The 54,483-nt window shown below is 42.7% G+C and carries 72 protein-coding genes, 1 tRNA gene and 3 pseudogenes (2 of these 76 running past the window's edge); 18 read left to right on the top strand and 58 right to left on the bottom strand.

All coding sequences use genetic code 11. From position 1 onward, the window contains the following. Window positions 1-232, bottom strand: partial view of an NAD(P)H-quinone oxidoreductase subunit M gene (locus V7K21_RS16085; RefSeq protein ID WP_334962111.1) — the 5' portion only. The gene continues 128 nt to the left of window position 1, outside the view; only the first 232 of its 360 coding nucleotides appear in the window; the start codon lies at window positions 230-232; its stop codon lies beyond the left edge, outside the window. Between the two features lie 890 nt (window positions 233-1,122). Between V7K21_RS16085 and V7K21_RS16080 the strand changes: the two genes are divergently transcribed. Beyond that, the gene (locus V7K21_RS16080) at window positions 1,123-1,407 is read left to right on the top strand and encodes an Npun_R1517 family heterocyst differentiation transcriptional regulator (protein WP_335175828.1); all 285 of its coding nucleotides are present in this window, start codon (window positions 1,123-1,125) and stop codon (window positions 1,405-1,407) included. 818 nt (window positions 1,408-2,225) lie between these two features. After that, window positions 2,226-2,429, top strand: coding sequence for a hypothetical protein (locus V7K21_RS16075; protein WP_335175826.1), 204 nt, complete (start codon window positions 2,226-2,228; stop codon window positions 2,427-2,429). On the opposite strand, the gene V7K21_RS16070 is transcribed toward V7K21_RS16075, so the two are convergent. The 5 genes and pseudogenes from V7K21_RS16070 to V7K21_RS16050 form a co-directional block, all read right to left on the bottom strand. Beyond that, the gene (locus V7K21_RS16070) at window positions 2,406-3,101 is read right to left on the bottom strand and encodes a response regulator transcription factor (RefSeq protein ID WP_335175824.1); all 696 of its coding nucleotides are present in this window, start codon (window positions 3,099-3,101) and stop codon (window positions 2,406-2,408) included. The two genes, V7K21_RS16075 and V7K21_RS16070, sit on opposite strands and share 24 nt — an antisense overlap. Window positions 3,102-3,133: 32 nt before the next feature. Continuing rightward, window positions 3,134-3,466 carry a WD40 repeat domain-containing protein gene (locus tag V7K21_RS16065; protein WP_335175851.1) on the bottom strand — a complete coding sequence of 111 codons (333 nt, stop codon included), beginning with the start codon at window positions 3,464-3,466 and terminating at the stop codon, window positions 3,134-3,136. Next, a pseudogene (locus V7K21_RS16060) lies at window positions 3,440-3,664 on the bottom strand (WD40 repeat domain-containing protein); the annotation flags it as partial. The pseudogene V7K21_RS16060 and the gene V7K21_RS16065, both read right to left, overlap by 27 nt. Before the next feature lie 65 nt (window positions 3,665-3,729). Continuing rightward, window positions 3,730-3,903, bottom strand: coding sequence for a hypothetical protein (locus tag V7K21_RS16055; RefSeq protein ID WP_335175822.1), 174 nt, complete (start codon window positions 3,901-3,903; stop codon window positions 3,730-3,732). Window positions 3,904-3,912: 9 nt separating this feature from the next. Beyond that, window positions 3,913-4,098 (bottom strand): hypothetical protein, encoded by a 186-nt coding sequence (locus V7K21_RS16050; protein ID WP_335175820.1) that lies wholly within the window; start codon window positions 4,096-4,098, stop codon window positions 3,913-3,915. Window positions 4,099-4,280: 182 nt separating this feature from the next. On the opposite strand from V7K21_RS16050, the gene V7K21_RS16045 reads away from it, so the two are divergent. Continuing rightward, a complete protein-coding gene (locus tag V7K21_RS16045; RefSeq protein ID WP_335175818.1) occupies window positions 4,281-4,670 on the top strand; it encodes a calcium-binding protein in 390 nt (129 codons plus the stop codon). Here V7K21_RS16045 and V7K21_RS16040 read toward each other — a convergent pair. The 3 genes from V7K21_RS16040 to ctpB form a co-directional block, all read right to left on the bottom strand. Continuing rightward, window positions 4,667-7,621: a beta strand repeat-containing protein gene (locus tag V7K21_RS16040; RefSeq protein ID WP_335175816.1), complete on the bottom strand. Its 2,955-nt coding sequence runs from the start codon at window positions 7,619-7,621 to the stop codon at window positions 4,667-4,669. The genes V7K21_RS16045 and V7K21_RS16040 overlap by 4 nt on opposite strands. Window positions 7,622-8,542: 921 nt before the next feature. Then, a complete protein-coding gene (locus V7K21_RS16035) occupies window positions 8,543-9,511 on the bottom strand; it encodes a glycosyltransferase (RefSeq protein WP_335175814.1) in 969 nt (322 codons plus the stop codon). A 133-nt stretch (window positions 9,512-9,644) separates the two neighbouring features. Beyond that, window positions 9,645-10,985, bottom strand: a complete 1,341-nt coding sequence (gene ctpB / locus V7K21_RS16030; protein ID WP_335175812.1) for a carboxyl-terminal processing protease CtpB — start codon at window positions 10,983-10,985, stop codon at window positions 9,645-9,647. 309 nt (window positions 10,986-11,294) lie between these two features. Between ctpB and V7K21_RS16025 the strand changes: the two genes are divergently transcribed. Next, window positions 11,295-12,023 carry a YdcF family protein gene (locus V7K21_RS16025; protein ID WP_335175810.1) on the top strand — a complete coding sequence of 243 codons (729 nt, stop codon included), beginning with the start codon at window positions 11,295-11,297 and terminating at the stop codon, window positions 12,021-12,023. Further along, the gene (locus V7K21_RS16020; protein ID WP_335175808.1) at window positions 12,004-12,135 is read left to right on the top strand and encodes a hypothetical protein; all 132 of its coding nucleotides are present in this window, start codon (window positions 12,004-12,006) and stop codon (window positions 12,133-12,135) included. Before V7K21_RS16025 ends, V7K21_RS16020 begins: the two co-directional genes overlap by 20 nt. Window positions 12,136-12,152: 17 nt before the next feature. On the opposite strand, the gene V7K21_RS16015 is transcribed toward V7K21_RS16020, so the two are convergent. Further along, the gene (locus V7K21_RS16015) at window positions 12,153-13,355 is read right to left on the bottom strand and encodes a 3-dehydroquinate synthase (protein WP_335175806.1); all 1,203 of its coding nucleotides are present in this window, start codon (window positions 13,353-13,355) and stop codon (window positions 12,153-12,155) included. 475 nt (window positions 13,356-13,830) lie between these two features. Between V7K21_RS16015 and V7K21_RS16010 the strand changes: the two genes are divergently transcribed. The 5 genes from V7K21_RS16010 to V7K21_RS15990 all read left to right on the top strand — a co-directional run bounded on the left by V7K21_RS16010 (window position 13,831) and on the right by V7K21_RS15990 (window position 19,505). Next, entirely contained in the window at window positions 13,831-14,712 is an 882-nt protein-coding gene (locus V7K21_RS16010; protein WP_335175804.1) for an EboA family metabolite traffic protein, read from the top strand. 82 nt (window positions 14,713-14,794) lie between these two features. Next, on the top strand, window positions 14,795-15,703 hold the full coding sequence (locus tag V7K21_RS16005) for a TatD family hydrolase (protein WP_335175801.1): 909 nt from the start codon (window positions 14,795-14,797) through the stop codon (window positions 15,701-15,703). 102 nt (window positions 15,704-15,805) lie between these two features. Then, on the top strand, window positions 15,806-16,735 hold the full coding sequence (gene eboC, locus V7K21_RS16000; RefSeq protein WP_335175799.1) for a UbiA-like protein EboC: 930 nt from the start codon (window positions 15,806-15,808) through the stop codon (window positions 16,733-16,735). A 151-nt stretch (window positions 16,736-16,886) separates the two neighbouring features. Continuing rightward, window positions 16,887-18,113 (top strand): metabolite traffic protein EboE, encoded by a 1,227-nt coding sequence (eboE, locus tag V7K21_RS15995; RefSeq protein WP_335175797.1) that lies wholly within the window; start codon window positions 16,887-16,889, stop codon window positions 18,111-18,113. Window positions 18,114-18,128: 15 nt separating this feature from the next. Continuing rightward, window positions 18,129-19,505: an alkaline phosphatase family protein gene (locus V7K21_RS15990; RefSeq protein WP_335175795.1), complete on the top strand. Its 1,377-nt coding sequence runs from the start codon at window positions 18,129-18,131 to the stop codon at window positions 19,503-19,505. Window positions 19,506-19,614: 109 nt separating this feature from the next. Here V7K21_RS15990 and V7K21_RS15985 read toward each other — a convergent pair whose 3' ends face one another. The 5 genes from V7K21_RS15985 to V7K21_RS15965 form a co-directional block, all read right to left on the bottom strand. After that, window positions 19,615-19,971 carry a hypothetical protein gene (locus V7K21_RS15985; protein WP_335175793.1) on the bottom strand — a complete coding sequence of 119 codons (357 nt, stop codon included), beginning with the start codon at window positions 19,969-19,971 and terminating at the stop codon, window positions 19,615-19,617. 108 nt (window positions 19,972-20,079) lie between these two features. After that, window positions 20,080-20,205: a hypothetical protein gene (locus V7K21_RS15980; RefSeq protein ID WP_335175791.1), complete on the bottom strand. Its 126-nt coding sequence runs from the start codon at window positions 20,203-20,205 to the stop codon at window positions 20,080-20,082. A gap of 64 nt (window positions 20,206-20,269) precedes the next feature. Beyond that, on the bottom strand, window positions 20,270-20,392 hold the full coding sequence (locus V7K21_RS15975; RefSeq protein ID WP_335175789.1) for a hypothetical protein: 123 nt from the start codon (window positions 20,390-20,392) through the stop codon (window positions 20,270-20,272). Between the two features lie 736 nt (window positions 20,393-21,128). Further along, window positions 21,129-21,332 (bottom strand): CHAT domain-containing protein, encoded by a 204-nt coding sequence (locus tag V7K21_RS15970; protein ID WP_335175787.1) that lies wholly within the window; start codon window positions 21,330-21,332, stop codon window positions 21,129-21,131. A 64-nt stretch (window positions 21,333-21,396) separates the two neighbouring features. After that, a complete protein-coding gene (locus tag V7K21_RS15965) occupies window positions 21,397-22,182 on the bottom strand; it encodes an HAD family hydrolase (protein WP_335175785.1) in 786 nt (261 codons plus the stop codon). Window positions 22,183-22,396: 214 nt separating this feature from the next. On the opposite strand from V7K21_RS15965, the gene V7K21_RS30775 reads away from it, so the two are divergent. Genes V7K21_RS30775 through V7K21_RS15955 form a run of 3 tightly spaced genes read left to right on the top strand, consistent with a single transcriptional unit; the run spans window position 22,397 to window position 23,161 of the window. Then, complete coding sequence (locus V7K21_RS30775; protein ID WP_442948893.1) at window positions 22,397-22,573, top strand: metal ABC transporter solute-binding protein, Zn/Mn family; 177 nt, start codon at window positions 22,397-22,399, stop codon at window positions 22,571-22,573. Then, on the top strand, window positions 22,542-22,829 hold the full coding sequence (locus tag V7K21_RS30770; RefSeq protein ID WP_442948894.1) for a hypothetical protein: 288 nt from the start codon (window positions 22,542-22,544) through the stop codon (window positions 22,827-22,829). Before V7K21_RS30775 ends, V7K21_RS30770 begins: the two co-directional genes overlap by 32 nt. Continuing rightward, on the top strand, window positions 22,826-23,161 hold the full coding sequence (locus V7K21_RS15955; protein ID WP_335175783.1) for a hypothetical protein: 336 nt from the start codon (window positions 22,826-22,828) through the stop codon (window positions 23,159-23,161). The genes V7K21_RS30770 and V7K21_RS15955 overlap by 4 nt, the downstream gene beginning before the upstream one ends. 451 nt (window positions 23,162-23,612) lie before the next feature. On the opposite strand, the gene V7K21_RS15950 is transcribed toward V7K21_RS15955, so the two are convergent. From V7K21_RS15950 to rplC, 34 genes and pseudogenes are all read right to left on the bottom strand, one after another. Next, a complete protein-coding gene (locus tag V7K21_RS15950; RefSeq protein WP_335175780.1) occupies window positions 23,613-23,750 on the bottom strand; it encodes a hypothetical protein in 138 nt (45 codons plus the stop codon). Window positions 23,751-23,932: 182 nt separating this feature from the next. Then, window positions 23,933-24,154 (bottom strand): annotated as a pseudogene (locus tag V7K21_RS15945) (transcriptional regulator); the annotation flags it as partial. Window positions 24,155-24,253: 99 nt separating this feature from the next. Beyond that, on the bottom strand, window positions 24,254-25,351 hold the full coding sequence (gene prfA / locus V7K21_RS15940) for a peptide chain release factor 1 (RefSeq protein WP_335175779.1): 1,098 nt from the start codon (window positions 25,349-25,351) through the stop codon (window positions 24,254-24,256). 104 nt (window positions 25,352-25,455) lie between these two features. Next, window positions 25,456-25,698 (bottom strand): 50S ribosomal protein L31, encoded by a 243-nt coding sequence (rpmE, locus tag V7K21_RS15935; protein WP_335175777.1) that lies wholly within the window; start codon window positions 25,696-25,698, stop codon window positions 25,456-25,458. 127 nt (window positions 25,699-25,825) lie between these two features. Beyond that, entirely contained in the window at window positions 25,826-26,242 is a 417-nt protein-coding gene (rpsI, locus tag V7K21_RS15930) for a 30S ribosomal protein S9 (protein ID WP_229460561.1), read from the bottom strand. Beyond that, on the bottom strand, window positions 26,242-26,703 hold the full coding sequence (rplM, locus tag V7K21_RS15925) for a 50S ribosomal protein L13 (RefSeq protein ID WP_229450944.1): 462 nt from the start codon (window positions 26,701-26,703) through the stop codon (window positions 26,242-26,244). The genes rpsI and rplM overlap by 1 nt, the downstream gene beginning before the upstream one ends. A gap of 113 nt (window positions 26,704-26,816) precedes the next feature. Then, on the bottom strand, window positions 26,817-27,665 hold the full coding sequence (truA, locus tag V7K21_RS15920) for a tRNA pseudouridine(38-40) synthase TruA (protein WP_335175849.1): 849 nt from the start codon (window positions 27,663-27,665) through the stop codon (window positions 26,817-26,819). A gap of 60 nt (window positions 27,666-27,725) precedes the next feature. Next, the gene (gene rplQ, locus V7K21_RS15915; protein ID WP_335175775.1) at window positions 27,726-28,076 is read right to left on the bottom strand and encodes a 50S ribosomal protein L17; all 351 of its coding nucleotides are present in this window, start codon (window positions 28,074-28,076) and stop codon (window positions 27,726-27,728) included. A gap of 32 nt (window positions 28,077-28,108) precedes the next feature. Continuing rightward, complete coding sequence (locus V7K21_RS15910) at window positions 28,109-29,056, bottom strand: DNA-directed RNA polymerase subunit alpha (RefSeq protein ID WP_273765775.1); 948 nt, start codon at window positions 29,054-29,056, stop codon at window positions 28,109-28,111. Next, window positions 29,037-29,171, bottom strand: a complete 135-nt coding sequence (locus V7K21_RS15905) for a hypothetical protein (RefSeq protein WP_273765776.1) — start codon at window positions 29,169-29,171, stop codon at window positions 29,037-29,039. Before V7K21_RS15905 ends, V7K21_RS15910 begins: the two co-directional genes overlap by 20 nt. A 297-nt stretch (window positions 29,172-29,468) precedes the next feature. Then, a complete protein-coding gene (gene rpsK / locus V7K21_RS15900; RefSeq protein WP_010998331.1) occupies window positions 29,469-29,864 on the bottom strand; it encodes a 30S ribosomal protein S11 in 396 nt (131 codons plus the stop codon). Between the two features lie 54 nt (window positions 29,865-29,918). Further along, the gene (gene rpsM / locus V7K21_RS15895) at window positions 29,919-30,299 is read right to left on the bottom strand and encodes a 30S ribosomal protein S13 (RefSeq protein WP_069070762.1); all 381 of its coding nucleotides are present in this window, start codon (window positions 30,297-30,299) and stop codon (window positions 29,919-29,921) included. Window positions 30,300-30,414: 115 nt separating this feature from the next. After that, the gene (gene rpmJ, locus V7K21_RS15890) at window positions 30,415-30,528 is read right to left on the bottom strand and encodes a 50S ribosomal protein L36 (protein WP_015129703.1); all 114 of its coding nucleotides are present in this window, start codon (window positions 30,526-30,528) and stop codon (window positions 30,415-30,417) included. A gap of 116 nt (window positions 30,529-30,644) precedes the next feature. After that, window positions 30,645-30,869 (bottom strand): translation initiation factor IF-1, encoded by a 225-nt coding sequence (gene infA, locus V7K21_RS15885; RefSeq protein WP_006276978.1) that lies wholly within the window; start codon window positions 30,867-30,869, stop codon window positions 30,645-30,647. A gap of 178 nt (window positions 30,870-31,047) precedes the next feature. Next, window positions 31,048-31,602 carry an adenylate kinase gene (locus tag V7K21_RS15880; RefSeq protein ID WP_335175773.1) on the bottom strand — a complete coding sequence of 185 codons (555 nt, stop codon included), beginning with the start codon at window positions 31,600-31,602 and terminating at the stop codon, window positions 31,048-31,050. Next, window positions 31,602-32,915 carry a preprotein translocase subunit SecY gene (gene secY / locus V7K21_RS15875; RefSeq protein ID WP_335175771.1) on the bottom strand — a complete coding sequence of 438 codons (1,314 nt, stop codon included), beginning with the start codon at window positions 32,913-32,915 and terminating at the stop codon, window positions 31,602-31,604. Before secY ends, V7K21_RS15880 begins: the two co-directional genes overlap by 1 nt. Before the next feature lie 74 nt (window positions 32,916-32,989). Next, on the bottom strand, window positions 32,990-33,433 hold the full coding sequence (rplO, locus tag V7K21_RS15870; RefSeq protein WP_273765821.1) for a 50S ribosomal protein L15: 444 nt from the start codon (window positions 33,431-33,433) through the stop codon (window positions 32,990-32,992). Between the two features lie 48 nt (window positions 33,434-33,481). Continuing rightward, window positions 33,482-34,009 carry a 30S ribosomal protein S5 gene (rpsE, locus tag V7K21_RS15865; RefSeq protein ID WP_273765822.1) on the bottom strand — a complete coding sequence of 176 codons (528 nt, stop codon included), beginning with the start codon at window positions 34,007-34,009 and terminating at the stop codon, window positions 33,482-33,484. Window positions 34,010-34,172: 163 nt separating this feature from the next. Beyond that, complete coding sequence (rplR, locus tag V7K21_RS15860) at window positions 34,173-34,535, bottom strand: 50S ribosomal protein L18 (RefSeq protein WP_335175769.1); 363 nt, start codon at window positions 34,533-34,535, stop codon at window positions 34,173-34,175. 2 nt (window positions 34,536-34,537) lie between these two features. Then, window positions 34,538-35,086, bottom strand: a complete 549-nt coding sequence (rplF, locus tag V7K21_RS15855) for a 50S ribosomal protein L6 (RefSeq protein WP_335175767.1) — start codon at window positions 35,084-35,086, stop codon at window positions 34,538-34,540. 205 nt (window positions 35,087-35,291) lie between these two features. After that, complete coding sequence (gene rpsH / locus V7K21_RS15850; RefSeq protein ID WP_012410712.1) at window positions 35,292-35,693, bottom strand: 30S ribosomal protein S8; 402 nt, start codon at window positions 35,691-35,693, stop codon at window positions 35,292-35,294. A 20-nt stretch (window positions 35,694-35,713) separates the two neighbouring features. After that, window positions 35,714-36,262, bottom strand: a complete 549-nt coding sequence (gene rplE / locus V7K21_RS15845) for a 50S ribosomal protein L5 (protein ID WP_335175765.1) — start codon at window positions 36,260-36,262, stop codon at window positions 35,714-35,716. A gap of 110 nt (window positions 36,263-36,372) precedes the next feature. Continuing rightward, window positions 36,373-36,726 carry a 50S ribosomal protein L24 gene (rplX, locus tag V7K21_RS15840; RefSeq protein ID WP_335175763.1) on the bottom strand — a complete coding sequence of 118 codons (354 nt, stop codon included), beginning with the start codon at window positions 36,724-36,726 and terminating at the stop codon, window positions 36,373-36,375. Further along, on the bottom strand, window positions 36,726-37,094 hold the full coding sequence (gene rplN / locus V7K21_RS15835; protein WP_069070772.1) for a 50S ribosomal protein L14: 369 nt from the start codon (window positions 37,092-37,094) through the stop codon (window positions 36,726-36,728). Before rplN ends, rplX begins: the two co-directional genes overlap by 1 nt. Before the next feature lie 46 nt (window positions 37,095-37,140). After that, complete coding sequence (gene rpsQ, locus V7K21_RS15830) at window positions 37,141-37,389, bottom strand: 30S ribosomal protein S17 (protein WP_100901244.1); 249 nt, start codon at window positions 37,387-37,389, stop codon at window positions 37,141-37,143. Between the two features lie 6 nt (window positions 37,390-37,395). After that, window positions 37,396-37,623, bottom strand: coding sequence for a 50S ribosomal protein L29 (rpmC, locus tag V7K21_RS15825; protein WP_335175761.1), 228 nt, complete (start codon window positions 37,621-37,623; stop codon window positions 37,396-37,398). 3 nt (window positions 37,624-37,626) lie between these two features. Further along, entirely contained in the window at window positions 37,627-38,052 is a 426-nt protein-coding gene (gene rplP / locus V7K21_RS15820; RefSeq protein ID WP_273765839.1) for a 50S ribosomal protein L16, read from the bottom strand. 99 nt (window positions 38,053-38,151) lie between these two features. Then, complete coding sequence (rpsC, locus tag V7K21_RS15815) at window positions 38,152-38,934, bottom strand: 30S ribosomal protein S3 (RefSeq protein ID WP_298905700.1); 783 nt, start codon at window positions 38,932-38,934, stop codon at window positions 38,152-38,154. A 53-nt stretch (window positions 38,935-38,987) separates the two neighbouring features. After that, complete coding sequence (gene rplV, locus V7K21_RS15810; protein WP_069070777.1) at window positions 38,988-39,344, bottom strand: 50S ribosomal protein L22; 357 nt, start codon at window positions 39,342-39,344, stop codon at window positions 38,988-38,990. Window positions 39,345-39,425: 81 nt separating this feature from the next. Next, the gene (gene rpsS, locus V7K21_RS15805; protein WP_012410721.1) at window positions 39,426-39,704 is read right to left on the bottom strand and encodes a 30S ribosomal protein S19; all 279 of its coding nucleotides are present in this window, start codon (window positions 39,702-39,704) and stop codon (window positions 39,426-39,428) included. Between the two features lie 151 nt (window positions 39,705-39,855). After that, window positions 39,856-40,719 (bottom strand): 50S ribosomal protein L2, encoded by an 864-nt coding sequence (gene rplB, locus V7K21_RS15800; RefSeq protein WP_273765845.1) that lies wholly within the window; start codon window positions 40,717-40,719, stop codon window positions 39,856-39,858. Window positions 40,720-40,920: 201 nt separating this feature from the next. Further along, window positions 40,921-41,235 carry a 50S ribosomal protein L23 gene (locus V7K21_RS15795; protein WP_179068331.1) on the bottom strand — a complete coding sequence of 105 codons (315 nt, stop codon included), beginning with the start codon at window positions 41,233-41,235 and terminating at the stop codon, window positions 40,921-40,923. After that, window positions 41,228-41,866: a 50S ribosomal protein L4 gene (gene rplD, locus V7K21_RS15790; protein ID WP_335175847.1), complete on the bottom strand. Its 639-nt coding sequence runs from the start codon at window positions 41,864-41,866 to the stop codon at window positions 41,228-41,230. The genes V7K21_RS15795 and rplD overlap by 8 nt, the downstream gene beginning before the upstream one ends. Before the next feature lie 89 nt (window positions 41,867-41,955). Beyond that, a complete protein-coding gene (gene rplC, locus V7K21_RS15785; RefSeq protein WP_298905714.1) occupies window positions 41,956-42,588 on the bottom strand; it encodes a 50S ribosomal protein L3 in 633 nt (210 codons plus the stop codon). A 934-nt stretch (window positions 42,589-43,522) separates the two neighbouring features. Here rplC and V7K21_RS15780 point away from each other — a divergent pair. After that, window positions 43,523-43,999: an NAD(P)H-quinone oxidoreductase subunit N gene (locus V7K21_RS15780; protein ID WP_335175759.1), complete on the top strand. Its 477-nt coding sequence runs from the start codon at window positions 43,523-43,525 to the stop codon at window positions 43,997-43,999. Window positions 44,000-44,071: 72 nt separating this feature from the next. Here V7K21_RS15780 and V7K21_RS15775 read toward each other — a convergent pair whose 3' ends face one another. Then, window positions 44,072-44,539: a GNAT family N-acetyltransferase gene (locus V7K21_RS15775; protein WP_335175757.1), complete on the bottom strand. Its 468-nt coding sequence runs from the start codon at window positions 44,537-44,539 to the stop codon at window positions 44,072-44,074. A 45-nt stretch (window positions 44,540-44,584) separates the two neighbouring features. Between V7K21_RS15775 and V7K21_RS15770 the strand changes: the two genes are divergently transcribed. From V7K21_RS15770 to V7K21_RS15760, 3 genes and pseudogenes are all read left to right on the top strand, one after another. Then, entirely contained in the window at window positions 44,585-44,728 is a 144-nt protein-coding gene (locus V7K21_RS15770; RefSeq protein WP_335175755.1) for a hypothetical protein, read from the top strand. A 429-nt stretch (window positions 44,729-45,157) separates the two neighbouring features. Then, window positions 45,158-46,169, top strand: a pseudogene (locus V7K21_RS15765) (IS701 family transposase). Between the two features lie 294 nt (window positions 46,170-46,463). Beyond that, complete coding sequence (locus V7K21_RS15760; protein ID WP_335175753.1) at window positions 46,464-47,003, top strand: DUF3172 domain-containing protein; 540 nt, start codon at window positions 46,464-46,466, stop codon at window positions 47,001-47,003. Window positions 47,004-47,062: 59 nt separating this feature from the next. Here the strand turns inward: V7K21_RS15760 and V7K21_RS15755 are convergent, their stop codons facing one another. The 6 genes from V7K21_RS15755 to V7K21_RS15730 all read right to left on the bottom strand — a co-directional run bounded on the left by V7K21_RS15755 (window position 47,063) and on the right by V7K21_RS15730 (window position 53,279). Further along, entirely contained in the window at window positions 47,063-47,896 is an 834-nt protein-coding gene (locus tag V7K21_RS15755; protein WP_335175751.1) for an AMIN domain-containing protein, read from the bottom strand. A gap of 105 nt (window positions 47,897-48,001) precedes the next feature. After that, on the bottom strand, window positions 48,002-48,481 hold the full coding sequence (locus V7K21_RS15750; protein ID WP_335175749.1) for a hypothetical protein: 480 nt from the start codon (window positions 48,479-48,481) through the stop codon (window positions 48,002-48,004). Window positions 48,482-48,486: 5 nt separating this feature from the next. After that, window positions 48,487-50,685: a cation:proton antiporter gene (locus tag V7K21_RS15745; protein WP_335175747.1), complete on the bottom strand. Its 2,199-nt coding sequence runs from the start codon at window positions 50,683-50,685 to the stop codon at window positions 48,487-48,489. 448 nt (window positions 50,686-51,133) lie between these two features. Beyond that, complete coding sequence (locus V7K21_RS15740; RefSeq protein ID WP_335175745.1) at window positions 51,134-51,598, bottom strand: cation:proton antiporter domain-containing protein; 465 nt, start codon at window positions 51,596-51,598, stop codon at window positions 51,134-51,136. A gap of 286 nt (window positions 51,599-51,884) precedes the next feature. After that, window positions 51,885-52,319: a hypothetical protein gene (locus tag V7K21_RS15735; protein ID WP_335175743.1), complete on the bottom strand. Its 435-nt coding sequence runs from the start codon at window positions 52,317-52,319 to the stop codon at window positions 51,885-51,887. A gap of 240 nt (window positions 52,320-52,559) precedes the next feature. Beyond that, window positions 52,560-53,279 (bottom strand): GDSL-type esterase/lipase family protein, encoded by a 720-nt coding sequence (locus V7K21_RS15730; RefSeq protein ID WP_335175741.1) that lies wholly within the window; start codon window positions 53,277-53,279, stop codon window positions 52,560-52,562. A 351-nt stretch (window positions 53,280-53,630) separates the two neighbouring features. Between V7K21_RS15730 and V7K21_RS15725 the strand changes: the two genes are divergently transcribed. Further along, on the top strand, window positions 53,631-54,161 hold the full coding sequence (locus tag V7K21_RS15725; protein ID WP_335175739.1) for a hypothetical protein: 531 nt from the start codon (window positions 53,631-53,633) through the stop codon (window positions 54,159-54,161). 50 nt (window positions 54,162-54,211) lie between these two features. Here V7K21_RS15725 and V7K21_RS15720 read toward each other — a convergent pair. Together V7K21_RS15720 and V7K21_RS15715 are read right to left on the bottom strand one after the other, a co-directional pair. After that, window positions 54,212-54,284: transfer RNA gene (locus V7K21_RS15720), tRNA-Ala, on the bottom strand. A 95-nt stretch (window positions 54,285-54,379) separates the two neighbouring features. After that, window positions 54,380-54,483, bottom strand: the 3' portion of a protein-coding gene (locus V7K21_RS15715; RefSeq protein WP_100901219.1) for a hypothetical protein. 91 nt of this gene lie beyond the right edge of the window; 104 of the gene's 195 nt are visible here — the last part of the coding sequence; its start codon lies off the right edge, out of view; it ends in the stop codon at window positions 54,380-54,382.

The following is a 54,483-nucleotide window of genomic DNA, read 5'->3' as shown; positions in this document are numbered from 1 at the left end:
CACGGCGCAAGTTATAGTCTGTGAGGTCTGCGCCACTAGATGCTTCCACTAGTTCATCAAATTTTCGATAAACTTTTTGCAGCGCATCTTCATTCCAGTTAAATTCGTTATCTGGGTCAACATCTAATGTTAAAACCTGTTGACTGGGAATCAGTTCGCCATCCCGGTCAATTTCGCCTGCAAAAATGCGGACATGCCGGGTTGTGGACTTGAGCAGCATCGGGTTATCCATAAAAGGGTGTAAGATTTGGGTGAATTACACTGAAATTATTGTAGCCGCAATTTCTGAGCTTGAATGCTCTCAATTTACAAGCTTTGAACGCAGTTTTAAAAGGGTATATTGAATGGGCATAAGTAAAAATATCACCTGTACTGACTAACTTACTACTTATGTTAGGAGTTGAAGACGCAGTTAGCTGCTAGTACTGACAGTAGTCAAATTATTTTCCTGTAAAAATTATTGGAGAGAGTGTTTTCATTTGGGGTATACAAACAAGTCAAAGCGGTCTACTAATCTTACCTACTGCTAAGATTTTTGTACTTTTCAAGCCCAAAAGCCAGTAGGGAAAAGCACTCAATCGGAATAATTTGATCTGTGTACGTTTTTTTATGGATAACAAAAGTTTTTACCTTAATGATTATGCTCATCAATTTATTCGGAATTTTCTATTGCAAAAAACGTACATCAAGTAATTTTACTGAATAGCGCTACATCCACCTCTGGCTTTAGTAAATTCCAAAAAATTAAGCGGTTTTACTTACGTATAAACACCAAAATTAGAGTAACAAGTAAACATGATATTGACGCTAACATAAAGTTGATGTAGAAACCTTTAAAAAGGTTGCACAACTTCTTACAGAAACTTTATTGTGTAGAATTTTAAAAACTGAATAATAGTTATGGCTTACCATAAGCTACATCTGGCACAGTTACATCAAAATCTAGACAGTGAAAATTTAGCTTGTAAATACAGCACAGGAGAGTGAAATGGAATACAAAGGTGATTGATGAAGAAAAATTCTTAATTCAAGCACTTTGGATTCAAAAGAGATATAAAGAATTTTTGCTTACCATCTACCTCCTTACCCTCATGACAACCAAGTAAAGGAATCTCAATAGCTATGAACTCCAAAGTATTACCACGCCAGATAAATAATCTTGAAGTAGGTGTTTATGAGTGCGAAATCCATCTCAAATTCCGGTTGATTGAGGAAAAGAGTCTATTAGGCGATCGCGAGCAACTATTACAGGTGCTACTTGATGCCTTGACTGTGGGTTCGGACGACTTTCTAGAGACGCTGCAAGCATCCGTTAAAGCGCAGGAAGTGTCTGAATTCAAAGCCTCACCTCAAATGCGACGCCAGCTAATGCGCTTGCGTAATCCTGCTGAAAATTCTCAAGAATAAAGGTATAATTTTATTAGGATAAACATGAATTGGGCATCAAATCAAATGTTGATCTCATACCCCAGTTGCGATAAAAACTAATCAGTAAGTAGAATTCATAAAATATTGTGATCTCTACTTTGTGAAAGTCTTATTTAGCAGCACAAAGTCCCAGGAACAGTTTCCTCTATTAAAAACTTTGTAGCAAAGGGTACTGGTAGAATCAGAGAGCAAATTCAGCCGGGTGCATTTTACCGAGTTTTTATCAAAACATTGCAGGAATAACAAAACCCTGTGTCTTTACAGATGGGAAATTGGACAACAGGCGCGAATCCAATGAAAACCTAAAAGACCAAAGTAAAAATAAATAACCTTTCTTTTAGCTTTTTGCTTTAGCTAAGTGCCTGATTTGCTGAAATACTTATGTTTTATCTATTACTGGTAATAGGTGATGGTTTAGCAGCCAGTTACCTATTACCAATTACCCACAGTCAAAAAACCTTTTAGAGGTTTTGCCACGCAAAATTGTCCCTCTCTGAGTCCCAAAGGTACAGACCTGAACTTTAGTTCAAGGCAGCGAGAGGTTCGTCGAACTTAGGTTGACGAAGTGGACGCGGAGAATACCAGAAGCGGGACGTAAAAAAAAGACAAGGGGAGTAAAAAAAGATGAGGGAGTGGGGGAGAAGATTAATAACCAATGACCAGAAAGAAAAAGGTACAAGCCCCTAAATTTATTTATGGAAAAAGAAAAAATGTATTTCGAGGCGTGCAATACAAGAAATACGGCGTCCTTGTTACAAGCCCCTAAATTTATTTATGGGGTTCAAAATGTTTGACTTTTGACTTTTGCGAAGGGGCTGACACCAGTTGCTTCTGCTGTCGGAGTCGCTACGCGAACAACGGATAGCCTCCCTTGCGCGTCTGGTAGAGAAGCGGTAGCGAGTCAGACGCTACGCACAGTCGGTAACGCAACGCTTACGAGCGTCGGGAACCTCCGCAACGCACTGGCTCCTCAATGTCTATTTAGCCAGACCGTGTTCTAGAGCAAAACGAACTAACTCTGTACGGCTATTGGTGCCAGTTTTACTAAACAAGCGGCTGACGTACTTTTCTACATTGCGGACGCTGGTTTCCAAACGACGGGCGATTTCTTTGTTCATCAACCCTTCAGCGACCAAGTTTAAAACACTTTGTTCTCTGGGAGTCAAATCAATTTTGAAAGGGGCTGGCGATTGGGAAATAGCACTTCTTTGAGTTAACAATGCCTTAATTTGGGCAATCTGATTGGCTAGTTCAGCAAGATCAGGGGTTTCAGCGTCATCTCCGGTAGTTGCAGCCTTAGCGGCGCGGCGGGCAAGCAAATTTTCGACTATAGCCACTAACTCGTCTGGATCGAAGGGTTTGGGTAGATAGGCATCAACACCAGCATGATAGCCTTGGATGCGATCGCCTGTCATACCCTTAGCAGTTAAAAATACTACCGGGAGTGCTTGGAAGCGGGGGTCTTCTCGCAGTTGCTTCAGGAACTGATAGCCATCCACCTGGGGCATCATGACATCGGAAATCACCAAATCAGGTGTATTCATCTGCATCCATTCCCAACCTTCGAGGGCGTTACTGGCGACTTGAACGCTGAAACCGCTCTCTTGCAAATAGTCTTTCACGGCTTCCCGTATCCCTGGTTCATCATCCACCAGTAACAATTGTGCTGACATTTAAAATTCCCTTGAGTTTACCTTTTTCCAATTTAGCGAAAGTTGACATGTATTGAACAATCTGAATTCATCTCTACTGCCCCCAAAGCTTTTAAAGTTGACACCTCGGCCTCAGTCAACCCTGTCGCAGCAGTAATGATCATGCCTTCATAGGGACGGGCTGGCCGTAAAGTTGTCCAGGATTCCCCTGTAGCAAGATCCCAGCAATTGATTGTTTCATCCTGGCTACCGCTGAGGAGAGTTTGATTGTCGTGGCTCAGACTGAGCGACCATATCCAATTTTGATGATTCTCTAATGTAGCAAGGCAGTCTCCAGTAGCAACATGCCAAATTTTGATGGTGCGATCGCTACTACTGCTAATCATCCGGCTACCATCAGCGGTGAACAGAATGCAGAGAACTTAGCTAGTATGTCTCTGAAATATCCGGTGACAGTTTCCTGTGTGAATGTCCCATAGTTTCACTGTCTGGTCAGCACCACCAGTGGCAACATATTGATGATCTGGACTGACGGCAACTGCCCAAACACGATTGGAGTCTGCTTCCCAAGTATTGAGACAGATGCCTGTCTCAACATTCCACTGTCCGTCAGATTGTCATCTAAAAAAGGTGCATGCCGCAGCGATCGCTAAATGACATACTCAAATTCTCCCTGTAATTGTTCTGCCAACTTTACTGAGAGTGCGGTTTTGCCCATACCACCCATACCCAGCAGTACTACCAGACGAGTGCGATCACGCACAATCCATTGGCTCAAGGTTTCTAATTCAGTTGCCCGTCCATAGAAGCGGGAAACGTCCATCGCCTCTCCCTAATCGAGGTAAGGCATGAAGGTTGGGGATGTGTTTGTGCGATTGTGCTGGTGTGCAGTTCGCTTCAGGACTCCGTGCAGATTATTCTTGGTAACTTTTTCACCTAAAGCTTGAGAGAGCGATCGCCATAGTTGCAAACCAACGTCTTTGATATGACCAGGGTCGTATGTGACTTCTCGCGCCATTTATAGGTAAGTTTTCCCTTCCCAGGCGTAGCGGAATACAATCTCTTGCGCTCTTGTTAAGCGTCCCCGTTCCAGTAAGCGCTCAACGAGTGTAATCGCTTCTTCAACCGTCATTTATATTTCCACGTAGAAAAATTATATTCATTACGATATTCTCACTATAGGTAAATTAGACAAGGGACTTGAAAGGTGCTGGCAGCGATAAACTCTACGGGGGTATAGACAATGACACTCTCAATGGCGGTCAGGAGAATGACACACTCTTCGGTGAAGGCGGGAATGACTTCCTCTATGGCGATGTTGGCAATGACGAACTAAACGGTGGTGATGACAGCGATCGCCTCTACGCAGGTATAGACAATGACCGTATTTATGGCGGTGTCGGAAATGACAAACTCTTCGGTGAAGACGGCTCTGACCTCCTCAAAGGTGATACTAGCAATGACGAGCTAGCGGGCGGGGCTGAGGCTGATAGTCTATATAGTGGGGCTGATGCTGACACTCTATACGGCGGTGCTGACGATGATAAGCTGTTTAGCGATTGGGGACAAGAGAGCGCTGACTCCGATTAATCAACCACAAAATTTTTGTTGGTTAATGACAATCCAGGAGATAATTGTGCAAATTGTTGCTGAGGCAATGCAGACCCACTGCCATCTGCGTCAAAGAACAATGCACCTGTAGACCTGTTATAGATAATACGCTCTTCGCTAGTGGTTGCAGATGTTCCCAAAGTAAATTGACTTGTCAGAAGTGGATGTAATGGCTCACCGTTTAAAGAAACAGATACCTCAATCAGGTCATTAGTGGGGTTGAAGTCATAAAGATTATTAACACCTCCGCCATATGGATTATCGAAAACAAAAGTATCACTACCTCTCCCACCTGTGAGAGTGTCATTTCCATAGCCCCCGGAGAGAGTATCGTTGCCATTGCTCCCCACTATGTTGTCATTGTTGTTTGTACCCTTAATGTATAATCCTTCGATATTCTTGTAACTAACCGTATTGGTTCCTACCGTAATCGATCCACTGTTAGTATTGGGATTGATTGTGGAAGTTATTCCCTTTGTAGCATTGCTAAATGTATAATAGACGAACAAAATATCGTCCCCATTTCCTCCATCTATATCGTGCTCCTTACCTGAATCTATCGTACCATTACTGTAATCGACGGACAAAAAATCGTTCCCATTTCCTCCATTGAGCGTATCATTGCCAATACCCCCTCCAAAGAGGCTATCGTTCCCATTTCCTCCATTGAGCGTATCATTGCCACTACCCCCCCCATAGAGGCTATCGTTTCCATTGCCCCCCAATATATAGTCATCCTTGTCCGTACCACCAATCTCTAATCGTTCAATATTCTTGTAACTAACGCTATTGCTCCCTGCGGTAATCACTCCACTAGTAGTACTAGGATTAATGGTTGAAGTGATCCCCTTTGTAGCACTAGTATAATCGACTCTCAACAAATCATCGTCGCCAGTCCCTCCATCTATGCTATCATTGCCACCATCACCAGTGGAGAGGGTATCGTTGCCATTGCTTCCCAATATATAGTCATCATAGTCTGTACCAAAAATATCTAATCGTTCAATATTTTTGTAACTAACGCTATTGCTCCCTGCGGTAATTGATCCACTGTTAGTAGTAGCATTGATTGTGGAGGTTATCCCCCCTGTAGTTTTGTCGTAATAGACTCTCAACAAATTGTCACCCTTACCCCCATCTATGGTATCATTGCCATCGCCTGCATAGAGAGTATCGTTGCCATTGCTCCCCAATGTATAGTCATCATAGTCTGTAGTGGAGATGATATTTAATTCTTCGATATTCTTGTAGGTAAGCAGATTGGTGGTGCCTGTAGTTATTGACCCAATGTTGGTAGTAGGATTGAAAGTAAAAGTGATTCCCTGAATCTCTGCATTCCACTCTAAAGTCAACAAATCGTCACCTGCTCCCCCATCCACCACTTGAGTCACTAAGGAATCTGTAGTAGATTTTATATAATAAGATAGTTGTATGGAATCATTGCCATTCCCTCCATTAAGAGTATTACTGCCAGAATCTCCATTTACTGTTGTATAAAGATTATCATTGCCATCGCCTCCAGAGAGGATGTTATTACCTGCTGAATCGGAAATATACAAGGTATCGTTACCAACGCCACCATCAAGAGTGTTATTACCTTTGTAGATAATGCCGGGGTCGTTGAAACTGGAGTTAGATATGTGGAGATTATCATTGCCATTGCCTCCAGAGAAGATATTATTGCCTGTTGAATACTCAGACGACAAGGTATCGTCACCATCATCCCCAGAGAGGATGTTATTGCCACTCGATGCTTCAATACTTAAACCATCATCACCAGCACCTCCCTTAAGGGTATTATTTCCCGATAAATAATTGTAAATTGTGATCTCATCACGATAGTCTGTATAGCCGCCAGAGGCGTTAAGAACATCATTGCCATTGCCCCCGTACAGCAGGTTATTACCCGTTGAAGCGGAATCAAAATCAAAAGACTTAACATTTAAGTAATCGTTACCAGCGCCTCCATTGAGGGTGTCATTGCCTACACCATCATTACCATCATTAAGGGTATCATTTCCCGTACCACCATCAAGGATGTCATTGCCCAAAGGATCATTAAGGGTATCATTTCCCGCACCACCCTCAAGGGTATCATTGCCATAGCCACCGTTGAGGAGGTTATCACCTGTTGAACCGCTAGCATTCAGGTAATCATCACCAGTACCACCGTCAAGGGTATTATTCCCCGCACCACCCTCAAGGGTATCATTTCCATAGCCACCGTTGAGGGTATCATTTCCTACACCACCTCTGAGGATGTCATTTCCCGCACCACCTCGGAGGATATCATTACCACTCAAGCCGTTGATGATGTCGTCACCCCCCTGACCATTAATCACATCATCTGAGTTATCAAAGCCGTTAACATTGTTGTCTAGGTCATTGAGGAAGGTGACTGTATTCTTATTAAAGATGCTGCTTTGAGTAGAGTCGGCATTGAAAACATCAAAGCTGTCCGTAATCTTACTTTCCCCATCAAACTCTATATTACCCAAGTCTACAGTGGCTCCAGTAGATTTGCTCAAGTTATCTAGGTTTTCCAGGGCAAAGTTTTGCAGAATGACTCTGGGATAAAATACACCTTCATTGATGTCATATATATCTTCAAAGCCGATTTCCAAATTGCTGCCATTCTTGGTCAGCAGCATATTTTGAGCAGTTAAGCCATCGCCCTGGAATTTTAGAGTATCGACTTCGGCAATGACTCCTGGTGTTGGGTTTATTCCTTTACCAATGCCACCAAAATCGGTAATGCGCTCAGTGTCATAGTCTGTGATCACAAATTCATCATTGCCACTGCCACCAGTTAAGATGTCTTTGCCCCCGTAACCTGTGATCGTATCGTTGCCTCCCTTACCGTTAATCGTGTCCGCGTTATAACTGCCCAGTAAGGTATCATTTTTGCTGGTTCCGATGATATTTGCCATCACTTTTACTTACCTAAATCAATTTTTTCAGTAACTTCAATTCTCAACCTTGACTTGAGTGCTGTTTTTGGGTACAAATAAACCGCCTCAATAATACATTTTCGCTATCCTTAAGCAACAGTAATCTTTCTCAAAGATTTACTCCAAGAATAGCTTTTACCTGATCCTATCTAACTATCTCTAACTATCTAATCCTTAAGCGCTGTACAAATTAATCAGCATGTGTATTCCCAATAATTGGTCTTTTTCGGCTAAATTAATTATTCTTCTGGAAAATCACTGAACAAGAATAATTAAAAAATCTAATGGTTGAATGCCTAGGATTCACACTTAATATTTAGTTAATTGCCAGCGTTTAAGTCCTACTAAAAGAAGAACTAGTCAATTATTGACTTGGAGTTTATTTTCTATACCTTTTTTCAGATAATTTTACGTAGATATTTCCGTTGAAAATAGAGAATATCTAAACAACCCAACACTTTATATACTATCGTATTTACTTAGATATCTTTGCTAAAGGGCACATCTTTGCATATTCTTCACATTATTTGCTGAGAAATTGACGTAAAAATATTTTGTTTATTGTTTATGTGCCATTTATCTTTGCAGTAAGCACTCGTATCTGTTGAAGGAACTTCTACGTCTTCTCCAGCTAAATGTGCAATTATTTTACTCACAGCATGATGGCAACTTTTGTCAGTATCGAATGGTAATAAGAAAAGCCCAAAGTCATGTGTCGCCTTGTTAAGAGTCTTAAGACTGGGAATGTATTCCGAGACGCTCTGCCTCTGGACAAGAGCTGTATCTTAACTTAGTGCCATTCGGTTGTGAAACGCAGTCAGCGGTTCTAGACCTTAAAAATGACCAATAAATTGCTCACTACGAACCGTGCCAAACTCATGACACAGACTATTAGTATTTTTACAGCCGATCAATTATCTTGGCATTCTCTGGCAGCTTGGCGTTTCGTTGCCCAGCAGTCCGGGCCCTAGCAGTAAACAGACCAATGGGAGTATTTAATAAATCTACAAGGGTAGCTTGACCCGCGATCGCCTTTTTAATATCCCTTGGTACTTCCTTCAATAACCAACGTCCTAAGCGATAGCCGCATTCTTTGGGTGTCATATCTCGCATCAAATCTACACCGTGAAGTTCGTGTAGATAGCGATTTGAGCGTCCATAGCGCCGCCATTGACTTTGCAGTTCTTTAAGTGTGGCGCGGTGGCGATGCCCAACGATCGCATTTGCGGCAAATTCCAAACGCCCGATGTTTTCCTCCAAAATCCGCCAGCAAATGTCTGCATCGCCACCAGTGGTAAGATAGGGACGAAATAAACCCGCTTTTTCTAAGGCAATGCGTCGAACCGCCAAATTAGCGGTTTGACCATAGGGACGAAAGGAATGGTCAAGGGTATGCTTTTGCGACAAAGTTTCTTGACGGTCTGCGTGTTGTTCTAACAGAGTTGTACCTGGTAATGCCAAAATTTCACCAGGGACAATTACCACTTCTAAGTTGACAAAAGGCTGGATTAATGCATCTAACCATTGCGGTTGCGGACGGCAATCAGCATCGGTAAAAACTATAATTTCGCCCACAGCGGCGCGAATCCCAGTATTACGGGCAGCATAGGAGCTTTGAATTTGGTTTTCACTCAATGGGTGAATTGTAATTGGGCAATTTTCGGCAGATGTTTTGAGAATGGTGAGAGTGCGATCGCTACTGTTATTATCCACCAACAAGTATTCTACTCGGTCTTTTGGGTAGGTTTGAGACAACAGGCAATTGATTAACTCTGGTAAATCCGTCTCACCGTTATAAATAGGAACAACCACCGACACCATTGGTAAAAAGCTAGTGGCGGTGGTTGCATCAACTGGCTGATGATTCATAAATCTGAGATTTTAGAGATGGGATTAGTAGCTAGTATTCCCAATCCAAAATCCTAGAACGGTATATCAAGCAGTTTTCGTAACTCCAAAAATCTGGATTTGGGAATGACGTGGGATAGAATTTTTGTTTTAGTTAAAATTTCAGGTTATCGGCGCTACTCATGGGTCGAGTGGGTTGAGTTGCTGGTGGCCGGGCAAAGTTGTTATTTGATAGAATTGTGATCGCACGGGCATATTGCGGATCACTCTTAGTTCCGATTAAATCTGGATTAGAAGCCAACTGACGCTCTTGTGCCTCTGTCAAGTCTAGCTTGATATCTGGCGTAATCCCTTTATGATTAATATCCGTTCCCGCAGGGGTGTAGTAATGAGCAATGGTAACTGCCAAGCCGGAACCATCTGCGAGTTTATGAACTGACTGCACTAAGGCCTTACCAAAGGTTTGACCACCTACGACTACCGCCCGCTTATTATCCTTGAGTGCCCCTGTGAGGATTTCGCTAGCACTAGCTGAATTTCCATCTACTAATACCGCTAAGGGACGATTTGTCAGAGAAGTGCGATTGGCTTTAGTTTCTTCACTGCTGCCCACACGGTCTACTGTCTTGACAATCGCGCCGTTATCATACCACATCCGGGCAATTTCAATGCTCGCGTTCAACAACCCGCCAGGATTTCCCCGCAAATCCAAGACATAAGAATCTACTTTCTTATTGTTCAAATCGCGGATGGCTCGTTGCATTTGATCTGCGGCGTGGGCGCTAAATTCCCGCAAACGAATATAGCCAACGCGGCGATTCCCTTCTTGCCTAAGGGTATAACGTACTGTTGGCACTTCAATCTTTGCCCTTGTCAGCTTCAAATCAAAAGCATTTAGCCCTGTCCGTCCCACCCGTAGCTTGATGGGAGTACCCACTTCGCCACGAATTAACTTGGAGGCGTCATCCACTTTCATTTTGAGAGTGGGTTTGCCATCAATTGCCAAAATTTCATCGCCTGCTTTGATCCCAGCTTTCAGTGCTGGAGAATTTTCTATGGCTTCGACAACAGTGAGCCGCTGAGTTTTTTGGTTAACTTCCATCCGAATGCCAATGCCAGAGACTTCCCCGTCTGTTTGGCTAGTCAGGGCTTCAAACTGTTTGGGGTCCATAAATCGAGTGTAAGGATCTCCCAATTTTTGTAAAGCTTCGCGGATGGCAGTATAAGCTTCTTCCCGAGTAGAATAGTCTTTGCTCAACAGGCTTTGTCTAGTTGCTTGCCAATCTTGTTGATTAAATTTGGCATCAACATATTCACGATTTACCACTTGCCAAACTTGGTCAACTATCACTTTCGGGCTGTCTTGTAGGGCTAGAGCAGCACGGACACCACGAGTCCAAACGGGGCCGAACACAGACATAGTAGCAGTTGTGGCGATCGCTCCACCAATCAAGGCTACTTGGAGCGGCGAGTAACTTTTCGGAGATTTTTTCATGTATATTAGCTGGAATAATTGTGTTGTTGACAGTTTAGCAATCAGGCTTTCCAGAAAATTTTAAGTTTTTATACCCCAAACTAAGCTATGCTTCCTTAATCATTTTTATCGTTGAATGATGCCGAAAATACTGCATTATTAACAACCACTTCTCGGTTTGTTAGCTTTCTCCGGAAGGCTCTTGTGACCATGTGACACTTTTATTAGCGTCATATTTACACTTATTCATTACTTTTACAAGATAGCACTTTGTTCACTCAATTGCAGCACTGTTAGACAGTCATTAAATCAGCTTTTATTACCTAACTCATGAAACGCAAATTTACCATCAAATCGTTAATTTCTATTAAAAAAAATTTTGCTAATCTGTGGCAATTCTTACAAAAGCTAACTGGCGGATTGTCCGTTGTCCTGGGTGCTTGGCTGATTTTTATTACTATAACCTTAGTTTTTGCTTCTTCGCAGCCAGTAGATGCCTTCTTTGCACTTGGTGGCAGTATTCATCGAGAAACTTATGTTGCCCAACAAGCAAAACAATACCCGCAAACCCCAATTTTAATTTCTCATGGTTCCCCAGACCCCTGTATATGGTTAATTTTTCAAGACGAATTAACAGCGTTACAAAACGTTTGGTTAGAAAAGTGCGCGAATTCTACCTTTGAAAATTTTTATTATAGTATTCCAATTCTGCGGCGTTGGGGAGTGCATAAAGTCATGTTGATTACCTCGCCAAGTCACTTACCCAGAGCCAAATGGATGGCACAGATTCTTTTGGGCGCTCATGGTATTTGGGTAGAGACAGATATTGTTCAGGAGTTGGGTTTTCCTGGTAATCATGAATCTTGGCCCAAAACTGGATTAGATTTAACACGCAGCCTATTTTGGGCGATTGTAAGTCAAATTATTCAACCGCAATGCTCGAATGTGACAAAGCTTACCCAAGTAGATATGCAAGCTTGGAAGAATCGAGGTTTTCATTGTGAACATCAAGTGGCGTGGGTTAAGGAGATAACAACAGATGAGAGTTCCAAACTATAGACCCCCATCACATCCAGGTGAAATATTACTTAAAGATTTTCTAGACCCAATGGGAATAACTTTATCTATGTCTGGTGGGACTGCCTTCGTCGATTGGCAGGCATTCGGCTGATTGCATTCAAAAGAGAATTAATGCAAAAGTTCCCAATCTTGCAGTATCAAAATAGCATCTCTATACAAAGACAAATCCACCTGATGAACTTCTATTCCCTGTCCGATTCCTTGTAGAAGGGTGATTGTCAATTTTCCTCCCAAGTGTTCACGGAACTCGGTAAGCCCCCTAAATAGACAATGCGGATGATCTAGTTGATCTAATTGCTCTGTCAGCGCTGATACGTACAAGGTAAAGCCTAATTTCTTTAGTGTACTTATAACCCTTTGCCACTCAGATTGTAAGAGTTGCCCTGTTAAATATGAATAGGTCGTATCTAAAGCAATGCCGATCGCTACAGCTTCACCGTGACGTAGGCTGTAATTAGTTAAATGCTCCAGTTTGTGAGCAGCCCAATGTCCAAAATCCAAAGGACGCGATGAACCCATTTCAAAGGGGTCGCCGCTACCAGCAATATGCTCTAAGTGCAATTGGGAACAGCGATAGATCAGCTTTTTCATTATGTCCATGTCTCGATTAGCCAATTTATCGGCATTAGTCATAATGAAATCGAAGAAATCTGCATCTTTAATCAGCGCTACTTTCACCGCTTCTGCAATACCCGATCGCCAATCTCGATCGTCAAGGCTAGTAAGAAAATCAAAGTCATTCAAGACAGCATAAGGTGGCATGAATGTACCCAAAAAGTTTTTCTTGCCAAAGGCATTAATTCCGTTCTTTACCCCTACACCCGAATCGTTTTGCCCTAGCACTGTTGTCGGTACTCGTAGCAGCCGAATTCCTCGGTGAGCCGTTGTTGCTGCGTATCCTACCATGTCTAGGACGGCTCCACCTCCAATTGCTAAGACATAGGAGTGACGGCACAATCTAGTTGCATTGATAATTTGATGAATTTGCTCTATAAATCTTGAATCGTTCTTGACTGCTTCTCCACCCGGAACTACTATCGGCTCACCGCTCAGTGTTAGTACATCTTCATAACACTGGGCATAGACTGATAATTTTTTGAGCAACCCATCGTAATACTGTAAAAATCCTGCATCTACCACTGCTAGAACTTGTTTTGGGGTTGTCTCCCCATCTGCGGCAATCACTTGTGCCAGTAAAGGATTATCTAACTCAAACAAACCTCTAGTAAAGTGAACATCATAATTGAAGGTCACGCGGACACATTGGTTAATTGGTTGCAGATTAAGAACAGTTTTTTGCTGAATAGCCATTTGAATATTATTACTTTTTAACTACCTGTAAATGGATGCACTATTGCAATTATGGTTAACAGTAAAATAAACCCAATAAATCAATTGATCACTTTAACTTTGAAATAATTTGCTAGACCAATTGAGCTACTCAATCAATCAGAAATCTGAAGTTAATTCACTTCAATATAGAAAGTTAAAAATAATCTAACTTCATAATTTTCTTGATATTTAGTCTTTACATATGAGATTGGCAATAGATATCGTGATTACATAAGATTTTAATTTTTTCCGTAAGAGAATTTTATGATTTATCTAATCAAAATGATATCTTTACAGTATCTTATTTAAAATCAGGAGATTTTTATAGTTTCAGTGAAGTTATGATCTCAGTAGTATATTATCTAGCTACCTCAATCACAAAATATCAAGTTTAGTGGTAGATTTTATACTTGGTTGTCACAAAAAAGTTGGGCAACTTATCCTGAAATTCATCATGAGTAAAGTAAACAAATTACTGCATCACTGGCTGCTAAAATCTGTTTCAGAGAAAGCTTTTGCTTGGCTGGAACAGAAGCAGGCACAAATTGCTAGCGGCGCTGCTGAGAGAGTGTTTTTCACGGCATTTAGTGCTGTACCGCGTTATTTAGGCAAACAGGATTTGCAGCTAACATTCCAGGACTTGGAAGCAGCACAGGATGTGATTCCCGGTTGGTATCCTGGTCATTGGAGTGTAGATCAAGCAGGTCGCACACTCTTGCTTTTAGCATTGCCCCACGATGATGCCCAGGGGTATGTGCGATCGCTTGATCAAGTCTTCTCGACTGCCGATATGGGGGAGTTAGTTGTCCTTTATCAAAGTTTGCCGCTCTTACCATATCCAGAGTTACATCGCCATCGTACTGCTGAGGGAATTCGCAGCAATATGAGTAATGTATTCCAAGCGATCGCACTACGTAACCCTTATCCAGCAGATTATTTAGATAATGCTGCTTGGAATCAGATGGTGCTGAAGGCTGTGTTTGTCGGCAGTCCGTTGCATCTAATTTGGGGTCTAGATCGGCGTGCTAACCCAGAATTGGCGAGGATGTTGGCAGACTATGCCCATGAACGTTGGGCAGCTAAACGCTCAGTTACGCCAGAACTTTGGCGATCGGTAGGGCGGTTTGCGGATAGCGCAATCATCACAGATTTGGAAAAAGTACTGGCTAATGGGGATATAGAGGAACAAGAAGCAGCAGCGTTAGCTTGCGCCCAATCGCCTTTACCCCAAGCGCAAGCATTACTTTCTAGTTATCCAGATTTACAGTCATCCATTCAACAAGGTAATCTGACTTGGAGCAGTTTCAGCCGCGATCGCCTCTTTGTTTACAAATAAAAGGGACTGGGGACTAAGGAAAACTTTTCCAAATACCCAATCCTCTATCCCTAATAAAATTTATTGCTCATTAAACCACACCATGATGTTTATCGATCCTCACATTCACATGTGTTCCCGTACTACTTACGATTACTTAGTAATGCGGGAATATGGCATTGTTGCCGTTATTGAACCAGCCTTTTGGTTAGGACAACCTCGAACCAACGCGGGCACATTCAAAGACTACTTCAGTAGTCTTGTGGGCTGGGAACGGTTTCGTGCTAGTCAGTTTGGCATCCAACACTATTGCACAATTGGTCTAAATCCGAAAGAAGCTAACAATGAAGTGCTAGCAGCAGAAGTTATAGAACTGTTACCACTTTATGCTTGTAAAGAGGGAGTTGTTGCCATTGGCGAAATTGGCTACGACGACATGACAGAAGCAGAGGATAAATACTTTTGTCAACAGTTAGCATTAGCCAAAGAACTCGATATGTTAGTACTAATTCATACCCCTCACCGCAATAAAAAAGCAGGTGCTAGTCGGAGTATGGATCGCTGCATTGAATATGGCTTAGATCCCTCACAAGTAGTTATTGATCACAACAATGAGGAAACCGTAGAGGAAGTATTAGGACGGGGTTTTTGGGCGGCTTTCACAATTTACCCACAAACGAAGATGGGTAACGCCAGGATGGTAGAAGTTGTCCGCAAGTATGGATCTAATCGCATCATTGTAGATAGTAGCGCTGATTGGGGTATTAGCGATCCTTTAGCAGTCCCAAAAACTGCTCAGTTGATGTTAGATCGGGGCATTCCTGAAGAATATGTACGAACAGTTTGTTATGAGAATGCTCTAGCTGCTTACAGTCAAACTGGGCAGATGAAAGCATCAGATTGGCTGAATCCCCAATCTGTTGATCAGCGTCAGATGTTCAGTGGTAATTCTGTATTACGGGGACAGGAACCAGGAATCAAATCAGTTTCAGATTATGTGTTGATTGAGTAGAAAATTGGGAGTGAGGAGTGGGGAAGAGGAATTGCATAAACATCTGATTCATCTATAATATGCGGCTTATTTTGATAAATTACTCGGCAATGAGGCAGACGAATGAATGTTGCAAGCTTAAATTTTCAAGGCTGGAGGGGTTATCTGGAATTGATGCGTCCTGCTAATATTGTTACTGCTTGGGCGGATATTCTTGTTGGCTTTGCTGCTTCTGGTGGGATGATTTTTGCTAAATTAATTAATGGAGAAGCAAGTTTTTCCATACTAATTCCATTAGCTTGGTTGTTGTTAGCTACAACTGGTTTATATGGCGGCGGTATAGTTTTTAATGATGTTTTTGATGCTGAATTAGATGCAAAAGAGCGACCAAATAGAGCAATTCCTAGCGGTCGCGTATCTCGCCAAAATGCTACTTTATTGGGGAGTATACTGTTTGCAATTGGAATTATAGCTGCTTTTCAAGTATCCTGGTTGAGTGCTGCGATCGCTATATTTATCACTCTTTCATGCCTCCTGTATGACGCACTCGCCAAACATCATCCTTTTTTTGGTCCACTTAATATGGGTTTGTGCCGTGGTAGTAACTTATTGTTAGGCGTAAGTGCTGTACCTGCAATCATAGGAGAACGTTGGTATTTAACGCTGATTCCTATTCTTTACATTGCTGCTATCACCGCAATTAGTCAGGGTGAAGTTCACGGAGGGAAGAAGATTACCGGAGTCCTAGCACTACTGCTAATTGCAATAGTTTTGACGGCAGTTTTAGCTTTAGGATTATTAGGAGAGTATACAGCGATCGCAGCACTACCATTTGCTGTTCTATTAGCTATCCGAGTGTTGCCTAATTTTATCAAAGCTGCGCGTCAACCAGTAGCCGAAAATATCCGAGATGCTGTAAAAATAGGCGTGTTATCTCTAATTGTCTTAGATGCAACAATTGCATCTGGTTTTGCTGGTTTGTATTACGGTTTATTAGTTCTAACCTTGCTGCCAATTTCGATGAAATTAGCACAACTATTTGCCGTAACTTAAATTTGAATATACATATCCAGTAATACCATGAATCGGATGTATGGGCGTATAGATGTGCGCCCATACCCATGAATATATAGCAGGTATTTTGTGAAATTGGATAAATCTAAGAAAACAGATTATTAGCATATATAGGGCATAAAGCTAGAAAATGAAAATTACAAAAGACAGCAACTTTCATTTAACTTATTGCAGCAATATTCATCCTGGTGAAAGTTGGTTAGAGGTTTTCGCCAATTTAGAAAAATATGTTCCCAATCTCAAGTCACGTTTATCACCTACAGAACCTTTTGGGATTGGCTTGAGGTTAGCAGATGTTGCTGCTAAACAACTTTTGGAAAGTAATAATTTAGCTCAATTCCAAGCTTGGCTGACTCAAGAAGATTTATATGTTTTCACCTTAAATGGATTTCCTTATGGCGGATTCCATCGACAGGTGGTAAAAGACCATGTTTATGCACCAGATTGGTCTACACAAGAACGGGTAAATTATACATTAAACTTGACACAAATTTTAGCCACCCTGTTACCAGAAGGACTGGATGGCGGAATTTCTACACTACCATTATCCTATAAACCTTGGTCGGCAGAAGACCAAGCAACTTTTGAAACAGTTCTGAAAAAGAGTTGTTTGAATATAGCATCAGTTGTCGCAAAAATGATTCGTATCCACGAAGAAACAGGAAAAATACTTCATATTGATTTAGAACCTGAGCCTGATGGATTAATTGAAAATACCTCAGAAGTAATTAATTTTTATCACAATTGGTTATTACCAATTTGTGGGAATTACTTGTCTGAACAATTAAATATTGAGCAAAGTTTAGCAGAGATAAAATTGCTAGAACATGTTCGGATCTGCTATGATACCTGCCATTTTTCAGTTGAATATGAGCAGCCTCAGTCTGTATTTGCGTGTTTGCAATCGGCAGGAATTAAGATTGGCAAAATTCAAATCAGCGCCGCAATTAAAGTAAAAATACCTGCTGAGGTTGAGAAACGTAGTTTAATAGTTGAGCGTTTACGTCCTTTTGCAGAATCTACTTATCTTCACCAGGTAATAGAACGTCGCAGTGACGATACACTGTATCATTATCCTGACTTAATAACTGCATTACCACACTTAGAAAAATCTATAGCTGAAGAATGGCGCACTCACTTCCATGTGCCAATTTTTATTCATGATTATCAAATTTTGCAGTCTACGCAAGATGATATTGCTACTGTTTTACATCTACTTCAAACAAACAATGCTTGCCAACATTTAGAAATTGAGACTTATACCTGGGATGTATTGCCATCAGAAATGAAGATAGATTTGCTGACTTCTATTCAGCGGGAATATGAGTGGGTATTAAAAGAATTTGCCGCCAATTAAGAGGAAATTGATTTTATGCAGAAAACGGTTGTTCTAAATGTCGTGGGATTAACGCCTAGTTTACTAGGAGAAAACACGCCGTTTTTATCTTCTTGGGCGGCTAAAGGGCAGGTAGTTCCGATCACAACAGTGTTACCTGCTGTGACTTGTTCGGTTCAGGCTACTTATTTAACAGGAAAATTGCCCGATGAGCATGGAATTGTCGCTAATGGATGGTACTTCCGCGATGAATGTGAAGTGAAGTTTTGGCGACAATCTAATAAACTAGTGCAGGTTCCCAAGGTTTGGGAAATAGCTAAATCAATAGATCCAAACTTCAGTTGTGCCAACCTTTTTTGGTGGTACAATATGTATTCTTCAGTAGATTATGCCATTACACCGCGCCCAATGTATCCCGCAGATGGGAGAAAATTACCTGATATTTATACCCATCCTAGTGATGTGCGATCACAGATTCAATCTGATTTAGGTAACTTCCCTCTATTCGATTTTTGGGGGCCAAAAACTTCTATTAGTTCTAGCCAATGGATTGCCAATTCGGCAAAATGGATTGAGGAACGCTACAGCCCCACTTTATCACTAGTTTATCTGCCACATTTAGATTACTGTTTGCAACGATTTGGTAATAATGAAACACAGATCCAAGCTGATTTGCGAGAAATTGATGCTGTTTGTGGCGATTTAATTAAATATTATCAAACACGAAATATTCAGGTAATTATTCTTTCTGAGTATGGCATTATGCCAGTCTCCAAAGCAGTGGATATCAACCGCATATTAAGGGAAAACGGTTTAATAGCTGTGCGGGAAGAATTAGGGCGAGAACTGCTCGATTTTGGTGCTAGCATTGCCTTTGCTGTTGCTGATCACCAAATTGCTCATGTATATGTGAATGATCCGGCGTACATCCCAAAAGTGCGATCGCTTTTAGAAGCAACTGAAGGTGTGGCGCAGGTATTGGATGAAGAGGGTAAGCAAGCCTACCACCTTGCTCATCCTAGAGCGGGAGAGTTAGTGGCGATCGCTCGGCCTGACGCTTGGTTTACCTATTATTATTGGCTCGATGATGCCAAAGCGCCCGATTTTGCTAGAACTGTAGATATCCACCGCAAACCTGGTTACGATCCTGTAGAACTTTTCCTCGATCCGCAGATGAAATTGCCTCAGGTAAAAGTTGCTCTCAAGTTACTTAAGAAACAACTAGGTTTTCGCTACTTAATGGATGTGATTCCTCTGGATGCTTCCTTAGTACGTGGCTCTCATGGTCACATAACCACTTCTTTAGCTGAAGGGCCTCTATTTATCACCCATCAAACTCACTTAGTTAATGAAAATCAAATTGAGCCTACAGATGTTTGCTCGTTGATTCTCAAACATTTAAATCAGGATTAAAAAGGGCGGTTAGAAACCGCGTCTAAACGAAACTTTACCCGCGCAAGCAAGTGGGTTCCACACAAGGGGCTTAAGCCCCTTGTTCACTCTAGTAATTTTCTTACTCCCTCTATAATTTCCGCCTTAAAGGGTAAATCTGAGAGATTATTACCGAAAAGAGGCGATCGCCAAATCCAAACTTTTTAAAAACTGTGCGGTAATGGTCAAACCGAGAATCAGCCAGCAATTCTCGCAACTCTGCCTCGATGGCGTGTTCCTCACGTTGCAGGTCACAGATGCGTTTTGCGTGTTCTCGAACTGTTTGGGTGATTTCTAACCCCACAGATTGTTCGTAGAGGCGGTTATAGCGCGTACTTTTGCGAATTCCATACCAAAGTAAGGGAACTTTACCTTCTGCACCCCGCCGGGATTTTATTAATGCAACTTGTGGAAACTGCCACGCTAAATCCTGCCGCGCACGATTCATGATCGGTGACTGAACGCGGTTCAGGTGAGCAAGTCTTACAGCAGAATTCAAGTATTTGAACTACATCTGTCGTAGGGGCACAGCAATGCTGTGCCCCTACCGTGTGGTCTAGTTATCTGAAAATAGCTTTTTTGTCTTGTACAAGTTTGAAGTGTTTGAATCGAGGAAGCGATCGCGGTTTTCTAAAGCGCGATCGCTAGATAAATTTTGAGTTATCCTTGAATTTCCTGGCACTGTTTGTCAAACATCACCTCAAATTTCTCACCTCCTCCTTCGTGCCAATGACGATATTCAGGATCTAGTTTTCAAGGATAAAATCAGCGATCGCGAATTCCTGATCCTCGACATCTTTAATCGTTACCACCGTGTTATCAGGGTGGTGTTTCAAGTTTGCAATCAGTTCTTGGACTGTGGTTGTCATGTTTTTCCAAAGGTTGTAAGTGTGCAGACATCAAAATAAATCACCGCGCAGGAAACTCGTTCGCCGCACTCAGTTTAAGGGTGATTTTTAGGGTGTTTCCGCGCTGCATATGGCTGAAACTTTGAAAGATATACTAGAAGAACCTGAATAAAACCAATTTATTAAATAAGCTTTTAACTAAGAATTTATTGCTAAACCAACTTAAAGTAAAGGCATTGCATAATTGCAGGATGATTTGTTTCATCCACAGAGGCAGAGATAATAATACCAATTCTATGTGAGGTTGCGTTTTATTGCCCTCAGACTAGAAGCCTGGAGCTACACAGACAAAGCCCACCTAGCCTTCGGTAACGCCAAGGGCGAACGTGGGCTAATTAGAGGATGTCTGAGAAGTTAAAAATGTCATGCTGAATGAAGTGATAGCGTAGTGAAGCATCTCATCAAACCACGGGAAATTGCGATTCTTCGCTCCACTTCGTTACGCTCAGAATGACAAATTATACCTTTGGTACACTTTTCAGACATCCTCTTAGGCGCATTTTCAGAAACGGTATAATTAGACTACAATTCTCTCCCTGCTGGAGACGGTTCAGTTAAGAAAAACTCCCGAAATAGTAATTGCGATCGCAAAATCTATATTAGCGACTCCCGAAATAGTAATTGCGATCGCAAAATCTATGTTAGCGACTCTCGAAATGGCAATATGTAGGTTGAGGTGCGAATTGCGGATTACGAATTACAATCCATTACCAATTAAAATAAATGGTGCCCAGTAGTAAGGATGACTGAGGCGATTGCCTACATTTGATGGTAAGGCTTCTATTTCAATACTGCTCCTACTTTGTTTGCTTTGAGTAGTTTTGCTAATATTAATCAAAGCTATTTGTGCCTGTCTTAAAGTTTCGGCTTTGGAAAAAATGTACTTTGCTATTAGAAGCATCTGGGCAATAACAAGCCCTTTTAGGGTGAAAGCATCAAGAGATTATTGCAACATATTTAATATATTAAAGCCAAGCAGAGAAATTTTTGGCAAATTGAGACAATGATAACAACTTAATTCGCGGATCATTTTGGGCAGCTTCCCTTTCTACTTGGGTATTATAGCCCCAGTCTGCAAGAAACAGTTTCACATCTTCAAGGTCTATTTGCTGTTGGACTAACTGCAATGTCTTGAGTCTATCTTCTACGAACCACAGACTGACTAGCTTGTCTGTTTCTGCCTGCTTTAATTCTCGTATAATTTCGTATTTGGGACGCTTGACTTCTTTACCAAAAATTGCTGGTGCTGGTAAATTTACTCCTTCTTGTTGCAACAACTGCTCTACAAAACGCCCTTCTTTAGTTGTCACAATGTATAGCTTAACTCCACTGTCAAGAGTTAATTTTAGTTTTTCTACTATACCCGGGTAAAATCTATGCAGACTTAGCCAACCGTCTAAATCAGTGGTAATCCATTCATCCCGTTGGTTATCTAGTTTTGCACCAATTTCTCTTGCTTGTAGCTTGTCATCTAATAAAAGTTTCGGGGCGATGATTACCCATTCATGAAGAATTTTCTCATCAGGAATTCCATCTACCAACGCTTTGATTAAAACGGGCATTTCCCAACCCGTTTCAATTACAGGTCGCAGGCGATAGAATCTCAAAGCTAAATCATCTGGTGGTGTGTCGTTAGCAGGCGACCAAATTTGACAGTAGGTGCGCCACGCTACCTCGAAATATTCAATTAGTCCGTCACAAATCACTCCATCAAAGTCCAGGGCTAAAATTGTAGGACTACTTGCGGTCATTGTTTTAAGGATGAAACTGCTGTTGTCAGCTTACCTGACAAATTTAAATCATGTAGTAATTTTTATTAGTCTTTTATAATTTATGACTTGCTCAAAAAGTATGGAAAAAAGGTCTACTAATATACTACAGTACAAGCGCGTTAGAATTATTCTTTGGTTTTAAGTTATTTAGTGGTAAAAATACCGGAACTAGGACTAAATACAGCAATCCTATTTGATTTGCGAGAGTTGCGAACAACTGAATGCTCAAACAGTTCAGAGGTTGTTTGAGTTAATTAAAAAGAAAGGTGTTCCCGCAATTTTTGCTGAAACTACAATTGACCCAGCTTTAATTAAAACTTTTGCTCAAGAAGGAGCGGGTGAAATTAGTACCAAATCAACTTTACTCTGATTCAATTGGTGCAAAGGTAAGTAAAAAAGATTCCTACATCAAAATAGTAGAGGTAAATACCCTCAGCATTATAAAAGCATTAGGGAAAATATCCGTCATTTCAACCAAAGAAGTAAATTCATTTAAGCGAATATCTAACCTAAGAGGTGTTTCGCTCAAATATATTATCAAAATCTCTCTAGAGAAAGAATTCTTTATACCTTCGATTTTTTACAATATTAGAGTGTATCTTTATGAATATCTGAAAAAGCCATGACTGAGAATAATCAAGAAAATCAAATTAATCAACCAGTAAGCGAAGATTCGCATTCTCGCGAAAAACCGGATGTGAATGAAAGAAACTTAACTGCAAATCCGGGAGATAGAATTGCTGATGAGTCTCAATCAGTTGAAGAAAAAGCTCAACAGGTAGCCGTTGATGATGTAGCAGACATTACAGGCGATAATATCACAGTCCCAACTTACTTTGTTGTGGATGAACCCGACGGCGAAAAGAAGGCACTCCACCACGTTAAAGATGCTGAAGAGATTTCCGACATGATTCGGGAAGCACGAGTTGATGAAAATGGAAATCGAATTTGGTGGTAGTTTTTCATTGAAGAGATACGGAGGTACGGAGAGTTCTTTCTTTGCATTCCCGTATCTGTCTTCTTTGGTCAAGTGAACCCTTCGGAAAATTAAATTTGCGTAAACATTAAGATATAAAATTTTCTCTTTGTAAATCCTAATATTTCCCCTATATAGCTTTTGCGAATTGTACAGCATAATAAATTCTGTTGAGGCTTAAAATTTTAAAATATTGTTTTTTGTCTCTAAACTATCATCAACTATACAAATCCTTGTTGCTACGTTCACAAAAGAGATATAGTCGAACTTGATAACCCTTGTAAAAATTGGGTTATAAATTTTTGGAAAAGTCTAGATATAAATAATAACTTTCGGTTGGTTAAGAGTCAACCAGAAGCAACACAGCGACCAAGTTATACAATATCTGTTCGTAGACGTTGAACTAACAAAATTTTCTAATGCTATGCCGCCATTATAACGATAAGTTTTTTCTACTGACAGCTACAACTTCTCTTGCCAAATGGGCTACGCCCCGCTGGAAGCGATGCCTACGGCGGTAAACTACGCAACCAAATACAACACCCACTTTTGCCAACAATCCTATTTTCATAAGGTGCGAGTCAGCAAGGTTCTAACTTAGATGATCTGAAAAAGCACGTCGTCGCTAAAATTGTTGAACAACAGGCTACAAAGTTACCCAGACTTCAATTGAGGCTATTTATAAAAATAATAATTTAGTAAAACAACCTGCAAAGAAGGATTTCAATAAGCATTGCGATTCGTTTTCCTAATTCAACTGGCCTTTGCTTCATCCCCGGACGCTTCAGCCACAGCCGCCAATCTATCTGCCGCAGCTTGTACAATTTGAGCCACTTGGCTAAGAGGCATGTGCTGGATTTGTCTAAGAATCAGACTCAAATCTGAAGTTTCTGCAATTGGCTTTCCATCCAGACAGCTAAGTAACTCCTGGAGTGTGTAACCCGCTCTCACTGCGATTTCTGCTATTATCCTAGTGAAATTGAAAATGCAGTTTATGCAATATTAGAAAACCACCTGTATGTGTTAAAAGCAACAGCAAGACAAGTGGTTTTACATGGTTTTTTACAGCAAAAATTAGTTAGCAGCAGAAGTCGCTAACTCCGCGAGACGTTCCTGTTGGTCTTGAGATATGCAAGATTGAATAAGCGTGTCTAAATCACCTTCCAGAACAGGGTTAAGGGAATAATTCTGACCTAACCGATGATCAGTAGCGCGGTTATCTTTATAATTGTAGGTGCGAATTTTTTCCGATCGCGATCCCGTACCAACCTGCGATCGCCGCATAGAAGTTACAGCTTCCTGTTGTTCGCTTAACTTGATATCATACAACTTTGCCCGCAGAATTTGCATCGCCCGTTCTTTGTTTTGCAACTGGCTGCGTTCTTCTGTACAGAAAATGCGTATTCCTGTCGGTTTATGCATTAAGTCAACAGCTGTTTCCACTTTGTTGACGTTTTGTCCACCAGCACCGCCAGAACGAGCTGTTGTCATTTCAATATCTTTCGGGTCAATGTGGATTTCCACATCATCCACCTCTGGCATAATCGCTACTGTGGCTGTAGAGGTATGAACCCGTCCCCCAGCTTCAGTTGTTGGTACACGCTGCACACGATGCACTCCAGCTTCAAACTTTAATTGGCTGTAAACGTCATTACCTTTAATTTCTAGAATGACCTCTTTCCAGCCACCCATTTCTCCCAGAGATTCGCTCATTAGAGAAACTTTCCAACCTTGAGTCTGGGCATAGCGGGTGTACATCCGCATCAAATCGCCAGCCCAAATACTTGCTTCATCGCCACCAGTGCCAGCGCGAATTTCCAACATGATATTCTTTTCATCATTGGGGTCGCGTGGTAGCAGTAAGACTTTCAAGCGAGTCTCTAAATATTCTATTTTTTCTTCAAGTTCCTTTACTTCCAGTGCTGCCATTTCTTGCAACTCTGGGTCACTCGCAGATTCTTTGTAAACCTGACGCGCTCCACTCAAGTCTTCTTGGGCTGTTTTCCAAGTTTCATAGGTATTAACTACCTCTTCCAAAGAAGAACGAGACTTAGCAATTTGTTGATACTCATCAGGGTTGCTAGCGGTATCAGGGTCGCCAAGGCGACGTGTTAATTCATTAAAGGTTTGTTCAACAGATTTTAGTTTGTCCAGTAAGTATGATTCAGCCATGACGAGTGCGATCGCTCCTTAAAAAAATAACAAATTGGCTCGAGCATATAAATGACAATCGACCCAGCTGATGCAGGGCCGTCGTTAACAGCAGAGCCAACCCGCTACTTTTTCTTTTGTTCGTCGCCAGATGTTTGAGTGCTACTCATGCCGTACTTGCGGAGGAAGCGCTCCACTCTACCCTCAGTGTCAATAATCTTCTGAGTGCCGGTGTAAAATGGGTGATTTCCAGACCAAACATCTACGTGCAATTCTGGCTTGGTAGAGCCAATGGTCATAACAACTTGACCATTGCAGTAAACTTTAGCATCTGGATACCACTTGGGGTGAATATCAGCTTTAGCCATTGTTCTTTTTGTGATGAATCTATATCAATTATAACTTTCAGGTTTCAATTGGAGCTAGGGATTGGGGACTGGCAAAGTATATAAACAACGGACTTTTTCCAATGCCCAATTCCCCATGCCCAATGCCCTAACGCTTTGAGTACTGAGGTGCTTTCCGGGCTTTATGTAAACCATATTTTTTCCGTTCTTTTGCCCTCGGATCACGAGTCAGGTAACCTTCGGTTTTCAAAGGTGGGCGGTTGTCTGGGTCTAGTTGGCACAAAGCACGAGCAACTCCCAAGCGAACAGAATCAGCCTGTCCGGTCAAGCCGCCGCCTTCTGCTTTCACCAAAATGTCATATTCGTTTTCTAGTCCTAGAGTTTCCAGGGGTGCTTTGATGACTCCCAGGTAGTTGGCATTGAATTGAAAATACAAGTTTCCATCTTTACCGTTCACAGTCAGTTGACCAGTGCCTGGAACCAAGCGGACTCTTGCTACTGCGTTCTTACGACGACCAGTACCCCAGTATACGGCGCGACCGCTATTGGCGTCTGCTACTACCATTAATTTTCTTCTCCAGGAATTGTACTAATTTGTAGTTCTTTAGGTTTTTGAGCATCATGGGGATGCGTAGGCCCAGCGTACACTTTTAGCTTAGTGAACAACTGCTTACCCAGACTATTTTTAGGTAGCATACCTTTAACAGCCTGTTCTAAAATCCGCTCTGGTATGCGCTGTTGCAGTTTAGCAAAAGTTTCCGTTTTCATCCCACCGGGACGACCAGAATGGCGACGGTAAAGTTTTTGAGTGCGCTTTTTGCCTGTAACTGCTACTTTCTCGGCATTGATGACGATTACAAAGTCACCTGTATCTAAGTGGGGTGTGTATTCGGGTTTCTTTTTGCCTCTTAAAACCTGGGCGATTTCACTGGCGAGGCGACCGAGGCGTTTATCGGTGGCATCTACTATGTACCACTCACGCTCAAGTGACGCTTGAGAAGGAAGGTATGTTTTACTAGTTGTCATTTGTCATTTGTCCTTTGTCATTTTTAATTTGTCATTTGTCATTTGTCCTCTCTTACAAAGTTCTGATCGGAGGAAACCTCCGCTCAGACTTTGCGCTTTGTCATTTGTCGTTACTAAGAACCAATGACTAATGACTCTTGACTAGTGACGAACTTTGGCAAGGTGTCGTACCAAATCTCTTTTGGAAAGGGAAAATCTGGATAGCCGACTCGCAACAAGCACAAGCCTTGGGGCGGTGCGGCGTATTTTACTTCTTCCCGACGTTGTTCTTTCCAGAGTTCGGTGAAACTAGGGAGTGTCCGTTGTCCAGAGCCTACTTGTACCAGCATCCCTACCAACAGCCGTACCATGCCATACAAAAATCCATCTGCCTGTATTTCAATATGGATAAATGGCCCACTGCGACGACACTCTGCTGCTTGCACCTCTACCCAGGAATGCGATCGCTTAGAGCCTGCACGGTGAAAAGCAGCTAAGTGATGCTTTCCCAACAGAGGTTTTAGGGCAGCTTGAATTAAGGATTCATCCAGGGGCGCATAATAATAATGCCAACTGAAGGGTCTTACAAACAAGTTAAGGCGATCTTCAGTGTATATTGTGTAGCGATACCGCCGATAGACTGCACTAAAGCGAGCGTGCCAACGGTTATCTACACTAGCTGAAGCCCTAATTAATATATCTGGCGGCAGATAGCTGTTGAGGATTGTTGCCCACTTGTGAGGCGGAATTAAACCTGTTGCGTCAAAATGGGCTACTTGAGCAGCAGCGTGGACTCCAGAATCGGTTCGCCCCGCACCGTGTAATGTCACATGATGCCCAAGAATAGTAGTGATCGCAATTTCGATCTCTTCTTGGACAGTCCGGTGGTTTTTTTGCCGTTGCCAGCCATGAAAATGAGTGCCTAGGTATTGGATTACCAAGGCTACTCGATGAGTTTGTGTCGGCTGGTGGCTTTCTAACATACAGATTTTGTCATTTGTCATTTGTCCTTTGTTATTAACTAATGACCAATGACTAATGACTTAAACCAATTCAATTACTGCCATTTTTGCATTATCACCCCGACGCGGTACGGTATGCAGGATGCGGGTATAACCGCCCTGGCGATCGCCATATCGAGTTGGAGCTTGCTCAAATAGAGCGTGAACCAGTGGTTTGTCGAAGATATAGCCAAGAGCTTCCCGGCGTGCTGCCAAGGAGCCATTTTTGGCTAGGGTAATCATTTTTTCAACTTCACTTCGCAGAACTTTTGCTCTAATCAAAGTAGTGGTGATCTTACCATGACGGATCAACTCGGTGGTGAGCGATCGCAGTAAAGCACGGCGCTGATCGGCTGGTTTACTGAGTTTTTTGACGCGACAACGGTGACGCATAATTATGCACTATGAATTATGAACGGTTTTTCTTAAGGGTGTTTAGAGCCTCTTTCCATTGGCAGGGTGATGCCCAAGCGTCGCTGCAAAGCTTCCACGACCTCTTCTGCTGACTTCTGACCAAAGTTCTTAATTTCTAAGAGGTCTTCTTGGGTATAATCCAACAAATCTGCCACAGAGTTAACTTGTGCCCGTTTAAGACAGTTATATGCCCGCACAGAGAGTTGCAACTCTTCGATCGGTATCTGAGCAGTTGGGTCGTCTGGAATATGTGAACCTGTGTCTGTTGGTTCCAGGGAGATGTCTTTCAACGGGTTGAATAAATCTACCAAGATCCCAGCGGCCGAGGATAGTGCTTCTTGGGGGGAAATACTGCCATTTGTCCAAACTTCCAACAGTAGTCGGTCTTTTGGGATCAAGCCTTCCCCACGAGATTCTTCAACACTATAGTTGACTTTTCGCACTGGCATAAATATTGAGTCGATTTGGAGAAAGTCCAACGATGTGGCTTCCTCACGTCCTCGCTCTACAGTGCGATAGCCTTTGCCTTTTTCGATCCGAAATTCCATTTCCAGTTTTCCTCCCTCAGCTAGGGTGGCTACATACTGAGTTGGATCGATGACTTCTACTTCACTAGGTAAATCAAAATGTGCCGCAGTGATAGTTGCTGGACCGTTAACAAGTAATCTACCAATTTGGGGTTGCGAGGAATAGTTTTTTAGAATGACTTCCTTCATTTTCATGAGGATTTCCAGTACATCTTCCCGCACACCCGAAACTGTAGCAAACTCGTGTGAAACGCCTGCAATCCGCACTGCTGTAACTGCTGTACCTTCTAGATTGGACAGTAAAACCCGCCGCAGTGCGTTGCCAACCGTTGTTCCTTGACCACGATCTAGAGGTTCTAGAACAAATTTACTGTAATGGTTCCGACTTTCATCAGTATTCGACTCTACACATTCAATCTGAAACTGCGCCACGGATGAGCCTCCCTTTTTCTAAGGTGCTGCTAGCAGACAAATCAATTGCCTCCCGAATTGACTGCCAATTTTCGATTTTGGATTTTGGATTTTGGATTGTGCTTCTTTGGTTCATGCTCCGCCTCTTGTAGGCACAACAAATCTTAAATCATCAACTTAAAATCCACGAGGCCCTGTACCCTTGTAGTTGGGTTCAATCTAAAATCGCAAATCTAAAAATCCAAAATTGATTGATAATATTTTGGGTAGCCCGAAGTTTAACAGCTTTCCCTGCGGGAAAATCTGACGCGCTTCTGGTCGCCCAAGCTTTCACCCAATGACAGTTTGCACGTTAGACGCCCAAGCTGTCATTGCAAGTAACTTTACTTGGTTTGGTTGTAACTTCTCGTCTTCATTGCCCAAGTCTTGATGTTTAAACTCGACGGCGCTTGGGTGGACGACAACCATTGTGAGGAATAGGGGTAATATCCCGAATGAGTGTAATTTCCAGTCCTGCTCCTTGAAGTGCCCGGATAGCGGTTTCTCTACCTGCTCCTGGCCCACTGACCATTACCTCAATCTGGCGCATTCCTTGATCAATGGCTCTACGGGCTGCACTTTCAGCAGCGGTTTGCGCTGCAAAGGGAGTTCCCTTTTTTGCTCCCTTAAAACCGCTAGAACCTGCACTAGCCCAGGAGATGACATCTCCATTTTGATCGGTAATGGTGACAATGCTATTGTTGAAAGTAGACTGGATGTAGGCCATCCCATTAGGTACGTTCCGCTTCTGCTTTTTGCTCCCGGATTTTTTAGTTGGTTGTCTCGCCATACTTGTTTAGTTGATTTTAGGTAAAACTTGCTCTGATAAGCAAGCGTTGCAAATTTATTTCCCTGGAGCCTTCTTCTTACCAGCCACTGTCTGCCTTCTCCCTCGACGGGTTCTAGCATTTGTGCGAGTTCTTTGTCCTCTGACTGGTAAGCCCATCCGATGACGACGCCCTCTGTAAGTACCAATGTCAACTAAGCGCTTGATGTTCAAAGACTCCAAGCGCCGCAAGTCGCCTTCAACTTGATAGTTGCTTTCTATTTCCCCTCGCAGGGCTGTTACATCGGCATCACTTAAGTCCTTAACGCGGGTGTCTGGGTTTACACCAGTAGCCGCTATAATTTCTTGAGAGCGTGATAACCCAATTCCGTAGATGTAAGTCAGACCGATCTCGACGCGCTTATCGCGTGGAAGGTCTACTCCGGCAATACGTGCCACAATGAACTCTCCCTATTGTTCTCGCAATTACTGTTGTTTGAAAAAACGTGATTAATCGCGTCTTTTCGTTTTAATGATCATATGCGTGTTACAACTCACTCTATTGGTAAGAGGACTATCCTTGACGTTGCTTGTGCTTGGGGTTCACGCAAATCACCATCACACGACCACGACGTTTGATCACGTTACACTTTTCACAGATTTTCTTGACTGAGGCTCTAACTTTCATGCCTTTTATTTTCTGACTCCAAATATTAAATTATAGCATTTCTAGGGAAATTAATCCACTTAATTGACTAGTAAACAGTCCACAAAATGGTTTTATGGTAAAATTTCTACATATACTTACTTCTTTCGTAGTCGATAGGTAATTCTGCCTTTAGTCAAGTCGTAAGGAGTTAACTCTACCTTGACGCGATCGCCGGGCAAAATCTTGATATAATTGCGGCGAATCTTGCCGGAAATGTGAGCCAGCACGTTAAATCCATTGTCCAAGTCAACGCGAAACATCGCATTAGGCAAGGACTCTGTAACCGTGCCTTCCATTTCAATTAAATCTTGCTTAGACAATTTGTTTTTTCCTCAACTCAACAATCTCCTGTTCAGTTGCAGCACTTCATCTGCAAGAGAACACACTTTAAGAAATATATCAACAGTTTATTAATATATCTTAGCTAAAATGGATCTGCTTCTTAGTAGGGGGAGTGGGGAGTAGTGAGTGGTGAATCCTCTACTCCTTTTTCTCAAGTTAGGAAGTTATTACCTGTTGCAGTTCACCAGTGACATCTTCTTGGGACTGATTGCCATTAACTGTTAAAAGTTTTTGGCGATCGCAGTAATAATCAATTAAGGGTGCAGTTTCAGTGCGGTACACTTCTAACCGACGGCGAATCACCTCTTCGGTATCATCTTTTCGTCCTCTAGCTAGCAAACGTGCAATTACAACTTCATCTGGTGCATCTAGATTGACTACCCTTTCGCCACTCTGATGTATTGTTTCCAGCAATTCTTCTAGAAAAGCCGCTTGCGTCACTTTGCGGGGAAAACCATCAAGAATCCAACCATTTTTTGCATCTGGTTGGCCAAGGCGTTCCTGTACCAAGTCCTGCACTAGCTGGTCAGGGACTAACTCGCCGCTATTTACATAGTTTTGAGCCTTGATGCCCAAATGAGTCTGCTCTTTCATGGCTTGCCTTAATATTTCACCCGTAGAAACATGGGGAATATTCAAGTGTTCAGCCAAAGTTTGAGCTTGTGTTCCTTTACCAGCTCCAGGCGGTCCCAAGAAGATTAGTCGCGTCACTATTGTTTCACCATTCCTTCATAGCGCTGAGAAATCACGTAAGTTTGGATTTGTCTTGCCGTATCAATCGCCACACCTACTAGAATTAACAAAGAGGTAGCACCCAATCCTTTAAATGTGGGTACTCCTAAAGCTCTTTCCACACCTGTAGGGATAATAGCAACGAGTCCCAAAAAGATCGCCCCCAAAAAAGTGAGTCGGTTTGACACGCGCTCGATATACTCACTAGTTGCTTTGCCCGGACGAATGCCAGGAATACTAGAACCCATTTTTTTCAAGTTCTGCGCCACATCTACTGGGTTGAGAATCAACGAAGAATAGAAATAGCTGAAGAAAATGATAGAAATCATGTAGACCAAGGCATAGACCCAAGAGCCAGAACCGCTTGGACTTAGATAAGTGTTAATTATATTTGCCAATTCGGCATTCTTAGCGAAATTAGCAATCAGCAGTGGCAAACTGAGGATGGCCGCGGCAAAAATAATTGGCATCACCCCGCCTTGATTTAGCCGCAAGGGTAAAAAGCTACGTTGTTCTGCCAAAACTCGACGACCTACTTGGCGACGAGCGGAAATAATTGGGATGCGGCGCATTCCTTCCTGCACAACCACAATACCAACAATGGTTGCCAGGAAAACTAAGATCAGTACTATGACGCGACCCACTGTTTCCCGACCGCCGACTTGCACCAAATCGATAGTATCGCCTAAAGCTTTTGGTAATGACGCGACAATGTTGACAAAAATCAACAATGATGCTCCATTTCCAATACCACGTTCTGTAATTAGTTCTGATGTCCACATTACGAACATGGAACCAGCAGTCAGAGCGATCGCAGTTTCAGCTACAAAGATTGGCCCTGGATTTAAGGCAAATTGCTGGAGGAATAATGCCGAAAAAGCTGTACTTTGAAGAATCGCCCAACACACAGTCACATAGCGCGTAATTTGCGATATTTTCCGCCGACCCGCTTCACCTTCATTTTTCTGTAAATTTTCTAAAGAAGGAATTGCCGCAGTGAGCAATTGGATGATAATGGACGCATTAATAAAGGGTAAAATCCCTAAAGCAAAGACCCCCAAAGTCGAAAGTCCGCGCCCAGAAAATATATCCAATAAACCGAATATGGAATTATTGCCCGATATGGCATCGTGAAACCGCTCTCTATTAATCCCTGGTACGGGCAAAAAGATGCCCAGGCGAACCAAAATTAAAATACCGACGGTGACAAGCAGCCTACCTCTGAGGCCAGCTGCTTGTGCCATCTGCATAAAAGTTTCTTGAGCCGTTGGGGCTTTATCTCGACTGATCATAGAGTGCTACCTTTATAGTGAACCAGGCGCTGACAGCGAGTTGGCTTGCATTTAAGTGCGCTGTTCCGGCTCACTCATAAGACTTCACAACTCCCACCAGCTGCCTCAATTTTGCTACGAGCTGTACCTGTGAAAGCTGCCGCTTGTACCTTGAGCGGAGTGCTCAATTCCCCGTTACCTAAAATTTTCAACGGTCCCTTGACAGCAGTAAGGATACCTGCTGCTTTCAAGGAGGTCAAAGTTACTTCCGTATTAGCGGGAAGGGAGGCTAGCTTCTCTACATTAATCGTAGTGTAAATTTTCCGATTCACAATCGGAAAGCCCTTCAGTTTGGGTAAGCGGCGGTACAATGGCTGTTGACCACCTTCAAAACCTGGTCGAGTACCACTACCAGAGCGAGATTTTTGACCTCGCATACCTAGACCAGCACTGGCACCTTGACCGGCAGAAATACCCCTAGCTACACGCTTCTTGCGTTTCTTTGAGCCTTTTTGCGGCTTAACATCGTTGAGTCTCATGATGTAGTTAGTACTTGTTTACACAAAAACTCTGTAAGTGCGACTCTACTAAATGTAGAGACTTTCAATAGGAATACCGCGATCTTCGGCAACTTCAGAAAGAGTCCGCAGTGTAGATAAGGCATTGACTGCGGCTCTAGCATTATTGAGCGGATTATTGGAGCCAAGTTGCTTGGCTAAGACGTTACGAACTCCTGCCAATTCCAACACAGTCCGCACAGCACCACCAGCAATTACCCCAGTACCAGGTGAGGCTGGACGCATAATCACTTTTGCACCGCCACCGACACCATCAATGGGATGGGGGATGGAGTTGGATTTGGTGATTGGGATGTCAATGAGGTGTTTTTTACCGTCGGCTACGCCTTTTTTGACTGCACCAATTACATCTGAGGCTTTGCCTACTCCTACACCAACTTGACCGCGTTCGTTACCGACGACAACGATCGCCCGGAAGCTGAGTTTTTTACCACCTTTGACCACCTTACTCACGCGTCGGATTTGGATCACGCGTTCTTGCCAGGTGGTTTCTTCTTTTTTGGCACGTTTTGTTCTACTTTTACGCTCTGTTGCCATAATTTAGTGCTTTGGTGAACGTCATTTGTGAGCCACTCGCTCAGAGGGGTTTCCCCCATGAGTAACTGGCGTTAGCGAAGCGATAGCGACGTAGGAGCGTCACCCGAAGGGTCAGTTGTCATTTGTCCTTTGTCTAATGACTAATGACCAATGATTAATGACTTTAGAAATCTAAACCAGCCTCGCGTGCTGCATCAGCTAGTGCTTTGACACGACCATGATATAAATTACCACCGCGATCAAAGACTACTTTGGTGATGCCTTTTTCTAGCGATCGCACTGCGATCAACTTACCAACCTGCACTGATGCGTCACGGTTTGCACATGACGCTAAACTAGATTTCAACTCTGGTTCTACAGTCGATGCTGCCACTATGGTTTGATGCTGAGTATCATCAATTACCTGGGCATAAATATGCTCATTTGAACGAAATACCGCTAAACGCGGACGTTCTTGGGAGCCAATAACTTTGCCACGAACACGTCGATGACGACGGTTTTTTGATTCTCTACGAGTAAGTTTCATTTCTACTTCTTACCACCCTTACCAGTCTTACCAGCTTTCCGTCTAACCACTTCACCGGCATAGCGAATGCCTTTACCTTTGTAAGGTTCTGGTGGACGAACGGCACGAATTTTGGCGGCTGTGTTACCTACTATTTCTTTGTCATAGCCGCTGACAATGACATTAGTGGTACCTTCTACTGCAAACTGAATTCCATCTGGGGGAGCAATTTGCACCTGATGGCTGTAACCCATATTTAAAACTAGGTTACGCCCTTGAACTTGTGCCCTGTAACCAACACCTTGAATTTCCAAACGGCGCTGAAAACCTTGGGAGACTCCCTCGACCATATTCGCAACTAAAGTGCGGCTCAAGCCATGCAGCTGCTTTGAGGTACGAGTTTCATCCCGACGATTTACCTGTAATATTTCTCCTTCTTGGGAGACTGAAACATTAGCTGTTAAAGTGCGAGAAAGTTCTCCTTTCGGGCCTTTCACCACAATATTCGCACCATCAATCGCCACTTGGACTTTGGCGGGAATAGTAATTGGACGTTTACCAATACGAGACATAACTTTTGTCCTTTATCCTGTTATGAGTTATGAGTTATCAGTTATCAGTTACGCCTTATGTTCCATAAGCATTTCTGGGTCTAACCAAAACATAGCTTGAACAACGTTGACGGCAACATAAGGATTTCAACGCCTAATTCAGATTAAACGTCAGTTATCAGTTTTTATAACTAACTCCTCACTCCTAACTCCTCACTTCTGGTGACTACCAAACGTAACAAAGCACTTCGCCACCCAAGTTCTGACGCCGCGCTTCGCGGTCAGTCATAATGCCACTGGATGTAGAAATAATCGCAATGCCAATGCCACCTAGTACCCTTGGTAATTCTTTTCTATTGGAGTAAACACGCAAGCCAGGCTTACTCACTCGCTTTAAGGCGGTGATTAGAGGCTGACGATTCTTACCTTTGTACTTCAGGGAAATCACCAGATTGTGCTTTACCCCTTCTTCTGCTTCTTCAATTTCAGCAATAAAGCCTTCCTCCCGTAGTACTTTGGCAATACTCCGGGTCATTTTTGTAGCTGGCACTTGTGTAGTTTGATGCCGCGCCAGGTTGGCATTGCGGATGCGCGTCAGCATATCTGCAATTGTGTCGTTAGCCGCCATCGTTCCCTCTATAGATGAACTTATTGATCGCGAAAGGGCATTCCTAATTCTTTAAGTAAGGCGCGTCCCTCTTCGTCGTTTGTTGCTGTGGTGATGATAGAAATATCCATCCCACGTACTTGATCGATGCTGTCGTACTCGACTTCTGGAAAAATTAGCTGTTCTCTCACACCCAGAGTGTAGTTACCACGTCCGTCAAAGCTTTTAGGACTAACGCCGCGAAAATCTCGAATTCTAGGTAATGACAGGCTAACTAGTCGGTCGAAAAAGGCATACATCCGTTCGGCTCTGAGGGTAACCATGATCCCCACAGGCATCCCTTGACGAATTTTAAAGCCAGCGATTGCCTTTTTCGCCCGCGTCACCACTGGTTTTTGACCAGTGACCAGCGAAATTTCGTTTATGGATGCTTCCAGCGACTTCGCATTTTGAGCTGCTTCACCCAAACCTCGGTTAACAGTAACCTTTACCAACTTCGGTACTTGATGAACGTTGGTATATTGAAACTGATTGATCAGTTTGGGGACGATTGTCTCTTGATATAAGCTTTTGAGTCTTGTTGTCGCCATAATTTTTTGTCCTGATATCCCTGGGCTTGGTCAGGGAACTTTTAATTTTGGATTTTAGATTTTGGATTTTGGATTAAATTTAAAATCTAAAATCTCAAGTTAGCTAATTCTTATTTATCAAGAAGTTCACCAGTTTTCTTGAGTTTTCTGACTTTTTTGCCTTCTGAGGTAAAGGTATAACAAACACGACTGGCAACGTTTTGCTTGGTAGAATAAAGCATCACGTTGGAGCTATGAATCGGGAATTCCTGGGTGACAATCCGCCCTGATTCTCCTTCTTGCTGGGGTTTGACGTGCTTGGTTTTAATGTTGACACCTTTGACGACAACTTTACTCAGTTGGGGAAGTGCCTGGATAATTTCACCAACTTTTCCTTTGTCTTTGCCAGCAATCACTTGTACGGTGTCGCCAGTTTTGACGTGCATTTTGTGGAATACTTTGGGCGTACCCTGTTTGGTTGCCATTAAAGCACCTCCGGAGCCAGAGAAACAATTTTGGTAAAGTTTTTATCGCGCAGTTCCCGGGCAACTGGGCCAAAAACTCGTGTGCCTCTAGGGTTTCCATCTTTGTTGATGATCACAGCGGCGTTATCATCAAAGCGAATACTCATGCCGCTGTCACGACTTACGGCTTTACGAGTCCGGACAATTACTGCTTCCACGACATCAGACTTTTTTACAGCCATGTTGGGTGTAGCATCTTTGACAACGGCGATAATTTTATCACCAATGAAACCATAACGGCGGTTGCCTCCACCTAGGATGCGGATGCACATTAGTTTACGGGCACCGCTATTATCTGCGACATTCAGGTAAGTCTGGGGTTGAATCACAATTATTCTCCCTTGTAATGTTGTTAGAAACTAACAACGATGAGGTTTAAGTAGGTTTGACGTTCAGGACTTCTGTGATTTTCCAGCGCTTGGTTTTACTCAGGGGTCTAGTTTCCTGAATGCGAACGCGATCGCCTACTTTACACTTATTTTCTTCGTCGTGAACTTTATATCGTTGGGTATTAACCACAATCTTGCCGTACTTGGGGTGAGGAGCGCGGTTTTCTATGGCAACTACCACAGTTTTTTGCATTTTATCGCTCACTACCAAGCCAACTCGTTCTTTAACTGCCATAATCTCCTACTTTTCTTCTTTAGCCGATTGACTTGCTGCCCGTTTACGTTCTGTCTCTAGCGTTAGCAATTGGGCTAGACGGTGTCGGATTTGTCGGAACTGGTGGGGCTTTTCTAGTTGTCTGGTGGCTTTTTGCAAGCGCAACTGAAATAGTTGTCTTTTGATAGCGACAATTTCCTCAGAGAGTTTATCGTCACTTAATTCTCTAGCTTCTGAAATCTTGGGAAGAGGCATAAGCTACTCCTGCTCCTGTGGTTGAGAGCGCACAATAAACTTAGTTTTTATGGGTAGTTTAAATGAAGCCAAACGCATAGCTTCACGGGCGATTTCTTCAGAAACCCCACCAATTTCAAACAAAATTCGCCCTGGCTTGACTACAGCTACCCAAAACTCTGGCGAACCTTTACCGGAACCCATCCGGGTTTCAGCAGGACGCATGGTTACAGGTTTATCAGGGAAAATCCGAATCCAGATTTGTCCGCCCCGACGAATATAACGGGTCATTGCTCGACGAGAAGCCTCGATTTGCCGCGAGGTAATCCAAGCAGGCTCTTGCGCTTGGAGTGCAAAATCACCGAAGTTAAGGGTGCTGCCACGGGTGGCTAGTCCCTCCATCCGTCCGCGCTGTTGTTTGCGGAATTTAGTTCTTCTAGGGCTTAACATGATTGGCTACTGGGTACTGGGCATTGGCCAAACAGGGCAAACAGAGACATTGGGCATTGTCAGTTTTCTATGTCTTATGCGCCATGTCCTATTGCCTTTTTATCCTTCATTTGAGCGGTCTTCAAATTGCTGACGACGACGTTGTTGTTGACGACGACGGGGTTCACGCTCGCGATCGCGGGGATCGCGTTCACGATCGCGGCTTGCAGGTGGTAGTGGAGTTTCTTCCTGTCCAGGAATAATTTCTCCCTTAAACACCCATACTTTGATACCCAAAATGCCGTAAACAGTTTTTGCCGTGCAATAAGAGTAGTCAATGTCAGCCCGTAAGGTATGTAAAGGGACTCTACCTTCACGAGTCCACTCTGTCCGGGCAATTTCTGCACCGTTGAGCCGACCACTGACTTGGATTTTAATCCCTTGCACACCAGCGCGTTGGGCCCGCTGAATCGATTGCCGCACTACCCGGCGAAAGGAAACCCGGCGTTCCAATTGTTGAGCAATGTATTCAGCAATTAGGTAGGCATCAGCATCAACTCGTTGGACTTCAACTACGTTAATGCGAATTTGGCGATTACTACCCAACAGTCCTTGGAGTCCGGTACGCAAGGATTCGATGCCTTGCCCACCACGACCCACTACTACGCCTGGTCTAGCTGTGCGTACTTCTAAGTCGATTTGGTCGGCTTTGCGCTCAATTCGTACCTCAGAAATACCGGCGTTATTTTGAGCAAGTCTACCCAGCTTTTGTTCTATGTATTGACGGAGTTTGTGGTCTTCTTGTAAAAGTTCTGGATAGCGATCAGGAACAGCAAACCAACGGGATTGATGTTCATGTGTAATACCCAGGCGAAAACCAACTGGATGAATCTTCTGTCCCACGAATGCTTCCTCTAAGATTTCTTACTTTACGCAATTTATTCGTATAAGCGTGCTTATTTTTCTGGGGCAGCTGCAACAGCCACAGTAATATGACACGTCGGCTTGCGAATTTGGTAAGCTCGACCTTGCGCCCTTGGTTGGAACCGCTTAAGCGGTGGACCTTGATCGGCGTATGCCTGAGTAATTACTAGTTGAGTCCGATCTAAACCAGCGTTGTGTTCGGCATTGGCAGCAGCGCTTCTGAGAACCTTCAATATGGGTTCAGTGGCGCGATAGGGCATGAATTCCAGAATGATTAACGCTTCTCGGTACGATCGCCCCCGAATTTGATCGAGTACCCGACGCACTTTGTAGGCCGAGATGCGGATAAAACGAGCGATCGCCTTCACTTCAGTAGTATTAGTAGCCATAATTTTCTCCAATTTTGTCATTAGTTATTAGTCATTTTTCATTTGTCTTTAAGCTCATTATTAATGACTAATAACTAATAACTACCTACCTGCTTTTTTGTCGCTTTTCCCATGACCTCTGTAGGTGCGTGTTGGGGCAAATTCCCCCAATTTGTGTCCCACCATCTGTTCATTTACAAAAACTGGAACGTGTTGACGTCCGTTGTGAACAGCTATGGTATGACCTACCATTAGGGGCAAAATTGTAGAAGCTCGTGACCAAGTTTTAATAACTTCTTTTCTGTTGTTGTCGTTGAGCTTTTCAATTTTCTTTAGGAGATGATCCGCAACGAAAGGACCTTTTTTTAGAGAACGACCCATAATTTAATTTTGGATTTTGGATTTTGGATTTTGGATTTTGGATTTAGAATTTCGGATTTTGGATGATTAGGTATCTCACTGGGGTAGAAAATTTGAGAATTTTAATGTAAGTAGACCCCAATCTAAAATCTAAAATCCAAAATCTAAAATTCTATGATTCACGACCACCACGACCACGTTTGGAAGACTTACGGCGACGGCGCACAATCAATTTGCTGCTAAGTTTCTTGCGATTGCGTGTCTTCGCGCCCAATGTGGGTTTACCCCAAGGTGTAACAGGTCCCGATCTACCGATGGGCGCCCTACCTTCACCACCGCCGTGTGGGTGATCTACGGGGTTCATGACGCTACCTCTAACCTTTGGACGGCGACCTTTCCAGCGATTTCGCCCTGCTTTACCTGCACTCAGGTTTCTAGCATCGGTGTTACCTACTTGCCCAATGGTGGCGTAACACTCGCGTCGAATCAAGCGGACTTCTCCTGAAGGCAACTTAAGAGTTACATAATTACCTTCTTTTGCCACAACTTGAGCGATCGCACCAGCAGCACGCACGATTTGACCACCTTTACCAGGAGTCAGTTCTACGTTGTGAACACCAGTACCCAAGGGAATCTTCGAGAGCGGTAAAGCATTACCATCTTCAAAGGGAGCCTCAGGCCCAGCAATAATTATTGTTCCAACTTTCAACCCGTTGGGGTGGAGGATGTACCGTTTTTCGCCGTCTTGATAATACAAAAGGGCAATTCGGGCATTGCGGTTAGGATCGTATTCAATCGCTGCGACTTTGGCAGGAATATTATGTTTATCCCTTTTAAAATCGATGATCCGGTAAAGTTGTTTGTGTCCGCCACCCCGGCGACGACTAGTAATTCGCCCGTGATTATTCCGACCTTTGGCGCGATGCTTCGAGGTAGTTAGGGATTTCTCTGGCTCGGTTTTTGTAATTTCCGCAAAGTCAGATATTGTAACTTGGCGAGTGCTGGGGGTATAAGGGCGGTAAGAACGAGTACCCATAATCTATTTTTGATTTTGGATTTTGGACTTCGGCTTCTCTTACGAGACGCTTTTGCGTTCGCTCAGTCGAACGATTTTGGATTTACTTAATTTCGGATTTCGGATTTTTGATTTAATGAGTGTTTAACTAATTGCGACCATCTTTGGTAATTATTGAGTAAACTCTTCAATCTAAAATCTAAAATCTAAAATTTAAAACTGCTAGACTTCTGGGAATAAAACTTGTCTAATCTTGTCTTCATCCCCAGGTGCAACGGTAATAATGGCTCGCTTATATTGGGGCTTATAACCAATAAATTTCCCAACGCGCCGCTTTTTACGCGGTGGTAATATGGTGTTGACTTTTACAACCTTGACCTGAAACAAGTCTTCGATCGCAGCTTTGATTTCTGGCTTAGATGCCTTTGGAATTACTTCAAAGGTGTACTTATTCTGCTCCATTAGGATGGTCGCTTTCTCGGTGACAATTGGGCGACGCACTAAGTCGGCAAGGTCACGGGGGTCAAAGCTAGGCACTGTAGACCTCCTGAATTTTTTCTAGGGCTGATGCCGTAACTACAATCTTGTCAGCGTGCAGTAAATCAAAAACATTTAGCTGGTCGGCTGCAATTAGTTTTAAATTTTCAATGTTGCGGGCTGACAAATATACGTTATCTGTATCCACAATCTCAGACAAAATTAACAGCGACTTGTTTTCTAATGACACTCCCCAACGGGCAAGCGCTGCCACTAAGTCTTTAGTCTTCGGGCGAGAGAACTCGGTGCCAAATTCTTCTACTACGATCAAGTCCTCATTGCGGCTTACAAATGCTGTCCGTAGTGCTAAACGTCGCTCTTTACGGTTCAACTTGAGGTCAAAGTCTCTGGGCTTTGGTCCAAAGATCACACCACCACCACGCCACAGCGGTGAACGAATAGACCCTGCACGAGCGCGACCAGTACCTTTTTGTCGCCAAGGTTTACGACCGCCGCCTCTGACCTCCGAACGAGTTTTTGTACTGGCATTTCCTTGACGAGCATTGGTCAATTGCCGTACTAAGGCGCGGTGCACGATATGAGACGCTGTTTCTTCCTTGGCAACGCGCAACTCGAAGGTCGTCTCGCCGACCTGTTCTCCTTGCCAATTTTTAACTACGCTTTCAACCATGTTTGTTATTTGTCCTTTGTCCTTTGTCATCTGTCATTGGTCTTTTGCCATTTGTCCTTAGCCAATGACTACTGACTAATGACTTTTGACTATCCCACTATTTTTGCAGGCACAATACTTACTAGAGCGCCCGGTTTACCAGGAATGGCTCCCTTAATTAGCAATAAGTTGCGTTCTACATCAACTCGCACGATGGTCAACTTACGGATTGTGATGCGTTTGCCACCTAAACGTCCTGCCATCCGCTTACCTGGATAGACACGACCTGGTGTTGTACCAGCACCAATAGAACCAGGCGCTCTATGGTTTTTGGAACCGTGTGACATGGGTCCTCGACCAAAGTTGTTGCGCTTCTGGTTACCCGCAAAGCCGCGACCAATGCTTGTGCCGGCGACATCGACAATTTGACCCGCACTAAAAATATCTGCTTTAATCTGTTGACCTAAAGCATAATCACTAGAACTATCAGTGTGATATTCATTTAGGTGACGCAATGCTGGGGCAGATGATTTAGCCAAATGACCCAGTAGTGGTCTGTTTAGTGCCTTTGGTTTAACTTCGCCATAACCAACTTGAATGGCAAAGTAACCGTCGGTTTGTTTCGTTTTAACTTGTGTAACAGTGCATGGCCCTGCTTGAATGACAGTGACAGGAATGGCTACTCCTGCTTCGTCAAATATTTGGGTCATGCCCAGCTTGGTGCCGAGAATACCTACAGACACAGTAACTGGTTCTCCTTTCTACTTGCTGACCTTGGAATTGGACTTTAGAGGACACGCTTTGTACGCATCAGTTTAGGCTGAATTAACCTGCGAAATTTGGAATGGCTTAAATAAACCGCTCCAAATACTTTGGGACACAACAAACCGTGTCCGTACTGCTTGGTGAATCTGTTTAGCTTCACTCAATAGATCACCAGAACAGCCACAAGTCTCTTCCTGTTAGGAAGGAGTAACTTCTGGAATCAATGCAAGGCGCTACAGCTTTAAACTGTGTGCAGCAATGCTTTCGTCCAAGCAATTGCTCTGGCACTTTCTGGAGGCAGCGCTGTCGGCGGGCTTTCCGATTGATACACGCCCAAAGGGCGGCTTCCCGGAGTTTGGCTACTGCCGTGTTGCAGTTGGACTTAAGCGGTTTTTACCGCCCAGTATCCGTTAACTGAGACTAACGTAACGCCATGAAACCAACATCGCTGCTCAGTTTTTACTTCCTTAAACACCTTAAACTATTGCTTAAGATTTTGCCTGCTTTTTCACAGGCACAGGAGTAAATTTACCCTGGAGCTTAGGATTGGCTTTGGTTCTTCGTCCAGAAGCTCCAATGTTGACCTAAAAGCTTTCTTAGTTTACCAGTCTATTGATCAATCTAAGTTAGTTTTATCCTGTTTTGATTAAATCATCAGCTTTTGATACTAACACTACCTCAGAATGACAGTAAGAAGGCAATCCAATTTGCGTGTTTGGTCACAATCTAATAATATAAATTATTTATTTATGTTTGTCCAGTAATTTATAGAGTTATTTTTGGAGAGTAGGGAGCAGGGGAGAAGAGTTTTCCCCAATACCCAATACCCAATGCCCGAAGAAAATGCTTTAACTTAATCTATGAGTTCAGGGTAAATAATAGAGATATCTGAGTGGGATAAGACGAAAATCTATGGCACTAATTACTACTGGCAACGGTTTAATCCGCGATCTGGAAAAATTTGGCGCTCTTGGAGTGTATGTACCTCTGGAAGGGGGTTATGAAGGTCGATATCAGCGCCGACTACGCGCAGCTCGGTATACCACGCTCCACATTACTGCTAAAGGACTAGGGGACGTAGCTGCGTATCTCACAAGAATTCATGGAGTCAGACCTCCTCATCTTGGCAAAAAAAGCACTGGTAACGGTGCAGCAGTAGGTCATGTGTACTATTTGCCACCAATTCTCAATTCTCATCTAGAACAGCTACCACCAAAGTCAAAGGGGCTGGTGTTGTGGATTATTGAAGGGCATATTCTTTCCAATGAGGAACTTGAGTATTTAACAAATTTGCCTCAGCTAGAACCACGAGTAAGAGTAATCATTGAGAGAGGTGGCGATCGCGCCTTCCGTTGGACTTCTCTAGAAAAAACTCTGTTAGCTAGCTAACACTTACAAAAGTTAGGAGTTAAAAATTTAAAACTCCTAACAGACGTGATTAATCGCGTCTCTACTCCTAACTCATAATTCTCTCAGCATTTCAATAATGCTGAGTCGAAAACCACAAGATGCAAATAACCGCCGTGCAGTCTCGTTAGCAACTGCTGTATCTAGACGAATTTGCTTGACGCCCATCTGATGAAAGCGTTCAATACTTAGCATCACCATCTGCCGCGCAATTCCGTTTTGGCGATATTCCGGCTCAACCCAGATATCATGAATAAAAGCAAATTCCTGTAACCGATAAATTGGTATTTCTCGCTCGATTGTCGCCACCAGAAAAGCTACAAGTTGCGCTTCATCTTCAGATACTAGAAAGACGCTGCGCTCGTTATTTGCCAAACGCGTCAACCATTGTTCATAACGCTGTTCTGGATTCGGCAGAAAACCATACTTAGCAGAATCCCAAGACTCATGCAAAGCAGAAATTTTGGCAACCATTGGTAAAATTGCGGGTACGTCAGCTGTTGTGGCGGGGCGGATCAGCATAAGTTCTGGAATTTGTTGCAGAAACAGTATAAGTGGATGTCTGGAATGGTTATAAGATTTAGAGACTATGGCAAACGGCTTTCTGATTTTGAGGAAGAAATTTTAGCTTTTTGCCCCCGATGCGATGCCTACGGCGGGCTGCGCCTACGCACTGCCAAGGTATTAACTCTTGCCAGTCGCTTACCCTGATGGATCAAGCTTACGCAACATCAAGAAAAAATTTTACAGAAAGTTCAACATTTAAAGCAGAGGTTGTAATGAAGGCTTTAATCCTGTTGGTGAGAGAATCGCACTAACCACCCCACAGAGAAAGAGCGATCGCCTACTCAATCCCACAATTAGTAGGGGTAACAAAAATATCTAATAATAAAAATTTCAAATTAATCGGACTTATACAGGACTTACGCAACTGGCACAGGCGCTCGCTCAAATATAGTGTTTTTGTACTATATAAGTGACGCGCACAGGGCGATCGCTAGTTAATAGTACATGGGTATTAATTGAATCCGATTCCGAAAGCTTAGTCAACGCATAAGAAGTCGCTGCAAAAGGAAACACTATTGAAATATTTATGAGAAAATAGGTAGAGGTTGTATTAGATAAATGTTGCTTAAGGTAATGAGATTTACTAAGCTTAATTACTGTCAAGACTTATTAAGTAGTCAAATTAATTATACAATTACCAATTTGGCAGAGCATTTAGAGAGTATTAGCCATGAGGCAATTAACTATTATTTGAAACCCGAAAAGTTTACACCTCGTTTATTATGGGATAACGTCAAAGAGGTAGTTGAGTCTGATGACAATTTACAGAATATTTGATGATAGCGTTTGAGATAAAAGGGATTCTGAAGAAATAGAAATAGTCAGAAGACAATATAGTGGTAACGAACATGGCGTCCTCAAAGGAATTGGTGTAGTAAGTTGTGTATATGTGAATCCTAAAGTTCAAAGATTTTGGGTAATAGATTACCGCATTTTTAATCCAGACGTGGATGGTAAAACCAAGATAGACCATGTGAAATATCTGCTGCAAAACCTTGTGGATCATAAGTTTTTACCGTTTGATACGGTTTTGATGGACACATGGTATGCGGTACACAGTTTAATGCTATATATTGAGAGTCTAGAGAAAATTTATTATTGCCCTTTCAAAAATAATCGGTTAGTTGATGATACATTTGCCACCGAAAAATATCAACGTATTGAATTATTAGAATGGAGTTCTGAAGAGTTAAAATGTGGTAAAATCATAAAAATTAAAGGGTTTCCCGCTCAGAAAAAAGTGAACCTATTCCGGGTTGCTGTTTCTACCAACAGAACGGATTATATCGCCACTAACGATTTATCTCAAAGTTCCACGGATGTTGTACAAGAGGTGTGTAAAATTCGTTGGAAAATCGAGGAGTTTCACCGAGAGATTAAACAACTAACTGGCATTGAATATTGTCAATGTCGTCAAGCTAGGCTTCAAAGAAATCATATTGCTTGTGCAATGTTGGTTTGGATTAGATTAAAAAATTTAGCCGCTCAAACTGGCCAAACTATTTATCAAATCAAGCATAATTTGCTGTCTAATTATTTAATTCAGCAACGAAAACGCCCAAGTATTCCTATGTGCTTGCTTTGATTTAAATTGTTGCGTGGCGGCGTATAGCCCCGCCCGCTATTTGTGCCAGTTGCGTAAGTCCTGTTATACAAAAATCGCCAAAAAAGCTTAATTTATCTAACCTAGAGCCGCTTACTACCAACCTTTAATTATTTACGCCTACTTACTTATCAAGATAAGTTCCTATTTTTCTCATTTAACAAGAATATCGCATAGAAAGCCACAGGCAATTACAGTCAAGAATAGGCATACTGAAAGAGGGAGAAAACTTTAGACCACTCCCTGCCAAATCGGCGTGAAGGTGATTAAGCAACAATGAGACGTAAACCCACTGGTAAATCGGCTACTACTTCTAAACCCTCTATTTTCCAATCTCCAATGTTTAACCTCTTCACCATCGCAATTATGGGAGGGGTGTTGATTTTGGGAATTGGAATTGGCATTGCCTTTAGTTCTACAACCACGTTGGCCCCATCAAATGTGGCTTCGCGTGAATTCATTGACACCAAAGCACCAAACCCTGAGATTTGTGTGCAGTACGGAGCTAGCGCTATGGTAATGGACACTAGACTGTTCGTCACTCTCAACCCCTTCAATGTCTATGTTTCTCAGCCGAGTATGCGTCCTGGATGTGTGATCCGACAAAATGACTGGGCAATTCTAGAGCAACGTAAACTGGTGACATCTGATCAGGTAAATGAGTGCAAGAATCGCTTGAATACCTTTGGCTTTACGGGTAACTTGGACAGTGACAAACCTGATATTAGGTGTATATATCAGAATGAAGCTGCTCAAAACTTCTTCACCGCTCAACCAGGAGCAGTTGGAACACCTCAGCAAACGGACAGATTTTAGATTTGGGAATGGGCCAAACAGGGCATTGGGGAAAACTCTTCTCCCCTGCTCTCCAGTCCCTATCGGGTTTTAGGAAGAGGTTGACCAAACTCTATCACTTGGGGATTGGGAACATTGGGGGTTGTTGGAACTGGAAATTCCGACATACCAGAAGGAGGAATGTTATTCAAATCATTGGGTTGATTTGGGAAAGACGGAGGGGGAAGAATCAAAGCAGGTTGTTGAGAGGATGTATTAGGGCTTAGAGGAGGTACGGTTACAAGAGGCTGTCCTGAGTTAATAGTAATTGTTGGGGGCAGTTGATTGGATGGAGGTGGAGCTGTAAGTAAGGGTAGTTGTTGGTTAGTAGTAGTTACGGGTAAGTTACTAGGCGGCTTTTGGGGGGTTTGAGGTAGTTTCTTGGGTGAAGGTGGGGAGTTTCCTAATTTCACGGCAGTAGTTTTACCAGAAATAACCGGACGTAACACCCAGCGAGTGGAGTTTTTTCGGGAAACGGGTTGCAGTTGTACCTGTTTGGGATTTAAAACAGTCCCTGGTGCTAAATCTAAGACAATACGTGTGTCTTTAGCGTTCAGTTGAGAAACGCGAATACTTTTGACTGCTCCAGAATAATTTTGTTGTGTGGTAACTTTGCCCAACTTAGTATTCGGTAAATCTACAACAAGGCGAGAGGGTTGGGCTAAGTAGAAATAACGGGGGGTTGTGCCTGCTGAAAGAGTAATTTCGAGTTGCTGTGTCTTGGGGGAAAAACGCCAATTATCTAGCTTTACCACTGGTGTAGCAGCAGTAGTGCAAGTTTCGAGGGCGATCGCTGCACAAAAGCCGAATAGACTGATGCTAAATAGCTGCTTGCGCCATTGGCAAAATTGCCTAGTCTTTAGTCCCTGATCCATTCTTTTTATCTGCTCCATAAAACCCATAGAATGCGCTCAGATTGCTGTTTACTCGCGCCTAAAATCCTTATCCCCAGAGGGGGCCCGAGTTCCCCACTTCCTGATTTAATGAGCTTTTTGGGGCACAGCAGTCAATTTCAGAGTTTGTATGCCATTTACGGTTAATTGACCTGTCATATTACCTTTATCCACAAGTTGCATTTGAATTGCGATTGAATTCAGAGGATCATTTTGGGGGGGAGGAATATTACAAAGGATTGATCTGCCAACTTTTCCAGATAAATTTAACTGTTGATTTCTGAATATGCCTGCCAGAGAGTGCTTTTCGTCAGTATCGGCCTTAGTGTTTACCGGTAATACAGAGGCATTTAAGTAAATACCCGACTGCTGAATGTTTAACGTCAAGGTATCCGATTTTTCACAGTTCGGCAAATTCTCAGCCAGGGTTAGACGATACTGGCCGTTAACTGGAGGAGGAGCCTTGAGATTGTTTTCCCCATAAACGGTTACAGTTTTAAACAACAGTAAAACTGAAATTATTGCTACTCCGTAAAAAGCCAAAGATTTGAACTTGAAATGATTCATGAATTTCAACTCCTCAATGTTGGCTCTTGACTACTAACCTCAGGAAGCATAGAGGCAAGGTGAGCGGTGACTTGACTGTAGCGGCGGGTAATTAGCAGGGAGGAACGACATTGGATGGCTAGTTGATCTGTATATCTTCCCAGAGTTTGGCGCTCGATACCCCAAGCGCGGCTGGTGCCAGCAATAGTTAGATCAACAGCTTCTGAGGCTTGAATTACGGCTTGGATTGGTTCTGGGGCTTCGATAATTTTGATTTCAATGCGATCGCGTACACTGGTGGGCAATTGCTCCATCATCGTGTGCAGTTCGTAACTCAATTCTTCTTTTGTATTATTTGCTACTATCTGTAATATCTGCAACATACAAGTCTCACGATTGATTAGCAATCTCAGAGCTAGTATTAGTGCTAAATCATCATGGATATTGGCAGAATAAGGTACCAATAAACTTTCTAATCGTTCTTTGCCTTTATCTATAAACACTGCTACATCCACTGGTGCAGTGGTAAGCATTTGTCCGACTCGTCCACCTAAACGATTACTACTAAAAGCTGGTCGATGCCAGCCTACAACAATTAAATCAACTTGTTCTAATGTGGCAATCTGTGCTGTTTCGCGGGCAACATTGCTGGATATGCGAACGATAGGATGCACACAAGAACGAGTTTCTGGCGGTTCGAGAGTATTAATCAATTCTTCTAGTTGGTGGCGGCGCTGGGCGATTAATCGGTCTGCTTCAACTGGGGTACTTTCAAAGGCATAGTCTTCTTGAAATTCAATCAGGCTGAGGGGGTTAACAACGGCAGGATATCGGTAATTGAGAGCGATCCCTACAGCAGGCTGCGCCAACGCTACTGCCAACTGTACTAAACCTTTTTGCGTACTTGGATTAGCCACTGGCACCAAAATTCGGTAAGGACGAGGGGAAATTTCACTGGCAGTAGAGGTATCTGCTTCCGACTCGCGTTCCACAACATCTAACCTGATCAGCTTCTTCGGATATATCCATTCCAGTAGTGGCGAGGTCATGAAGGTAGTTACCAATGCCATAATTACCAGCATGGTAAATATTAAAGGGGAAATTACCTTTAACTCTAGACCAATGTTTAGCACTATCAGTTCAGTCAAGCCGCGAGTATTCATTAACCAACCGAGTGCCGAGGCTTCCCGTTTACTAATGCCACTCATACGGGCCGCTACATAAGTGCCAACATATTTGCCTGCGATCGCCACTCCTAAAACCAACGCACACAAAAGCCACAATTCTGGACGGTTGAGCAAGCCAATCTGCGTTTTTAAGCCACTGTAGGCAAAAAATATTGGCAACAAAAATATCAATACAAAATCTTCGGTTTTTACTGCCAATTCCCTCACTAAATCTTCATTTTTGGGCATTGCTGCTCCCAGTAAAAATGCCCCAAAAATTAAGTGAATGCCAATTAGTTCGGTGATCAGTGCAGACGCAACTACGCCCATATAAATCCCAGCTAGCAGCAATTGGCTGAGGCGTCCCGCACGGAGGTAGTGTTTGGCAAGGCCTTTGAGGAACCAACGTCCCACCGTCAACATCAAACCGATGTAGATTATGCTGGCGATAATTGTCGGTATAGCACCAGCAAAGTCACCAGTTCTAGCTACAGCGATCGCTACTGCCAAGAGACACCAAGCTGTCACATCATCCACCGCAGCACAAGTTAACGCCAACGTTCCTAAACGCGTTCCTTGTAAATTCTTTTCAGTAATGATTCGCGCCAACACTGGAAAGGCAGTAATCGACATTGCTGCCCCCAAAAATAAGGTGAAGGCGGTGAAAGATACACTTGCGTTGGAAACTAGGGGATAAAGGATTACCGCTAGCAATGTTCCTAAGGAAAACGGTACTAAAATGCTGACATGAGAAGTTAAAACAGCTACTTCTAATTGTCCGCTGAGGTATTTTGGATTTAGTTCAAGCCCAATCAGAAACATGAAAAATATTAGTCCCACCTGAGACAAAACATTTAGAAAAGGAATAGTTTCTGGTGGAAACAAGGTAACTGCTAGATGGGGAGCAATTAAACCAAATAAAGATGGGCCGAGCATAATCCCAGCGACAATCTCACCAATTACCAGCGGTTGCTTAATGGAACGGAATCCTAGCCCTACTAGCCGTGAAAGTCCAATAACAATCAGCACTTCAACCAGAACAAGAATAACTATGTGCATGATTTCCTCAAAAGTAACTATCTGGTTTCTCTAAGATGATTCTTTAAAAGACTGGAAAATGTCAAGCTTGTTAGATATACACCAATACAGTTCAGTTAAGTATTTATTTCTCTTTGTGTCCTACCTTGCGGGAAGCCACTTCATGTCTATGCGTTCTTCTGGTGCGTCTGCTACCTGAATGCAGGTCGTTCAAACAATTGACTTTTACAAAGAGTTTTAGCCATAACCCAAGCGTATTATACACGCAAGCGTAATTTGTGCTTCGTTGTTATGTCAATTATTGTTACAATGCAGTTACAGCAGTGAAACATAAATTCTAATGATTTTAGTAGCTCAATTTAGAAGAACTTCCGAATTACTGAACTCAAAAAAATTAGCAGTTATATCCAGAGTCAAAGCAGAATGTTTTACTCAATTGCTAAGTAATTAATTTTATATTTAAATTTGCTTAAGCGGAAGATTTATTATAGCTTGTACCTTGCAACAAAAAGGCAATAAGTGTTGATGCCATCAGTGTAGTAATGACTGCCATAATAACCATCATAGTGAATAAAGTCGGCGTAATTATACCTTGTTCCAGACCAATATTAAGGATGATTAACTCCATCAAACCACGAGCATTCATCAGAGCGCCGATAGTTGCTGATTCGCGCCAATTTTCTCCCACCAATTTTGCCGCAAACATGCAAGCAATACCTTTACCAAGAATTGCGATCACAATAATTAAGAGCGTAATTAGCCACAAAGTAGGTGTGTTTACCAATCCAATTTGAGTGTTCAATCCAGAGAAAACAAAAAACATCGGTAGCAAAAAAGAAGTAGTTAAAAATTCTGTATGTTGGCGAATTTGTTGGGCGAATTCTCCGCGTGGTGTCACTGTTCTTAACACAAAAGCACCGAATATTGCATCCAAACTAAAACCGCCATATAGTAGTCTTAAATGATTTATGAAATTCTCTGCTTATTTTCTTATCTTCTCTACGAGACGCTACGCAAAGGCGGTTTGATAGTTTTCACAACTCAAACAGGATTGCTATATATGATTTTTTATGATTTGTTAATTTGCGATTTTTAACTTTTTCATCTATTTCAACCACAGTCTGCTGTAGTGACTCACATCTGTGGGTCACTACCATACAGTTTAATTATCTGAAAATTCCTATAATTTTTGATTAAGTTAGTTACGAGGATTTGAGGTATTACAACCATTCTCCACCCCGGAAACGCCAACGGGGAAAAATAATTCGCATTAGGCTTTGGGAAGTAATAAAAACTCCTAACCACACGATGCTATAGTGCAATAAAACGGCTCCTGGCGATAGTTCTTCCTTGGGTAAAGGTATTGGTAAAAAGCCAAATAATTTAACTCCACAGAAAACAAACACCAATTCCCATATACCAGCTAAGAGTTGATAAGCTGCGGGCCAATCCCTATCCCAGCGAGATTTTTGCAGATAGTTATAAAGCACATCCCAGCCTAAGCCAAAGATGGCGACATAACCAAGTATCCAAAAATAAACCGAGTTAGGAGTAGGGCCAATCCAACCTATTGCAAATAGCAAAGATACAAGTCCGCCAACAGTTGCAAATAATAATAATCGAGTTTGCCAGCGACCAAATAAAGTTGGTGTCATAGGAGTGCTGAGTTTGGAGTTTGGAGAGACGCGATTAATCGCGTCTGTACAGGAGTTAGGAGTTAAAAGTAATTAACAACAGAGGAGTTAAAGTTTTTATAGATGGATTTTCAAATGGATGTTATTGAAAATTCAGCAAGATTGTGGTGCTTTTTGCGAGGATAGCAAATATGAAAATATCGGCTTGCTCAAAGCACCAATATATCTATATTATTAGGATGGTTTAAGGTGATAATCAAATTAAGAATGGTAAGCTGCATTGGCAAAGCCCGCTGAATGTATCGCATCCCAATTGATCACATCTTCTAACAAAGCCTGATAACCTAGTGTATTGGGATGAAGACCATCTTCACTCAAGCGTTTGAGCCGCCAACTTTCACTGCGTTCCATCCATTGCTCAAAAATGTCCAAATAGGGAATCTGCCGTTTCATGCAAGCAATTCGAGTTGCTTCTTTGTAGCCATACTGGTCGGCATGATTATAGTAAAAACAATCTAAAAATGGCATCTTGGCTTCATCCACTGGCACCATGCCTACAAATAACACAGGACATAGTTGCTGTGCTAAATCTAGCAGAGAAGCAATTTCCTTTTCAAATACGGTAAAATCTGTGTAACTTCGGCCATCGGGACGCGCCAACCGGGCTGAGTCATTCACGCCTACGGATAAAATAATCAAGTCGGGAACACGATTTCGCAGTTCACCCCGGTGGCGAAATTCAACTTCTAGCCTTTGTGCTACTTGTTGCGTGCGATCGCCTCTTACCCCTAAATTATAAAGAACATGACCCGCACTATCCGGCAACATCCACCATCGCCGTAGTTGCTCAATCCAGCCTCCTTTTTCCGGGTCGCCAAATCCATAAATTAAGCTGTCCCCCAGTGCGACAATCTTCATTGGCTGAAAGTGATTTGGTGGTACAGACACCTGCATTGAGGAAGAAGCTAGAAATGTGTGCATTTAAAAACTATATTTTATATCTTTACAAGATTCTATACATTTCTATACCATAGATGGCTATCTTTAGTGTCCAAGCATATATCGGGTTTCTAGTTATTGATATGGTTGCAAAGTTAATATTGTCGCAGTTGAGCCTCTGAAGGTGAATGTTGAGCCTCTGAAGGTGAATGTTGAACCTCTGAGGGTGAATGTTGAGCTTCTGAGCTTGAAAGTTGCACCTTTGAGCATAAAAGGTGCGGTTTAAAAGTTAAAGTTTGGGGTTTGGTACTTAAAAGTCTATGCGATGTCTACGATAGTCACTGAGCGGCTGGTGAGCAAAGTCGAACCGAACCATCTTTACAAGGGGAGGGGTTGGGGGAGAGGTCAAATCTTAAATCTTGGCTGAGTAATTACCAGATTAGTGAGCAAGAATTCTGCGTAGATGCAAAGCAGTTTGCCGTTAGGCATCGCCTCACCACTTTAAGCGAAAATAATTTCATGTATCTCAGTCAGATAATAAGTGCGATACCTTCTCTGCGAGACGCTATGCGAACGGTAAGCTTCGCTAACGCAGAAAATTTCTACCCGGAACCTTTCTGGTATAATCAACTCCCGCCTGGTTTAGAAGCATATTATCAGCAGCATTTACACCAAATGATTCCACCCGAACTAGGAACTGAGTATAGCATAGATGTGTTAAATGTCTTAATCCAGCAGCAAAAAGCAATATCAGTGAATGCGATCGCACAAATCATTGATACTGATGAGTATAAAGTAGGGGAAGTGCTAAAAAATTGGCTAGAGTTCTTACAGCAACAACGAATCGCCTCAGAAACCCATTACAGTCTCTATCACTCCAACTTTCGAGACTGGCTAGGTAGACAAGTATTTAAAACCCTCTAATAAATTTCCCTAGCCCTCTCCATTAACAGAGAAGATTAGGGTGTTAAGAATGGAGCTAAGCGGATTCGAACCGCTGACCCCCTCAATGCCATTGAGGTGCGCTACCAACTGCGCTATAACCCCTTAAAATCCATTATACATAATCGCTTAATTATTACTACTTTGTCAAGCTTTTTATGAAAACTAAATTTTAAATATCTCCTCAACCACTCAACAATTCACAACGACACTTGCAACAAATAGGTCATACAATGCCCCATTAAAAAGTAAACTACTAACATGGCAGCAGCAGCCAGAGCAACCAATGTACCAGCCAACATCA

It is taken from the genome of Nostoc sp. (assembly GCF_036919595.1).
GTDB lineage: Bacteria > Cyanobacteriota > Cyanobacteriia > Cyanobacteriales > Nostocaceae > Nostoc.
This window is presented reverse-complemented; position numbering and strand designations above follow the sequence as displayed.

Excerpts from the sequence above, each read along its gene's own strand:
- V7K21_RS16080 (WP_335175828.1), top strand. The coding sequence starts at position 1,123 with ATGAACTCCAAAGTATTACCACGCCAGATAAATAATCTTGAAGTAGGT.
- V7K21_RS16070 (WP_335175824.1), bottom strand. The coding sequence starts at position 3,101 with ATGTCAGCACAATTGTTACTGGTGGATGATGAACCAGGGATACGGGAA.
- V7K21_RS16065 (WP_335175851.1), bottom strand. The coding sequence starts at position 3,466 with ATGATTAGCAGTAGTAGCGATCGCACCATCAAAATTTGGCATGTTGCT.
- V7K21_RS16055 (WP_335175822.1), bottom strand. The coding sequence starts at position 3,903 with ATGGACGTTTCCCGCTTCTATGGACGGGCAACTGAATTAGAAACCTTG.
- V7K21_RS16050 (WP_335175820.1), bottom strand. The coding sequence starts at position 4,098 with ATGGCGCGAGAAGTCACATACGACCCTGGTCATATCAAAGACGTTGGT.
- V7K21_RS16040 (WP_335175816.1), bottom strand. The coding sequence starts at position 7,621 with ATGGCAAATATCATCGGAACCAGCAAAAATGATACCTTACTGGGCAGT.
- V7K21_RS16035 (WP_335175814.1), bottom strand. The coding sequence starts at position 9,511 with ATGAATCATCAGCCAGTTGATGCAACCACCGCCACTAGCTTTTTACCA.
- ctpB (WP_335175812.1), bottom strand. The coding sequence starts at position 10,985 with ATGAAAAAATCTCCGAAAAGTTACTCGCCGCTCCAAGTAGCCTTGATT.
- V7K21_RS16025 (WP_335175810.1), top strand. The coding sequence starts at position 11,295 with ATGAAACGCAAATTTACCATCAAATCGTTAATTTCTATTAAAAAAAAT.
- V7K21_RS16020 (WP_335175808.1), top strand. The coding sequence starts at position 12,004 with ATGAGAGTTCCAAACTATAGACCCCCATCACATCCAGGTGAAATATTA.
- V7K21_RS16015 (WP_335175806.1), bottom strand. The coding sequence starts at position 13,355 with ATGGCTATTCAGCAAAAAACTGTTCTTAATCTGCAACCAATTAACCAA.
- V7K21_RS16010 (WP_335175804.1), top strand. The coding sequence starts at position 13,831 with ATGAGTAAAGTAAACAAATTACTGCATCACTGGCTGCTAAAATCTGTT.
- V7K21_RS16005 (WP_335175801.1), top strand. The coding sequence starts at position 14,795 with ATGATGTTTATCGATCCTCACATTCACATGTGTTCCCGTACTACTTAC.
- eboC (WP_335175799.1), top strand. The coding sequence starts at position 15,806 with ATGAATGTTGCAAGCTTAAATTTTCAAGGCTGGAGGGGTTATCTGGAA.
- eboE (WP_335175797.1), top strand. The coding sequence starts at position 16,887 with ATGAAAATTACAAAAGACAGCAACTTTCATTTAACTTATTGCAGCAAT.
- V7K21_RS15990 (WP_335175795.1), top strand. The coding sequence starts at position 18,129 with ATGCAGAAAACGGTTGTTCTAAATGTCGTGGGATTAACGCCTAGTTTA.
- V7K21_RS15985 (WP_335175793.1), bottom strand. The coding sequence starts at position 19,971 with ATGAATCGTGCGCGGCAGGATTTAGCGTGGCAGTTTCCACAAGTTGCA.
- V7K21_RS15975 (WP_335175789.1), bottom strand. The coding sequence starts at position 20,392 with ATGACAACCACAGTCCAAGAACTGATTGCAAACTTGAAACACCACCCT.
- V7K21_RS15970 (WP_335175787.1), bottom strand. The coding sequence starts at position 21,332 with ATGCTTCTAATAGCAAAGTACATTTTTTCCAAAGCCGAAACTTTAAGA.
- V7K21_RS15965 (WP_335175785.1), bottom strand. The coding sequence starts at position 22,182 with ATGACCGCAAGTAGTCCTACAATTTTAGCCCTGGACTTTGATGGAGTG.
- V7K21_RS15955 (WP_335175783.1), top strand. The coding sequence starts at position 22,826 with ATGACTGAGAATAATCAAGAAAATCAAATTAATCAACCAGTAAGCGAA.
- V7K21_RS15950 (WP_335175780.1), bottom strand. The coding sequence starts at position 23,750 with ATGAAAATAGGATTGTTGGCAAAAGTGGGTGTTGTATTTGGTTGCGTA.
- prfA (WP_335175779.1), bottom strand. The coding sequence starts at position 25,351 with ATGGCTGAATCATACTTACTGGACAAACTAAAATCTGTTGAACAAACC.
- rpmE (WP_335175777.1), bottom strand. The coding sequence starts at position 25,698 with ATGGCTAAAGCTGATATTCACCCCAAGTGGTATCCAGATGCTAAAGTT.
- rpsI (WP_229460561.1), bottom strand. The coding sequence starts at position 26,242 with ATGGTAGTAGCAGACGCCAATAGCGGTCGCGCCGTATACTGGGGTACT.
- rplM (WP_229450944.1), bottom strand. The coding sequence starts at position 26,703 with ATGACAACTAGTAAAACATACCTTCCTTCTCAAGCGTCACTTGAGCGT.
- truA (WP_335175849.1), bottom strand. The coding sequence starts at position 27,665 with ATGTTAGAAAGCCACCAGCCGACACAAACTCATCGAGTAGCCTTGGTA.
- rplQ (WP_335175775.1), bottom strand. The coding sequence starts at position 28,076 with ATGCGTCACCGTTGTCGCGTCAAAAAACTCAGTAAACCAGCCGATCAG.
- V7K21_RS15905 (WP_273765776.1), bottom strand. The coding sequence starts at position 29,171 with ATGAACCAAAGAAGCACAATCCAAAATCCAAAATCCAAAATCGAAAAT.
- rpsK (WP_010998331.1), bottom strand. The coding sequence starts at position 29,864 with ATGGCGAGACAACCAACTAAAAAATCCGGGAGCAAAAAGCAGAAGCGG.
- rpmJ (WP_015129703.1), bottom strand. The coding sequence starts at position 30,528 with ATGAAAGTTAGAGCCTCAGTCAAGAAAATCTGTGAAAAGTGTAACGTG.
- secY (WP_335175771.1), bottom strand. The coding sequence starts at position 32,915 with ATGATCAGTCGAGATAAAGCCCCAACGGCTCAAGAAACTTTTATGCAG.
- rplO (WP_273765821.1), bottom strand. The coding sequence starts at position 33,433 with ATGAGACTCAACGATGTTAAGCCGCAAAAAGGCTCAAAGAAACGCAAG.
- rpsE (WP_273765822.1), bottom strand. The coding sequence starts at position 34,009 with ATGGCAACAGAGCGTAAAAGTAGAACAAAACGTGCCAAAAAAGAAGAA.
- rplR (WP_335175769.1), bottom strand. The coding sequence starts at position 34,535 with ATGAAACTTACTCGTAGAGAATCAAAAAACCGTCGTCATCGACGTGTT.
- rplF (WP_335175767.1), bottom strand. The coding sequence starts at position 35,086 with ATGTCTCGTATTGGTAAACGTCCAATTACTATTCCCGCCAAAGTCCAA.
- rpsH (WP_012410712.1), bottom strand. The coding sequence starts at position 35,693 with ATGGCGGCTAACGACACAATTGCAGATATGCTGACGCGCATCCGCAAT.
- rplE (WP_335175765.1), bottom strand. The coding sequence starts at position 36,262 with ATGGCGACAACAAGACTCAAAAGCTTATATCAAGAGACAATCGTCCCC.
- rplX (WP_335175763.1), bottom strand. The coding sequence starts at position 36,726 with ATGGCAACCAAACAGGGTACGCCCAAAGTATTCCACAAAATGCACGTC.
- rpsQ (WP_100901244.1), bottom strand. The coding sequence starts at position 37,389 with ATGGCAGTTAAAGAACGAGTTGGCTTGGTAGTGAGCGATAAAATGCAA.
- rpmC (WP_335175761.1), bottom strand. The coding sequence starts at position 37,623 with ATGCCTCTTCCCAAGATTTCAGAAGCTAGAGAATTAAGTGACGATAAA.
- rplP (WP_273765839.1), bottom strand. The coding sequence starts at position 38,052 with ATGTTAAGCCCTAGAAGAACTAAATTCCGCAAACAACAGCGCGGACGG.
- rplV (WP_069070777.1), bottom strand. The coding sequence starts at position 39,344 with ATGGCTACTAATACTACTGAAGTGAAGGCGATCGCTCGTTTTATCCGC.
- rpsS (WP_012410721.1), bottom strand. The coding sequence starts at position 39,704 with ATGGGTCGTTCTCTAAAAAAAGGTCCTTTCGTTGCGGATCATCTCCTA.
- rplB (WP_273765845.1), bottom strand. The coding sequence starts at position 40,719 with ATGGGTACTCGTTCTTACCGCCCTTATACCCCCAGCACTCGCCAAGTT.
- rplD (WP_335175847.1), bottom strand. The coding sequence starts at position 41,866 with ATGGTTGAAAGCGTAGTTAAAAATTGGCAAGGAGAACAGGTCGGCGAG.
- V7K21_RS15780 (WP_335175759.1), top strand. The coding sequence starts at position 43,523 with ATGGCACTAATTACTACTGGCAACGGTTTAATCCGCGATCTGGAAAAA.
- V7K21_RS15775 (WP_335175757.1), bottom strand. The coding sequence starts at position 44,539 with ATGCTGATCCGCCCCGCCACAACAGCTGACGTACCCGCAATTTTACCA.
- V7K21_RS15770 (WP_335175755.1), top strand. The coding sequence starts at position 44,585 with ATGGTTATAAGATTTAGAGACTATGGCAAACGGCTTTCTGATTTTGAG.
- V7K21_RS15760 (WP_335175753.1), top strand. The coding sequence starts at position 46,464 with ATGAGACGTAAACCCACTGGTAAATCGGCTACTACTTCTAAACCCTCT.
- V7K21_RS15755 (WP_335175751.1), bottom strand. The coding sequence starts at position 47,896 with ATGGATCAGGGACTAAAGACTAGGCAATTTTGCCAATGGCGCAAGCAG.
- V7K21_RS15750 (WP_335175749.1), bottom strand. The coding sequence starts at position 48,481 with ATGAATCATTTCAAGTTCAAATCTTTGGCTTTTTACGGAGTAGCAATA.
- V7K21_RS15745 (WP_335175747.1), bottom strand. The coding sequence starts at position 50,685 with ATGCACATAGTTATTCTTGTTCTGGTTGAAGTGCTGATTGTTATTGGA.
- V7K21_RS15735 (WP_335175743.1), bottom strand. The coding sequence starts at position 52,319 with ATGACACCAACTTTATTTGGTCGCTGGCAAACTCGATTATTATTATTT.
- V7K21_RS15730 (WP_335175741.1), bottom strand. The coding sequence starts at position 53,279 with ATGCACACATTTCTAGCTTCTTCCTCAATGCAGGTGTCTGTACCACCA.